44 protein-coding genes and 1 CRISPR repeat array (2 of these 45 cut by a window edge) are annotated in these 57,671 nt (G+C 46.2%); of the genes, 23 read left to right on the top strand and 21 right to left on the bottom strand.

Going from position 1 to position 57,671, the window contains the following annotated elements; genetic code table 11:
* The 6 genes from NDI35_RS00455 to NDI35_RS00480 all read right to left on the bottom strand — a co-directional run.
* Positions 1–2,210: the 5' portion of a response regulator gene (locus tag NDI35_RS00455; RefSeq protein WP_445311013.1), read on the bottom strand. It extends 349 nt beyond the left edge of the window; the window shows 2,210 of its 2,559 coding nt (coding positions 1–2,210); it begins with the start codon at positions 2,208–2,210; its stop codon lies off the left edge, out of view.
* Entirely contained in the window at positions 2,207–2,599 is a 393-nt protein-coding gene (locus NDI35_RS00460) for a response regulator (RefSeq protein ID WP_445311014.1), read from the bottom strand. The genes NDI35_RS00455 and NDI35_RS00460 overlap by 4 nt, the downstream gene beginning before the upstream one ends.
* A 210-nt stretch (positions 2,600–2,809) precedes the next feature.
* Positions 2,810–4,234, bottom strand: coding sequence for a hybrid sensor histidine kinase/response regulator (locus tag NDI35_RS00465; RefSeq protein ID WP_445311015.1), 1,425 nt, complete (start codon positions 4,232–4,234; stop codon positions 2,810–2,812).
* A gap of 7 nt (positions 4,235–4,241) precedes the next feature.
* Entirely contained in the window at positions 4,242–8,186 is a 3,945-nt protein-coding gene (locus tag NDI35_RS00470) for a PAS domain S-box protein (RefSeq protein ID WP_445311220.1), read from the bottom strand.
* Between the two features lie 514 nt (positions 8,187–8,700).
* Positions 8,701–11,442, bottom strand: a complete 2,742-nt coding sequence (locus NDI35_RS00475; protein ID WP_445311221.1) for a family 10 glycosylhydrolase — start codon at positions 11,440–11,442, stop codon at positions 8,701–8,703.
* Between the two features lie 418 nt (positions 11,443–11,860).
* Positions 11,861–14,611 (bottom strand): DEAD/DEAH box helicase, encoded by a 2,751-nt coding sequence (locus NDI35_RS00480; protein WP_445311016.1) that lies wholly within the window; start codon positions 14,609–14,611, stop codon positions 11,861–11,863.
* Positions 14,612–15,117: 506 nt separating this feature from the next.
* On the opposite strand from NDI35_RS00480, the gene NDI35_RS00485 reads away from it, so the two are divergent.
* Positions 15,118–17,076 carry an adenylate/guanylate cyclase domain-containing protein gene (locus tag NDI35_RS00485; RefSeq protein WP_445311017.1) on the top strand — a complete coding sequence of 653 codons (1,959 nt, stop codon included), beginning with the start codon at positions 15,118–15,120 and terminating at the stop codon, positions 17,074–17,076.
* Between the two features lie 88 nt (positions 17,077–17,164).
* Entirely contained in the window at positions 17,165–18,298 is a 1,134-nt protein-coding gene (locus tag NDI35_RS00490; protein WP_445311018.1) for a succinylglutamate desuccinylase/aspartoacylase family protein, read from the top strand.
* A 69-nt stretch (positions 18,299–18,367) separates the two neighbouring features.
* On the opposite strand, the gene NDI35_RS00495 is transcribed toward NDI35_RS00490, so the two are convergent.
* The 3 genes from NDI35_RS00495 to NDI35_RS00505 all read right to left on the bottom strand — a co-directional run bounded on the left by NDI35_RS00495 (position 18,368) and on the right by NDI35_RS00505 (position 20,238).
* Positions 18,368–19,498, bottom strand: a complete 1,131-nt coding sequence (locus tag NDI35_RS00495) for a serine/threonine-protein kinase (RefSeq protein ID WP_445311019.1) — start codon at positions 19,496–19,498, stop codon at positions 18,368–18,370.
* 23 nt (positions 19,499–19,521) lie between these two features.
* A complete protein-coding gene (locus tag NDI35_RS00500) occupies positions 19,522–19,782 on the bottom strand; it encodes a DUF7219 family protein (RefSeq protein ID WP_006631574.1) in 261 nt (86 codons plus the stop codon).
* Between the two features lie 288 nt (positions 19,783–20,070).
* Positions 20,071–20,238 (bottom strand): metallothionein, encoded by a 168-nt coding sequence (locus NDI35_RS00505; protein WP_333081421.1) that lies wholly within the window; start codon positions 20,236–20,238, stop codon positions 20,071–20,073.
* Positions 20,239–20,383: 145 nt separating this feature from the next.
* Here NDI35_RS00505 and NDI35_RS00510 point away from each other — a divergent pair, with 145 nt between their 5' ends.
* Positions 20,384–20,791 (top strand): ArsR/SmtB family transcription factor, encoded by a 408-nt coding sequence (locus NDI35_RS00510; RefSeq protein ID WP_445311222.1) that lies wholly within the window; start codon positions 20,384–20,386, stop codon positions 20,789–20,791.
* Positions 20,792–20,926: 135 nt separating this feature from the next.
* Here NDI35_RS00510 and NDI35_RS00515 read toward each other — a convergent pair whose 3' ends face one another.
* Positions 20,927–21,124: a heavy-metal-associated domain-containing protein gene (locus NDI35_RS00515; protein ID WP_333209897.1), complete on the bottom strand. Its 198-nt coding sequence runs from the start codon at positions 21,122–21,124 to the stop codon at positions 20,927–20,929.
* Positions 21,125–21,428: 304 nt separating this feature from the next.
* Positions 21,429–22,289, bottom strand: a complete 861-nt coding sequence (gene aroF, locus NDI35_RS00520) for a 3-deoxy-7-phosphoheptulonate synthase (RefSeq protein ID WP_445311020.1) — start codon at positions 22,287–22,289, stop codon at positions 21,429–21,431.
* Positions 22,290–23,060: 771 nt separating this feature from the next.
* Between aroF and NDI35_RS00525 the strand changes: the two genes are divergently transcribed.
* On the top strand, positions 23,061–23,276 hold the full coding sequence (locus NDI35_RS00525) for a hypothetical protein (RefSeq protein ID WP_445311021.1): 216 nt from the start codon (positions 23,061–23,063) through the stop codon (positions 23,274–23,276).
* Positions 23,269–23,673, top strand: coding sequence for a hypothetical protein (locus NDI35_RS00530; RefSeq protein WP_445311022.1), 405 nt, complete (start codon positions 23,269–23,271; stop codon positions 23,671–23,673). Before NDI35_RS00525 ends, NDI35_RS00530 begins: the two co-directional genes overlap by 8 nt.
* A gap of 58 nt (positions 23,674–23,731) precedes the next feature.
* Here NDI35_RS00530 and NDI35_RS00535 read toward each other — a convergent pair whose 3' ends face one another.
* Positions 23,732–24,496 carry a sulfotransferase domain-containing protein gene (locus tag NDI35_RS00535; protein ID WP_445311023.1) on the bottom strand — a complete coding sequence of 255 codons (765 nt, stop codon included), beginning with the start codon at positions 24,494–24,496 and terminating at the stop codon, positions 23,732–23,734.
* A 340-nt stretch (positions 24,497–24,836) separates the two neighbouring features.
* Here NDI35_RS00535 and NDI35_RS00540 point away from each other — a divergent pair, with 340 nt between their 5' ends.
* The 5 genes from NDI35_RS00540 to NDI35_RS00560 all read left to right on the top strand — a co-directional run bounded on the left by NDI35_RS00540 (position 24,837) and on the right by NDI35_RS00560 (position 32,562).
* Entirely contained in the window at positions 24,837–25,079 is a 243-nt protein-coding gene (locus tag NDI35_RS00540) for a hypothetical protein (RefSeq protein ID WP_445311024.1), read from the top strand.
* Positions 25,072–30,120, top strand: a complete 5,049-nt coding sequence (gene hpsA / locus NDI35_RS00545; RefSeq protein WP_445311025.1) for a hormogonium polysaccharide biosynthesis protein HpsA — start codon at positions 25,072–25,074, stop codon at positions 30,118–30,120. The genes NDI35_RS00540 and hpsA overlap by 8 nt, the downstream gene beginning before the upstream one ends.
* A gap of 40 nt (positions 30,121–30,160) precedes the next feature.
* Positions 30,161–30,793, top strand: coding sequence for a hormogonium polysaccharide secretion pseudopilin HpsB (hpsB, locus tag NDI35_RS00550; protein ID WP_445311026.1), 633 nt, complete (start codon positions 30,161–30,163; stop codon positions 30,791–30,793).
* 64 nt (positions 30,794–30,857) lie between these two features.
* Entirely contained in the window at positions 30,858–31,883 is a 1,026-nt protein-coding gene (gene hpsC, locus NDI35_RS00555; protein WP_445311027.1) for a hormogonium polysaccharide secretion pseudopilin HpsC, read from the top strand.
* A 58-nt stretch (positions 31,884–31,941) separates the two neighbouring features.
* Positions 31,942–32,562, top strand: a complete 621-nt coding sequence (locus NDI35_RS00560; protein WP_445311028.1) for a pilus assembly FimT family protein — start codon at positions 31,942–31,944, stop codon at positions 32,560–32,562.
* 333 nt (positions 32,563–32,895) lie between these two features.
* On the opposite strand, the gene NDI35_RS00565 is transcribed toward NDI35_RS00560, so the two are convergent.
* Positions 32,896–33,642 carry a cobalt-precorrin-6A reductase gene (locus tag NDI35_RS00565; protein WP_445311029.1) on the bottom strand — a complete coding sequence of 249 codons (747 nt, stop codon included), beginning with the start codon at positions 33,640–33,642 and terminating at the stop codon, positions 32,896–32,898.
* Between the two features lie 81 nt (positions 33,643–33,723).
* On the opposite strand from NDI35_RS00565, the gene NDI35_RS00570 reads away from it, so the two are divergent.
* On the top strand, positions 33,724–34,542 hold the full coding sequence (locus tag NDI35_RS00570; RefSeq protein WP_445311030.1) for a tetratricopeptide repeat protein: 819 nt from the start codon (positions 33,724–33,726) through the stop codon (positions 34,540–34,542).
* A gap of 213 nt (positions 34,543–34,755) precedes the next feature.
* Here NDI35_RS00570 and NDI35_RS00575 read toward each other — a convergent pair whose 3' ends face one another.
* Complete coding sequence (locus NDI35_RS00575) at positions 34,756–35,544, bottom strand: TIGR01548 family HAD-type hydrolase (RefSeq protein WP_445311031.1); 789 nt, start codon at positions 35,542–35,544, stop codon at positions 34,756–34,758.
* 177 nt (positions 35,545–35,721) lie between these two features.
* On the opposite strand from NDI35_RS00575, the gene NDI35_RS00580 reads away from it, so the two are divergent.
* The 5 genes from NDI35_RS00580 to NDI35_RS00600 all read left to right on the top strand — a co-directional run bounded on the left by NDI35_RS00580 (position 35,722) and on the right by NDI35_RS00600 (position 41,486).
* On the top strand, positions 35,722–36,033 hold the full coding sequence (locus NDI35_RS00580) for a 30S ribosomal protein PSRP-3 (protein ID WP_333056906.1): 312 nt from the start codon (positions 35,722–35,724) through the stop codon (positions 36,031–36,033).
* A gap of 495 nt (positions 36,034–36,528) precedes the next feature.
* Positions 36,529–37,602, top strand: a complete 1,074-nt coding sequence (locus NDI35_RS00585) for a class I SAM-dependent methyltransferase (protein WP_445311032.1) — start codon at positions 36,529–36,531, stop codon at positions 37,600–37,602.
* A 417-nt stretch (positions 37,603–38,019) separates the two neighbouring features.
* On the top strand, positions 38,020–38,916 hold the full coding sequence (locus NDI35_RS00590) for a Mo-dependent nitrogenase C-terminal domain-containing protein (protein WP_445311033.1): 897 nt from the start codon (positions 38,020–38,022) through the stop codon (positions 38,914–38,916).
* 527 nt (positions 38,917–39,443) lie between these two features.
* A complete protein-coding gene (gene obgE / locus NDI35_RS00595; RefSeq protein WP_445311034.1) occupies positions 39,444–40,484 on the top strand; it encodes a GTPase ObgE in 1,041 nt (346 codons plus the stop codon).
* Positions 40,485–40,898: 414 nt separating this feature from the next.
* A CRISPR array of direct repeats spans positions 40,899–41,230; the repeat unit is 34 nt; unit sequence GGAATCAACCTAAATCCCTATCAGGGATTGAAAC.
* A 76-nt stretch (positions 41,231–41,306) separates the two neighbouring features.
* Complete coding sequence (locus NDI35_RS00600; RefSeq protein ID WP_445311035.1) at positions 41,307–41,486, top strand: DUF2442 domain-containing protein; 180 nt, start codon at positions 41,307–41,309, stop codon at positions 41,484–41,486.
* 251 nt (positions 41,487–41,737) lie between these two features.
* Here NDI35_RS00600 and NDI35_RS00605 read toward each other — a convergent pair whose 3' ends face one another.
* From NDI35_RS00605 to NDI35_RS00615, 3 genes are all read right to left on the bottom strand, one after another.
* The gene (locus NDI35_RS00605; protein ID WP_445311036.1) at positions 41,738–42,139 is read right to left on the bottom strand and encodes a hypothetical protein; all 402 of its coding nucleotides are present in this window, start codon (positions 42,137–42,139) and stop codon (positions 41,738–41,740) included.
* Between the two features lie 65 nt (positions 42,140–42,204).
* Entirely contained in the window at positions 42,205–43,794 is a 1,590-nt protein-coding gene (locus NDI35_RS00610; protein ID WP_445311037.1) for a serine hydrolase, read from the bottom strand.
* Positions 43,795–44,092: 298 nt separating this feature from the next.
* Positions 44,093–45,049 carry an RNA methyltransferase gene (locus NDI35_RS00615; protein ID WP_445311038.1) on the bottom strand — a complete coding sequence of 319 codons (957 nt, stop codon included), beginning with the start codon at positions 45,047–45,049 and terminating at the stop codon, positions 44,093–44,095.
* A 288-nt stretch (positions 45,050–45,337) separates the two neighbouring features.
* Between NDI35_RS00615 and NDI35_RS00620 the strand changes: the two genes are divergently transcribed.
* Together NDI35_RS00620 and NDI35_RS00625 are read left to right on the top strand one after the other, a co-directional pair.
* Entirely contained in the window at positions 45,338–45,493 is a 156-nt protein-coding gene (locus tag NDI35_RS00620) for a DUF2256 domain-containing protein (protein WP_006631540.1), read from the top strand.
* Between the two features lie 72 nt (positions 45,494–45,565).
* A complete protein-coding gene (locus NDI35_RS00625) occupies positions 45,566–46,501 on the top strand; it encodes an isoaspartyl peptidase/L-asparaginase (protein ID WP_445311039.1) in 936 nt (311 codons plus the stop codon).
* 293 nt (positions 46,502–46,794) lie between these two features.
* Here NDI35_RS00625 and NDI35_RS00630 read toward each other — a convergent pair whose 3' ends face one another.
* Entirely contained in the window at positions 46,795–48,045 is a 1,251-nt protein-coding gene (locus tag NDI35_RS00630) for a WD40 repeat domain-containing protein (protein ID WP_445311040.1), read from the bottom strand.
* Between the two features lie 187 nt (positions 48,046–48,232).
* Here NDI35_RS00630 and NDI35_RS00635 point away from each other — a divergent pair, with 187 nt between their 5' ends.
* The 3 genes from NDI35_RS00635 (at position 48,233) to NDI35_RS00645 (ending at position 50,564) form a co-directional block, all read left to right on the top strand.
* Entirely contained in the window at positions 48,233–48,871 is a 639-nt protein-coding gene (locus NDI35_RS00635; protein ID WP_445311041.1) for a hypothetical protein, read from the top strand.
* Between the two features lie 76 nt (positions 48,872–48,947).
* A complete protein-coding gene (locus NDI35_RS00640) occupies positions 48,948–49,382 on the top strand; it encodes a hypothetical protein (RefSeq protein WP_445311042.1) in 435 nt (144 codons plus the stop codon).
* A gap of 438 nt (positions 49,383–49,820) precedes the next feature.
* A complete protein-coding gene (locus NDI35_RS00645; RefSeq protein WP_445311043.1) occupies positions 49,821–50,564 on the top strand; it encodes a hypothetical protein in 744 nt (247 codons plus the stop codon).
* Positions 50,565–50,748: 184 nt separating this feature from the next.
* Here NDI35_RS00645 and glmU read toward each other — a convergent pair whose 3' ends face one another.
* Positions 50,749–52,137 (bottom strand): bifunctional UDP-N-acetylglucosamine diphosphorylase/glucosamine-1-phosphate N-acetyltransferase GlmU, encoded by a 1,389-nt coding sequence (gene glmU / locus NDI35_RS00650; protein WP_445311044.1) that lies wholly within the window; start codon positions 52,135–52,137, stop codon positions 50,749–50,751.
* A 485-nt stretch (positions 52,138–52,622) separates the two neighbouring features.
* Here glmU and NDI35_RS00655 point away from each other — a divergent pair, with 485 nt between their 5' ends.
* Both NDI35_RS00655 and NDI35_RS00660 read left to right on the top strand, forming a co-directional pair.
* Complete coding sequence (locus NDI35_RS00655) at positions 52,623–53,576, top strand: hypothetical protein (protein WP_445311045.1); 954 nt, start codon at positions 52,623–52,625, stop codon at positions 53,574–53,576.
* Positions 53,577–53,602: 26 nt separating this feature from the next.
* Positions 53,603–54,427, top strand: coding sequence for a sulfurtransferase (locus tag NDI35_RS00660; RefSeq protein WP_445311046.1), 825 nt, complete (start codon positions 53,603–53,605; stop codon positions 54,425–54,427).
* 300 nt (positions 54,428–54,727) lie between these two features.
* Here NDI35_RS00660 and NDI35_RS00665 read toward each other — a convergent pair whose 3' ends face one another.
* Both NDI35_RS00665 and NDI35_RS00670 read right to left on the bottom strand, forming a co-directional pair.
* Entirely contained in the window at positions 54,728–56,200 is a 1,473-nt protein-coding gene (locus NDI35_RS00665) for an MBOAT family O-acyltransferase (protein WP_445311047.1), read from the bottom strand.
* Between the two features lie 596 nt (positions 56,201–56,796).
* Positions 56,797–57,671 carry the 3' portion of an ATP-binding protein gene (locus NDI35_RS00670; RefSeq protein WP_445311048.1) on the bottom strand. Its footprint extends 685 nt past the window's final position, so the window shows 875 of its 1,560 coding nt (coding positions 686–1,560); its start codon lies beyond the right edge, outside the window; its stop codon occupies positions 56,797–56,799.

A 57,671-nucleotide genomic window follows, 5' to 3' on the forward strand; every position in this document is an offset into this window, starting at 1 on the left:
GTTTTGCGGAAAGGTTTGCTAATAAAATCGTCGCAGCCGACCAATAAAGCAAACGCTTGCCTCCCTTCAATTGTACTAGCTGTCAAAGCAATAATCTTTGGAATCGGGGAGTCGGGATGGGAAATATTCATTTCCCCCTCTTGCTCTCTCTGCTTGATTCTAGCCTTAATTTGTTTAGTAGCTTCGTAACCGTCCATCACTGGCATTCGCACATCCATCAAAATTAAGTGCGGATGCCAATTTTCCCACATTTCTATTGCTTCCTGGCCGTTGGTGGCTTGTTCCACCCCGAAACCCAAAGGAGAAAGCATTTGAACTAAAAGTTGGCGGTTGTCTTCGCGATCGTCCACAATTAAAATCCGGTAGCACGGTTGATTGGGTTCCAACCCACTAACTTCGCGGTTAAGTTCCGGATCGGGAAGCTCAGCAGCATAAACCGCACCGACTGGAATTTCAAATTTAAAAGTGGTACCGACTTCCAGTTGACTTTCTACGACAATTTCTCCTCCCATCAGGCGGACAAATTGACGGCTGATCTTCAATCCTAAACCAGTGCCTTTCTGAATCTTTTGGCCCGAAGCTGTTTGCACAAAAGCCTTAAAAATATTGCCCAATTCTTCGGGAGCAATGCCAACTCCTGTATCTTCAAGTTCAAATAGAAGGAAAAAACCAGGCACAGTTAAATCCTCAACATCAGGGCTCCATTCAACAGTGGCAAAATCACTGCTAGTTCTCGAAAAATCCCGAATACTTCTTGTGGTATCAAAGCAAGCTGTGGGACTATCCAATAAATCAAAAAAAACTGATTTTTCTAACTTTGTAACTCTTAAGATAATTTCGCCTTTTTGGGTAAACTTAATCGCATTACTCAGAAGATTAATCAGCACTTGCCGCAGTTTAATATCATCGGTTCGCACGTACTGAGGAACGTCAGCATCGCGCTGGAAATGCAACTGCAATTCTTGATTATGTACCCGCAGTTGAAACATATCTTGCAAATCGTCAAGCAAGCGGTAGAGGTCGAAGTTGTTTGGGTTGAGTGTCATCCGCCCCGCTTCGATTTTTGACAAGTCTAAGACTTCATTTATCAAACTCAGCAAGTGTTCGCCACTACGGCGAATAATTCTCATATTTTCTCGGTTTTCGACAGTAAGATCCGGGCTGGGTTCCATGATTTGTGCAAAGCCGAGTATAGAATTGAGAGGGGTGCGTAACTCGTGGCTCATATTGGCAATAAACGTGCTTTTAGCTTTGTTTGCTGCTTCAGCAGCTAATGCGGCTTGTTGCAGTTGTTCTGTGCGTTCATCAATTTGGGCTTCTAAGGTGTGGTGGTATTCTGCTAGTATTTTTTCGGCTTGTTTGCGATCGCTAATATCTTGAAAAGCTGCGATCGCATAAACAATATTTCCGCTAGCGTCAAAAATCGGCGTGGTATTGATCTCGATCGCAATTCTTTTGCCATCTTGACGGATTTCTACATCGTCTACCTTGACAGATTCTCCTTTCAGTGCGCGCAAAATTGGCAGATTATCTGGCGGGTACAGCTCATCAGTATTGGCAACATAAAGTTGATAAGTGGCAGCTAATTGTTCCGCAGTGCTTTCCGGGATCGTGTCTTCACCCAGCAAATCCCGCGCTGCCTGGTTGAAATAGGCGATCGAGCCATCGGGATGATAAACAGATACCCCCACCGGCAAAGCTTCTAAAAATTGACTCAGGCGGCTTTCACTCGCAGATAGCGCCTCATTTACTAGCTTTAACTCCTCGTTTACTTCTTGGCGCTTATGAATTTCATCTGTTAACTTTTGATCTTGCAAATAACTGTGAACTGCTTCTACTACCGTTAATTTTAAGTCTTCATTTTGCCAAGGTTTAGGAATATAACGGTACAATTTAGCATACTTGATAGCATTACTCAGGGCTTCCAAATCTGCTTGCCCCGTTAGCATAATGGTCAGCGTCTCAGGCGATCTTTCGTGAATTTTTCTGAGCAGTTCATCCCCTTTAATATCCGGCATGATATAATCGGAAAGCACCAAAGCAATCTCGCATTCATCTGCCTGCAAATCAGCCAGCAACTCTAAAGCATCAGCCCCCCCTTCAGCGGTTTCAATTATACACCGATCGCCGATCGCCTTTTTCAGCTCAATCTTTAAACTCTTCAAAACGTCAGGTTCATCATCAATACAAACAATCACAGGTTTTTTCATAACTTAGCCAGCCCAGATTTTATAATCTCTATTAAGTCTTTGCTTTGCCAGGGTTTGTACAAACAACAGTATAAATCTGCTTCTTCTAATGCCCGCTGAACTGCCCCTGCATCCGCTTGTCCAGTCAACATCACTTTAATAATTTTAGGATATTTTTGGTGAACTTTAATTAAAAGTTCGTCACCTTTAATTCCCGGCATCAGCCAATCAGAAACAACCACAATCACCTGAGCTTTTTCTTGAAACTCCTCCAGTAAATCTAAAGCTTCCTCACCACTTTCAGCTAATTCATAAAAGTAATCATTTTTAAATTCATTTTTAAGCTGCATCTTGAGAGTATTCAAGATATCCGGTTCATCATCAACACAAAGAATTATAGGCTTATTCATCTTTTCTTATCTGCTTAAATTTTAGTAGGTTTACTAACATGACTTGCTTTTACATTATTGATTTCGGCCAAGGATGCAGGATATCTGTCCCCTATCTTATTTTAATAGGACTTCCGAAGATCACCCCGGTTTCTTGTAATAAATCTTGTATTTGTCCGCGAGACAGCGACGAGTGTCACCGGGAATCAGCTCCCTGCGGGTAAGTTTTGTTTAATAAATAGGCAGCGAGACTGTAAAAGTTGTCTGCCCCGGTACAGAATCTACAGCAATTGTGCCTTCGTGTTTTTCCACAATTTTTCTTACAATATCCAATCCCAAACCGCTACCTTCGCCCGCAGATTTAGTCGTAAAAAACGGCTGAAAAATTTTGGGAATAACTTCTGAGGGAATACCTTTACCGTTATCAGTAAACTTGAGGAAAATATTTGCATCTTGCTGCCGAGTTTCAATCGTCAAAATACCTTTATAATCCATTGCTTGCAGGGCATTATGAACGAGATTCGTCCAAACTTGATTTAAGTCATCGGGATAGCACATAATTTCGGGTAAATCTCCATAATTTTTTACTACTTCTATACCGTGTTTCAGTTGATTTTGATAAAGGGTTAACACCGTTTCAATGCCATCGTGCAAGTTCGCCTGGACTTTTTCGGGTTTGCTATCAAAATGAGCGTAGGTTTTTAAGGCAAATACTACTTTCCCAGACTTCGCTGTTGCTCTTTGGATCAGGCTAATACTTTTTTTAAAGCTCGCAAACTGGTAAGCACTATTTAAAACTACTTCCCAATCCGGCGATTTAAAAAGCGGCAACAAATCTTCTATGTTTTCGTAGATTTCCATGTCAACTAAAGTATCCGCAATTTCCTCGGAGTTTCCCACAGATTCTGCCATCAAATCCGCAGCTAACTGGTGCTTAAATTTGCGTTTCTCTCTGCTAGTGAATAAAACTTCTTGATGGGTGGCTCTGTACAGTAAAGCTAAAAAATAAGCTTTGCTTTCGTCAGAAAGTTCTTGATAAATTTGAGGAAATTTTTCTAAAAACTCCTCGGAAAAATTAGCTATATTATTAATAGAGGAACCTATAATGCCCAGGGGTGTATTGATTTCGTGAGCAATGCCGGCAATCAGTTGTCCCAGGGCTGCCATTTTTTCCGATTGAATCAAATGCTCTTGGGTGGCTTGCAGTTGATGCAGCGCCGTTGCCAAATCTTGATTTTTTTCTTGCAAAGTTTGTTGCAGTGAACAAATTTTTAAATGAGTTTCTATCCGGGCTAAAACTTCTTCAACCTGAAACGGTTTAGTAATAAAGTCAACTCCGCCCACTGCAAAAGCTTTAACTTTATCCAGCACGTCATTGATCGCACTAATAAAAATAACAGGAATGTCTTTGGTAATTTCAGAAGCTTTGAGTTGCTGGCAAACTTGATAGCCGTCCATTTCCGGCATCATAATATCCAGCAGCACTAGATCCGGGGGTATTTTTTGAGCAGCAGACAATGCTAGCTTGCCATTGGGGACGGGGCGAACTTGATAGCCTTTTTCGCTCAAAATTCCTGCCAGCAGCCGCAGATTTTCTGGCGTATCGTCTACTACTAAAATATTAGCTCGATTGGTTTTAGGTGAAGTTGAAGGCATCGGGTATTTACGGTTTCTCGCTGAGATCGATTATGTGCAAAATTCTGTCATATTCAAAATTATTAATGCACTCTTGAAGCTTGGCCGCAAGAGAGGGGTTGACAGTGCCGATTTGTGCGATCGAAGTTGCGATCGCCTCCATGTCCACACTCAAAATACTTTGCTTGAATTGGGCCATCCAGTCTGGAGAAAGAGAGGCAAAAGCCTCCGGTGTCAGCACCTCCTGACTTGACTCCTCTACACCTGCGGCACTTACTGCGGTTGAATCTTCATAAATATAGCGTACTCCTAAATGTTTTCCCATTGCCACAAAGATATCCTCCTCGCGGAACGGTTTCCGCATAAAATCATCGCAACCCGCCGAAAGAATCACCGCCCGTTCTTCCTCCAAAACGCTAGCAGTTAGGGCCACAATCGCCGTTGCTTGCCCGCCAGTTGTAGTTTTAATCTGTTTCGTTGCCTCATAGCCGTCCATGACAGGCATTCTCATGTCCATCCAAATCAGATGCGGTTCCCACTCCATAAAAATATCCACCGCTTCTTTACCGTTATTTGCTTCTCTCAACTCAAATCCGAGTGGACTGAGAAGTTTTACTAACAGTTGGCGGTTCAAAGGTTTGTCGTCCACAATTAGCAAGCGATAACTCGGCTGATTCGGTTCGAGGGCAACAACTCGACGTTGAGTTTTTTTGCTTTCAATATCACTAGCTTCAACCAGATGAACTTGGATGTCCAACTGAAATAATGCACCTTTTCCGATCTCGCTGCTAACAGTAATTTCACCTCCCATTAATTGCACGAACTGGCGGCTAATAGCTAAACCTAAACCCGTTCCTTCCTGAGAATCTTTACCTGTTTTCGTCTGCACGAATGCTTCAAACAACTGATGGATTTCCTCAGCAGCAATGCCTGCACCAGTATCTTGAACTTCAAAATGCAGCCAGTAGCGATCGGGCAATTGGTCAGGGCTATTTTTATGTATGTTCCGCCTTCCTCCTTTGACTTGCACCGACACTCCCCCTTCTGAGGTAAATTTAATTGCATTATTGAGCAAATTAATTAAGACTTGCCGCAATTTAACTTCATCAGTACAAATGTAATGGGGAACTTCTGCGTCTCTGTCGAAGATTAGTTGCAAACCTTTTTGCTCCGCTTTGAGAGCAAACATATCTTCTAAATCGTCGATTAGTTGGTACAAATCGAAGCTTTTTTCATTAAGCGTTGTGCGTCCGGCTTCGATTTTTGACAAGTCTAAAACTTGGTTAATTAAAGCCAGTAAATGTTCGCCACTCCGCAGGATAATTCCGACATTCTCTTGATTTGCCTGAGACAAAGTTTGACTGCGGATCAAGACTTGAGCAAAGCCGATAATCGCGTTCAGGGGCGATCGCAATTCGTGGCTCATATTGGCGAGAAAGGTACTCTTAGCTTTGTTTGCTGCTTCGGCCGCTTCTTTCGCCTGCTGCATTTTGATTTCCGCTTGTTTGTTATCAGTAATGTCTTTAATAAAACCTTCGTAGTAAAGTAAATTTCCTGCTTCATCGCAGACAGCGCGACAATTTTCCGAAATCCAGATTATGCTGCCATCTTTGCGGTAAATTTCCGATTCAAAGTTTGATAGTATCCCGCACTCGTTCATCAGCGCTGCAAATTCGTCGCGGCGGTTGGGTTTCACGTAAAGCTGGTTATTGAAATTCGGCTGTGCTGCTATTAAATCTGCCGGCGAGTCGTAACCGTAGATGTTAGCTAAAGCGGGGTTAGCGCTGATGTATTTCCCGTCAACAGCAGTTTGAAAAATTCCATTCAAAGCATTTTCATAAATGTTGCGGTACTTTTCTTCGGCTTCCCGGAGGGCAGTTTCTGCTTTTTGGCGATCGGTAATATCGCTAGACATCGACAAAAAACAAGCTTCTCCGTCAATATCGATGGTTTCTATAGACAGCAGTGCCGTTCTTTCTGTACCATTTTTATTGCGAAACCTCAGCTCATAATTGTGAATTGCTGTCTTGTTTTTTAACATTTGAATCATGCGGTCACGCTCTTTCAAACTCGCCCAAAAGTTTAGTTCAACCGCTGTTTTACCGATAATTTCTTCCTGGGTGTAGCCCATCATCCGGCAAAAACTATCATTAACTTCTAGGTGGCAACCGTCACTAATTCTTGTAATTGTAATCGCATTCGGACTCGAACGAAAAGCTTTAGAAAACTTTTCTTTTGCCTTAGCAAGATCTGCGGTGCGTGCTGCAACTTGCACTGCTAAATTTTGGTTGTATGCCCTTAATAATTTCTCCGCTAGTTTGCGTTTCGTAATATCTTGAAAAGCGCACATTCCGTAAATAATGTTTCCTTGGGCGTCGTAAATAGGAGTCCCCCAAACTTGCAGGGGAACAGTTTTGTTATTGGAGGAGATTTCAATGTCATCAACAGTTACACTTTTGCCCTGCAAAGCATTTAAAATAGGGTCGCGTTCCGCTGGGTAAATTTCCTGAGTTCCAGCTAAATAAACTCGGTAGGATTGACGCAATTTTTCCGCATCTGCTGCCACAATTCCTTGAGATAAAAGTTTCTCTCCTGTAGGGTTAATGTAGTGAGGTTGACCGTTTGACTCTGCAATAAAAATGCCTAGCGGTACTGCATTGAGAAATTGTTTGACTCGGCTTTCGCTTTCTGAGAGGGAAGTAAATGAATGCTGCAATTGCTCTGCCATGCTGTTAAAAGCAGTCGCAAGTTCTCCGAGTTCATCTTCGCGATTCAGAGTGAGCTTTGTATCCCATTCATTCCGCGCCAAAGCTTTCGCCGCTGCATTCAATCTTAAAATCGGCTGAACTACCCATTTCGCAGTAAGAATTCCCAGGATTGTCGCCCCCATCAAAGCTGCAAGCGACAGTAAAAAAGTCGTGCGCGTGTTGAGGTTAATTTGCTCCATAAAGTCAGACTCTGGTACAACTACTACAATCAGCCAATCCAACCCTCGATCGTCTTTAAAAGGAGCTACCTGAATAAAATTTCGCTTGCGGTCAACATCAAAAGTAAGCTGTTGAGAATTATTGATTTTAGCTACGCTTTTGTAGGATTTCTCTAAATATTGTGCAGTTTGGCTAATTACCGGATTCTCGCTTTCGGAAGCTTTAATGCGCCTTGTTTCTTTACCTTCCACCACGAATTCTGGACTCGCCGTTGAAGTGGCAATTAACATCCCCGATCGCTCCATGAGAAAAGTTTGCCCCGACTTACCAATTTTGAGGCTAACCAGAAATTCTTTGATTCGGGAAAACAGCAAATCGCTGCCAGCTACGCCTAACAACTTGCCAGCGTCATCGTAGATAGGCAAAGCAGCAGTAATTGCCAGTTCCCTCGTCAAAAAATCTGTATAGATTGGAGTCCAAATAGGTTTTTTAGCCGCAGCGGCAGCTATGTACCAAGGGCGAGTTCGCGGGTCGTAAATATTGGGTGAAATTTGCACTAATTGAAGGCGGTTTCCCTGAAAGTCACCCGTATAGCGAGCTAATTTATTGCCCGTAGAGCTGTCGGCAGCAGATATCAAAGTCCCATCTTTAGTGCGGATTGCTCCCGAATGTTCTCCATTTTCTTTACCTGTGTAAATGATGCTGATCGAATCAAAATATTGAATTTGTTCTAGGAAATGATGTTCTAGTTTTTGGTTGTCTTCTAGGTTCAACTGCCCCAATTTTATGCCTTGAACGTTCAGGTGATTGACAATGTGGGGAATTGACATATAATTTTCCATGCGGTCTTTGATGCGATCGCTAATTTCTCCCCGCAACTGAGCGGCAACCTCGTTAACTGCCCGCTGACCGTTTTGAAAAGATAGCCAACCTACAACTCCTACCGTGCCGACAATTTGCACTAAAAAAGGAACCACGAGTACCGTTTGTAATGGAGCTTTGCCGATAATTTTGGTAGCAAAGCGATTGAGGGGTTTAGGAAACATATTCATCCTAAGAGGAATTGGGAATTGGGCATTGGGCATTGGGCATTGGTAATTGTTGGGAGTTTTGAGTGTAAATTATGTTCCCTTTGCCCTTCCTTTTCTCCTTATGCTGTAGTTGACTGACGACAGTACCCGTCGATCAATTTAACTCAATATAGCGTATTTATACTCAGAGCTTTTTCGTAACTACTGATACAGATAAGTGGGCGCGATCGACCTAAGTCGAAATCATCTGATCTATTGCACCATTCTCAATAAGCCTTGAACGGGCGGACTCTCCTGCCCAACCCCTACTCCCCACAAGAAAATGCACTTTTTGTGAAACAGGCCGTCCAGCCTGTTAAGCGAGAATAACCTGTCGCGCATTTTATTTGTATATTCTGGGCGGGCGGGACGCCCACCCCACAAGACTTGAATTTTTTTTGACAGACAATTTAAAGGCAGAACAGCTTAGTGCAACATCTCAGTTTGAACCAAGAGTAGCTACACAAGAACTCCGCCCAAAAACCTGCATTTACCTGCGATTCAACTCCATCCTTTCGCCGTAACGTAACAGCATATCCAAACTCTCCAAACGATTTTGCCAAGTTTGCACCTGATAGCTATTTTCGGCAGAATGCAGGCGCATCGAAGATTGAAATTGAGATTGAAAACCCCTTAACAATCTTTTAGCAGTGGCTAAACTTTCCGTAGAAGGATTTGCCGCCAATTTGCTCAAAGCTTGCGCCAATTCCTCCGATCGACTTTGCAAAACTTTTAGTTCAGATTCCGACACCCGCAACTGATTGTTAGCCAACAAAAAACTCCATTCCTGCTTGAGAGCAGTATACCGCGAAGCCGCCGCGGCAAACGGCTGTCGGTAAGGAATCGGCTCCGCAGCAGAAGTGGAACGCACCGGCGTGCCTTGAGTGCGGTTAAAAAACCCCTGCATCCCGCTGCTGATACTTTCCACCGCAAAAATAGCATAGCCCCCAGTCGGCAAATCGCGCAAAGCTTGAATTTGGTCGATCGCCACAACTTGTGGGAGAGTCAACAACTTAACCGACGGAGAAATCAAAGCCGAACCGAGCATTTGTTCCTTTACCAACGGTTCCGTAATGCGCTCAAGTCGGTTAGTATCCAAAGCATAAGTCATCGGCACAATCAAATCTACAATACCTTGACGAGCCCAAACTTCCCAATTTTGCTGAATTTTGTAAATCCGCTGACTTTCCGGGTGCGGAAACACCGCCACCGACAGAATTGTGCGCGGATAATTCTGCCGCAAAAGCTGAGAAACTTCAGCTACAAAACTATTAATTTGATTAGTTTTAAACTCAACCCACTGCCGCCACAAACTGCCGTTTCTGGGGGAAATATTCACCGGATCTGCACCCGTCAACTGCCTAAATTGCTGCCTCGCCGCAATACCGTAACCGTAAGTAAAATTCGCATTGTCATCTTGAAAAGGATAGCGAATATAGTCTAATTGCACCCCATCTACTTTGTAGTTGTTGGCAATTTCGCTGACAATCCGCAGCAAATAATTACGCGCTTCCGGGTTCGCAGGATCGAGATAAAATTTGCCATCATTAGGATTTTGGGTGCGTCCTTTATTGTCAATATTCGCCCACTGTGGATGGGCGGAAAGCACAGGTCCCGGATAAGAATTAGGCTGGCCAATTAAAGTATTGTGGCGCTTATTTCCTGTGGCAAAAACCCAAACCCAAGCGTGCAGTTCCATGCCTCGCTCGTGAGCTAATTTAACCGCCGATGCCAGCGGGTCCCAGCCAACTGTTAGGGGATTTTGTTGCGGTGCAACTTGACTGGGATAAATCGTATATCCGGCATTTAAAGTTTCAAAGAAAACAGTATTGATACCGGCGGCGGCGAGCCGATCGAACACTGCCGCCAAACCCTGTTCCGATCGCGCTGCGACGATCGTCCCGCGATCGAGCCAAACCGCCCGAATTTCCGCCCCAACGCGCTGCCCTTCCTGGGGGTAATTTTGCCACAGCAACTGCCGCGCTTCCACCCACTGCTTTCTAGCCTCCGCGTAGTTTCGCTCTTGCAGGAGTTGGTCAAAAGTTTGCAAAACCTGCCGCGCTTGGGCGATCGCCCCCGTCGTTGCCGCTTGCAGAACAGGCGAGCGGCTGGCTGCCGGGCCGCCGCCCCCCTGTTCTGCCGCCACCAGTTGAGGGGAGGTAGCAGCATTGAGATTGATGGCGGTATTGGCTGAATTAGATGCTGTCAGGGCGCTTTCAAACCGGCCGAGGAGGTTAGTGAGTTCTTGGCGCATCAAGTAAGCTTCAATGCTGACGATCGGCTTATTGGAATTTGGCTGCACGTCCAAACCCGCCGGCGCCGACTGATCCGAAGGATCTGTAAAAGTTGCAGGAACTGGATCGGGAAGCGATCCAGAGGGAGAAAGTCGGCTCAGCGGGGTAGTACGCGGCGAACTAGGGCTGTTTATAGTGACTCTGGAGGGGGGAGTTGGCAGTGGGGTCGCGGCAGCGGTGGGCGGCGCGGAGGACTGCGGAGCGATCGTGCCTCCCCAGCGAGCGATCGAGGCTTGCAGCCAAGCCTTATCTACATTTGCCGAACCGTCGCTACCCCAGCGCCAGCCGAGATAGGTAGCGCGATCCGTGGCGATGGCTGCGGAGGAACCGGAACTATCTTTCCAAGTAGCAATAGTTTGACTGTTCGCATCAGCCGGAATCAAGACACCGCCTTGGACTGAGGCATTTTTTTGTTCTGGTGGCACCCAACTGCTAGAAGTAGTGCAAGCAATATCTCGACAGCGGCTGCGTGGTTGTGGCGTGGCCGGCTGGGTTAACGGAAAAGCCCAATAGGCCCCAAGGAGCGATCGCAAAGATTGGCGCACCAAGGCTGGGGAACTTCGACCGACGGGGCCCGAAGCAATCAAGCGGCCACCCTGGGAGGCCCAAGCTTCTAAAACTTTAATTTGTGCCGGAGTCAAAGTTTCAATGTTGGGCAAAAATAGCACGTTAACACCTGCTAAATCCGCCGTACTTTTGATTTCTTCGAGATTGATTGGTTTGTAAGCAATGCCACCTTCCCAGAGGCGCGTGGTAATCTTTACCCAGTCGGGAGAATTCTCGGAACTGCGAACCACACCCAGAACTACTTCTGCGAAACTCGGAGAGGGAAATATGATGAAGAGATTGATTAATGTACTCGCTAGAGTTCCCATTAAGACTCTTTGCAAGAAAGTGAAAAAGCGAATTCTTTGAGCCTGGGAGCAGGCATCAGGCATTTGATAAGACTTTTTGATTTGTTGCATAAATACGAGAAATACCCACCACGCCGCTAGGCAAAAATTCAATAACAATTAAGAGCGATCGATCCGCACCATACAATTTTCTATCCTGCCCTGCAACCTGAATCAGGAAAAAGTGCGATCGATCGATTTTAGATTTTAGATTTTGGATTTTGGATTTTGGATTTTGGATTTTGGATTTTAGATGTAAATCTGGGTCTATTCCTCATGACAGTTGACAGTTGACTGTTTGGTCATTTGGGCATTGGAACAATACCAATGCAACCGGAAACGATTTTAGATTAAAATCTGCGTGCATTTGGGTTGAAAAACCAAAAATACAATTTAGATGCCAACCGTCAACAGTCAACAGCCAACCGTCAACAGTCAACAGCCCACTCTCAACAGTCAACTGTCAACAATTTTCTGGCGTTGCAGCTTCATTCACCGGGAATCGATCGATTAACTGCATCGCCCGACAAGCATTCCTACGCAAAGAATCCGAAACATGAGGAACATGAGGAATCTGAGACAAGAAATCCAAAGTCCGGCGCAAAATCCGCACCACATCCCCTTCATCCAAACTCGTATGGCTAATCAGTTCCAGCCATTCAACTCCCAGAGCCCACTGTTCGACCAAAGTCACTAAATCCCGTTCCAGCCAAATCGGGATTGCAGCTTCGTGACGGTACTGCACTTGAAACAATCGGCGGCGCAGGCCTTTTTGTAGATTGTCCAAAGGTGCCAAAACTTCCGGCGACAGCGAGTAGTGAGTCCAACTGTCCGGCCTGGAAACTTCTGTAACTAAGGCCGCGCAAGCAGCAGCGAGGTGGTGGGGGTCGAGTTCGTCAAACTCCGCAGACATCAGGGACAAACCCAGCCAAAGTTCGTTATCGCCGCGAATGGCGGCGCAAGCTTGGCCCAAGACTGTGGGTACCAACCTGTCGGAGGAGTCATCTCGGTTTCCCGTTGCCGAAACTACTCTTTCCAAGCAGCCGAAATTAAGCAAGATGTCGATTAAGTTGAGAAATTGCTCCCAGTAGCGAGCTCGCTGCTTTTCTAACTCTTGTTCGCTTTTGCGAATTTCTTTTTTCAATTCTTCCCGGCGGCGCTGGCGTTTGAGCAAAGTACCGGGATTTCCCCATTCTAGAACCGGGTGAATTTCTAGCTGAGCTTCTAGGGCTGCGATTTTCTGCTGTTGCTCGATCGCCTCTGGGCTCGGTTCCGGTGTCGGCAATTGTGGGATAGATGCAGCAATTGAAGCAGTTTCTTCAGTTCCCAAACGGCACTGGCCGAGTCTCAGAGCCATTTCCGGCGGCGGGTTCAAGGTATCTGCAACGCTCAAGCGGGGTAATTCGGCGTGCAGGCTAGCGACATCGCTAATGGCGACGATATACCAGCGGTTATCTTTGCCCAAGCACACTAAATTTGGTGCTTGGCCGGAACCTGGGGTTTTGGCAACCAATACGGCGGGTACAGGATTTGTGTGCGATCGTTTGGCTGTCGGAACGTGCTTGCCTTTGAGACTCAGAACCGTTCCGAGCACTGCAAAAGCCACAGCTACGGACATCTCCTTAAATCTGGCTTCTTCAGCTTGCTGCAAGAGAATTTTGAGCAAACGTTTGTCTTCTTTGAGTCTTGCCTGCAATTTTTCGTAATGGGCGAGCTCTTTTTCCAGGGTGGAGACATTTCCTCCGGCCGCCAGGGACTGTTCGAGCACCGCCAATTCTGTTTGCAATCGGTCTAATTCTTCTTGCTGCGGCTGCAAGTACAAGGTAGACAGGTATTGACCAAAACTCCGCTCTACCAACTCTTGAGCTTCGTCGAGAGTGTGAGTTTGCAGCAAATTCAGCACCATGCCATAGCTGGGCGTAAACTGACTGGCGAGGGGGTCGGCTTTTGCTGTTGCCAAATATGAGGCTTCTTTTGCGCCTTCAAAGCGCGTCTGAACTGCGACGACGTGCCCCAGCTTGTCCATGCCCCGCCGACCCGCCCGACCGGCCATTTGCAGGAATTCTGAAGCGTTTAGCAGTCGGTGTCCCTTGTCGGTGCGCTTGGACAGGGTGGAAATGACTGTGGTGCGGGCGGGCATATTAATCCCGGCTGCTAGGGTTTCGGTGGCAAATACGACTTTAATCAAACCTCTGCCAAAGAGTTCTTCTACTAAACCTTTCCAAGCGGGCAAAATGCCTGCGTGGTGGGCGGCGATGCCTTTTAAAAGTGCTTCTTTTTGACCGAAGCGTTCTGCTTCTGGGTTTCGCTGTAAAAAATCGTCAATGATGCGTTTGAGTTCGGCTGTTTCGGCTTCGTTAACCAGGGAGAAATTGCCGACTTCTGCGACTGCTTGGTCGCACCCGCGACGGCTGAAGATGAAGTAAATTGCTGGTAGCATATCTCGATCGTCCAACCGGGCTAAAACATCGGTCAAACTCGGAGTGGGGATGCTGCCTCTTTCTACTTTTTGCTGCTTCTTTTTGGGGACTAACCGGACATTGGCTCTTTTGCCGGTGTCGTCTAGCAGGGGAAATATCCCTTTTTGGTTGGCGAAGTGGAATTGCAGCGGTACTGGCCGAAAGTCTGAGTAGACGAGTTCTGTGGGCCCGTGGACTTTGTTAATCCAGTCTGTGAGTTGGTCGCTATTGGCAACGGTTGCTGAGAGGGCGAGCAGTTGAATTTCGCTCGAACAGTAGATGATGGATTCTTCCCAGACGGTACCGCGCTGGCGATCATTCATGTAGTGACACTCGTCGAGCACCACGGTTTCGACTCCGGTGAGGGAAGTACCGACTTCTCCGATCGGCGTACCGTAGAGCATATTCCGAAATATTTCGGTAGTCATCACCAAAATCGGCGCATCTCGATTGACGGAGATGTCACCCGTCAGCAAACCTACGTTGTCGTCTCCAAATTGACTGCGGAAGTCGCGCAGCTTTTGGTTAGAGAGAGCTTTGAGGGGAGTGGTATAGAAGACGCGCCGCCCCCTGGAGAGTGCTTGATGGATGGCGTATTCGCCGATTAAAGTTTTCCCCGAGCCTGTGGGAGCGCACACGACAACGGATTTACCTGCATCGAGGGCGGCGATCGCCTCTCTCTGAAAGTTATCTAGCTCGAATGGAAATATGGTCTTCAGATCCAGCTCTGGGCGGTTCTGGGCAGTGTCTGGCACAAGGATTATTATAAGGTTGCAGGATAAGTATGCTTAAATCTTGCTGAAAGCAAGTCAGCAGAGGACTGTATTGATTTTAAACCTTCGCCACCAAATCGGCTAGGAAGCAATAAGTCTGTTGGCAGTTGTCATTAGTCATTAATCATTAGTAACAATTACCAATTACCAGTTACCTGTTTGGCCCATGCCCCATGCCCCATGCCCAATTCCCAATTCCCAATTCCCCATTCCCCGTTTCCTTCTCTATGATTCCAGTTATTTCGACTATTCCTGTGGTGCAGCTTGCTTCGGGCGATCGGCTTTCACTGCAAGTCTATCAGTTCCAAGGTGCCGTTCCTGAAACAAAGGGTTATATCTAGCATGATATTAACAAAAAATATAAATCAGGAATTAAGCCCCAAGTATTTTGACACGCTATTTATGGCGTAATGTGTGCAGTGCACACCCTTTTTATAGGGTTTATGCGTAAGTCCTGTCAATCTCAGAAATATCACGGTTTTTTTTATATGAAAATTATCAAAAATCGCAGATTCCGGCTCCGCATCGCCCTTGTTTTGCCCTTTGTATTGCAGATCGCTGGAATTGTGGGGTTAGTCAGTTATTTGTCTTTTCGCAGCGGTCAAAAAGCGGTTAACGATCTAGCAGCCCAATTACGCAATGAACTCACTGCCCGGATTGAGGGAGAATTAAGAAAATATCTAGGTAGGCCCCACGATTTTAATCAGTTGAATGGAGCAGCTTTTTCTGAGAATAGTTTTGATATGGTTAATGCCAGCAATGCCAAGCAATTTCTGACCCAGATACAAATTTCTACCTTTATTGATTCATCCTACTGCGGTGACTCCCAAGGGCAATATCTGGGGGCATCTCGCCTGTTTTATCAAGGTTCTGCAACGGTCGCCATGTCTGTTAGCAATCAAGAGAGCGACTACAATTTTTACTATTATGCTATGGATAGTCGGGGCAATCGGCAGCAGTTGCTAGAAAAACGCCGCCCCTACGATCCGCGCAAACGTCCTTGGTACACTGCCGCCATAGAAGCAAAACGACAGATTTGGAGTGAGGTTTACCTGGATTTTTCCGGCGGATTGCCCACGATTACAGCTAGCGAGCCAGTGTACGATAGTACGGGAAACATCTTAGGGGTTTGTGCCATGGATGTGGTGCTTTTAGAAGATTTAAGGAAATTTTTAGCTAGTCTGGCAATTGGCAAAACAGGTCATGCTTTCATTATGGATCGCAAAGGTTCCATGCTTTCTAGCTCCACCAATGAACCTCTGACTGTGGGCAAAGGGGAAAATGCCAAGCTGGTGATGGCGATTCAAAGCGAAGAACCCGTAGTCAGAGAAACTGCCCAATATTTGCAGCAGCATTTTGGCAGCTTCGATCGCATTGAAAGATCGCAACAAGGCGATTACCTACTCAACGGTAAGCGACAGTTCGTGCAGGTATCCCCCCTCAAGGATGGCAAAGGTATTGATTGGCTGATTGCGGTGGTGATTCCAGAAGCAGATTTTATGGCACAAATCTATGAAAACACCCAAAATACGATCGTGCTAGTTTTAATAGCCTTACTCGTCGCGCTCGCGATCGGTATTCTCACTGCCCGTTGGATTACTCACCCATTATTAAAACTTGCTGAGGCATCTCAAGAAGTTGCCCGAGGTAATCTCGACCAAAAAGTTGACGCTGGCTCGATTAAAGAAGTGGCTATTGTGGCTGATTCTTTCAACAGCATGACCGACAAACTCAAGGAATCCGTAAAAGCCCTACGCTTAGCTAATGAGGAGTTAGAAAATCGAGTGGAAATCCGCACGGCCGAACTACGCAAAGAAAAGGAGCGATCGGAACAGCTTTTACTCAATATTCTGCCTGCCAAAATTGCCGATCGCTTGAAACGGGCAGAATCTCCCACAGAACATTTTGAAGAAGTGACGATTCTCTTTGCTGATATTGTTGGTTTCACCAGTCTCTCAGCCCAAATGGAACCTATGCAATTAGTTGCCGGATTGAACCAAATTTTTTCGGCTTTCGATGAGTTGACGGAAAAGTACGGTCTAGAAAAAATTAAAACCATTGGTGATGCTTACATGGTGGTGGGTGGATTGCCAATCGCCAGTGAGGATCATGCCAGGGCGATCGCGGATATGGCTTTAGAAATGCAGGCTTACATGAAAACAATACCCAACAATTTAGGAAACTCACTACAAATACGGATTGGCATTAACACGGGTCCTGTCATTGCGGGAGTGATTGGCATCAAGAAGTTTATTTATGACTTGTGGGGAGATGCCGTTAATGTGGCTTCTCGCATGGAGTCTCACGGTAAACCGGGCTATATTCAGGTAACAGAGACCACATATTCTCATTTGAAAGATCTGTATGTGCTGGAACCAAGAGGTACTATTTCTATTAAGGGTCGGGGAGAAATGATTACTTACTGGTTAATCGGTCCAAAAAGCTAGAAGCCGATCGATGCTTCAATTGGGAAGATTGGTTTTGCCCAGTCTCACCTGCCTTTCTAAACGTGTTCCCTCTCTCCGAGTCTTGTCTATGATTCCTGTGATTTCGAGTATTCCTGTGGTGCAGCTTGCTTCGGGCGATCGGCTTTCATTGCAAGTCTATCAGTTCCAAGGTGCGATTCCCGGCAAAAAAGCTTATCTCCAATCTAACCTCCACGGCGCTGAGATTAGCGGTAATGCTGTGATTTACCAATTAATTGAGTTTTTAAGGTCTTTGGACAGCAGTCAGTTAATCGGGGAAATTTGGCTAGTTCCTGTTTGTAATCCTGTGGGTGTCAGTCAGCGATCGCACCATTTTTCCCCTGGTCGCTACAATCTTTATGATGGGGTAAATTGGAACCGGATTTTCTGGGATTTTGAAAAACAAGGGGAAGATATTCTGAGTTTTGCTAAGTCTCACATCCATCTTGATGCCGATACTGTCAAAGTTAATTACAGAAAAGCGATTGCTTTGAGTTTTGCGAAAGAGTTGGAAAAAATTAACGCTCCTAGTTGTCGCCCCTACAGCGAACTTTACCGATATCAGCTACAATCATTGTGTTTGGATGCTGACTATGTGCTGGACTTGCACAGTTCTACGAATCAAAGTTTAGATTACCTTTACTGTTTTAATTCCCGCGAGGAGAGTGCGAAAGCTTTTTTGCTCGATCGCGCAATCTTGATGGATGAGTACGACGGCGATGCTTTTGACGAGGCGTTTCTCAAGCCTTGGCTGGCTTTGGAGAAGATTTTGGCCGACTTGGGAAGTGCGATCGAATTTGACGTGGAAGCTTGGACTTTAGAATTAGGTTCGGGGATGGAAATGAATCCCCAGTCGGTGGCGAATGGCTTGCGGGGCATCAAAAATTACTTAGCAAGTAAGGGTTTATTGAAAATAGATGGATTTCCTCTGCCCGAAACTGCGAATCATCAAGTTATTTTTACCCCCAAGAATTCAGTGTTCAAATACTACGCGCCGGCGGGCGGGATGATACCAAATCGAGTGGAGTTGGGGAGTTATGTCAAAAAGTGCGATCGGCTTTATCAAATTCTTAGCTTTAATAAGAATGGGGAATTTCCGAGTTTGGTTGATGTTTGTGCTGAGTCGGATGTTTTCATTTTTGATGTTTCGACAAATCAGTCAGTAAATCAAGGAGAGTATGTGTTGTCTGTGATGGCAGATTGAGAATACCAAGAAACCCGGTTTCTTGAAGAAACCGGGTTTCTGAAAACCTATTGCTAGTCGAACCATAAATTACGATATACTATTGAATAGGGCTTGTTTAAATTCCGCTGCACTTTTATAATAAATTTCAGGATTGTCAATTAAAGCGCGATCGATAACGGTGGCTAGCGGTTGAGGAATTGCAGATGTGCGATCGCACACAGGAACCGCATCATTTTGTAAAACCGCCAAAAACGGGTCTTGCTCCTGCAAATTTCGCGGGGAATATCCCGTTATCATCACATACAAACAAGCCGCCGCCGCCCAAACATCAACATCCGGTTGCGCGTACTTATAATTTACTACCTGCTGTCGCGGCATAAAATACGGCGTGCCCACAACATTACCAGTCATCGTTTGGCCGCTTAAACCCGCTTGGTCAAAAGCCTTTGCTAACCCATAATCCCCAATTTTGGCAACTTGTTTCCCACCCACATTCGCCAGAAAAATATTCCCCGGTTTCAAATCCCGGTGAATCAAGCCCCGTCCTTTTGCAAAACTACCATCAGCCAATCTGACATTGGGAATTTCTGCATTATGGATGTAAGTCAAACCTTCTAAAACTTGCAAAATAATAGCCACAGCCTCACCAATCGGCAAAGTGCTGAAACCGCGTTTTTCCATCAAATCCACAACACTGCCGCCGTCGCAGTATTCCATTGTGAAAAAGAAAGTTTCATCAGCATAACCAAACTCTTTTAATCCTACCACATTGGGATGTTTTAAAACTTTCATATTTTCAACTTCCCGCAAAAACCAATTAACAGCCCGCTGATTTGCCGCTACTTTTGGCAGCATCACTTTCAGCGCAACTTGTTCGTTAGTCCGCTTGTGGCGCGCCAAATAAACTAAACTAAAACCTCCCCTACCCAATTCTTTGAGCAAAACGTAATCGCCGAGAACTCCGATATTGCTTTCATTCGCCACAGCTTTCAACAGAAAAGCTTTGAGCATTTCCCACAGATTCGCTTGATTTGAGGGAATGACAGGGGGTATTTGATGTTCGGCAGTTTTGACAATTTCCGGGTCAAGGGCAACGCCAACTCGAAAAGAAGTATGGCTGAGTGTAAATTCATCTCCCCCTTGCAAGTCGTATTCTGGGAATTGAATCGGTACGCAGCAAAACGCAGCGCTCGCAATCGCAGGGGTTTTCGATTGCAAACGCTGCGTTTGCTGCGATGACTTTAAGGTGAATTTTGCTCCTCGGTACTGGGGGGTTTTTGACCAATTCCCAATTGCTTCTTAGAGGATTTTAAGTCTTTCCAAAGCATCTTAATATCTTTATAGGCTTTCTCAGCGCTAATTTTCCCCCCAGTTTCCAGCGAGCAAATATAAGTTATTTTTTGAGCAAACTCCTGCAAGTTGGCATTAAACGCCAAGTTTTCTGGCGTGAAATCACCGTAGTAGCGATTGCGAGGATGTAAAAAATCTTCCCGCTCTTTCATTGCCCCCTCCTAATTAAACTTTTGGTATTCAACTTTTGGTTCGGTCTCTGTTTTTAATAGCACTATTGGTACTCAGTATCGCGGCGCTAACTTGCTTCTATTGTATTGCGTAAGTAGCAGTTGTGCTTTTTCGCTCTGTATTTAGTCTATTAATGCAGTCTTAACCTTAAGTTAGCTTTATTTTAACTTTTCTTTAACCTAAAAGCAAAAGAATTGGGAGATGCGCTTTTGGCATCTCCCTTTAGATAGATTTTAAAGTGTTGATTAACCTTTGGTGAAGGTGGATATTTACTTGTGGCACTCGCAGCCGGTGTGGCCACAGCCTTGGCCGTTGGGGTGGCCGTCAGCGCAGGCACTGGAACAGTATGTTTTGCCGTCTTTTTCAATGGCTTCGCTGGGGCTGACAACGCACGAACATGAAGGACAGGCACATTTTGTTTGGGTGGCAGTAGTCATTTTAGATTTTCCTCGTGGGTTTGTTTGTCTCTACTAATATCTGAACACATATTCAGATATTAGTCAAGGGAATGTAAAAACTTTGTTACAAAAGGTTGTCGATCGCACTAAAATGAAAATGAGAATTAAAATTAGCCGGGAAAAGATGTCACCCAACTCTGCTGTTAATGGAGCGATAAGTCAGCCTCACCAACAAAACGATACACCAATGTGCGATCGACCGCACCTAGTTGACAGTGTACGGGCAGGGGACATCCAAACACAAGTTCTCAACACCGCAAAAGCTCAGCGGATGGCTGAGTTTTTCAGTCTTTTGGGAGATGCGAACCGCCTGCGGCTGCTATCTGTATTGGCAAAACAAGAACTGTGCGTGTGTGACTTGGCTGCGGCGTTGAGTATGAGCGAGTCAGCAGTATCGCATCAGTTGCGGGCATTGCGGGCGATGCGGTTGGTAAGTTACCGCAAGGTTGGGAGACAAGTTTTTTATAGTTTACTCGATCGCCACGTTTTTGAACTTTACCAAGCAGTCGCCGAACACTTAGACGAAGAATAATCTTTTGGGCATTGGGCATTGGGCATTGGGCATTGGGCATTGATAATGGATTTAAAATTCTGTAGGGGCGGCTTTTACCAATAATTTCGGCCTAATGCCAATAATCTCGTAAACCCGCCCTCACCAAACTCAATATCAATCTTGGACGGTGTGGCCCGTAGCAACAACGGCTTGTTTAATTGACTCTTCAGAAGCTTGAGCCTCAACCGTAACCGTCTTAGCTGCGACATCCACATTGACAGTAGCGTCGGATTCAACAGTTTTGATGGCTTTGGTAATTGTATCACCGCAGCCGGAACAGACGATCGAGGGAACGTTAAGTAGTATTGCCATAATTGAGCAAATTTTCGTAGATGACAGTATTATTTTTTATTGTAATCTAAATTCGTGAAAGACGCGCTTTTCCCGATTTCGGCTGGGGTTTAAGCCCTGCCTCAAAGCTCAATTCGGTTAAAACTGATATGTTGCACCATTCTCAATTAACCTTTTATGAACAGGCTTTCCGGCCTGTTCCACAAAAGATAAATTTTCTTGTGGAACAGGCCGGAAAGCCTGTTGCTGACAATGGTGTAAGATATTCAGTTTTAACCGACTGTAGAGTTTGACGTTAAAAGTTATACATTATTTCCTACGAATATCACTTCAAACTTAATGCCTGTGAATGTAAATTAGTATCAGGTATGCACCGCCCAACGGCGGCGGCTACAGCCTGTAAACTTGCAACTAAATCTACCATATCTGCCAAAGAAAGAGCTTGCCGCGCGTCAGAAACTGATTTTTCGGGTTGCGGGTGACACTCAATAATTAATCCGTCTGCACCGCAAGCAACCGCTGCTTTGGCTAGTGGTGCGACTAATTCTCGCTTGCCGACGGCGTGAGAAGGGTCTACAATTACTGGCAAATGAGTTAACTGTTTCAGCGCGACGACTGCACCTAAATCTAATACGTTTCGCGTGTAATTGTCGAAGCTGCGGATGCCTCTTTCGCAGAGAACTACATGAGGATTTCCGTGACTGAGAATGTATTCGGCGGCCATCACAAATTCTTCGATTGTGGCTGATAAGCCGCGTTTTAGCAGGACTGGTTTTCCGGCTTGACCGATCGCCTTTAGTAACTCGAAGTTTTGCATATTCCGACTGCCTACTTGCAGCATATCAGCATAGGTGACAACTGGCTCGATTTGGGCGATCGACATTACCTCTGTCACCACGGGCAAACTGTAACGGCGACTGACATCGGCTAAAATTTCCAGTCCCTCAATTCCCATGCCTTGGAAAGCATAGGGAGATGTGCGGGGTTTGTAGACTCCGCCTCGCAAAGCTTGCACTGATGCGGCGGATAGTTGGCGGGCGACTGTTTCCATTTGTGCGGAACTTTCGACGGTACAGGGGCCGCCGATGATTAATAATTCTTCGCCGCCGACTGAGACTGTTTCTGAGAGTTTGACAATTGTTTGGTGTTCGGGATGAGATTTGGTTACGAGTTTGGCTTCTAACATGAGGGTATTTTCCTGGAAATTTAAGTGGGTGGTTGACAATAAAAAACCCGGAACTTTTAAGGAGTTCCGGGTTGGTGCGAAAAGACAGCGCGACAATTTACCCAGAACTCCTGTGGGGCCAAAAATAAAAGCTGTAGTACCAGTTACTGAATAATGTCATTGCTGTTTTCGCTTGTGCTCGATTGGTTGTTGGGGAAAGAAGTAGAAAAAACAAAACCGCAGGTGTTAATCTGCGGTTCGCCCGGATGTTCACAGTGAATTGTAAATTCACTCCGGGCGAACTCTCCAGTACCAAAAATAAAAATTGCTGTGGGCTGTGAACATAGTTGAAGTGCTGCGATTTGTGGATTAAACACAATACTATTCGATAACCTACCACAGACTGGTAGGAATGTCAAGCATTTTTTTGCAAAATGTATGGAAACGGCAATGCCGTTTAACTCGGCGCGGTTGTCGTTTTTTGGGTATTACTCGTTACTAGGCTCTGCCTGGTAACGCAGAGCCGGAGGCTCTGCCTCGATTTTCAAGAGCGAGGCAGAGCCTCTAGATAGGGGTTCCCAGGCTGAGCCTGGGAACCAGTTAAATCATCCAGGATACAAGCCCCCGGATTCATCCGTGGAGAAATAAAAAACGTGTATCCGATAAACAAGCTCCAAACTTATCCGTGGGGTCAATGCTTCAATTCTTTAATCTAAAATCTAAAATCTAAAATGGATTGACCGATCGACTATATCGAATAAACGGCATCCTCGAACAAACCGCGAGGGACAAATGCTGAGAGATTCAGACAACCCAGAGAAATCTTGGGAGGATTTAGAAGCCGAATTGCTTCCTCACGGTCCTTTTTATGCCCCCGGCGAGACTGAAATTGAAAAAGACCTTTATGCTAAGCGACGATGTGCTCAGCAAAAAATGAAGGCTGAAAAACGCCCCGATATGGCAGGCCGCTCTGATTACTACTGCACGGAGACAAATAATGATGACTAACTCGAATTACCGACTCCTACCTGCCAGAGATGAGTATGTCCAAGTTTCTATCTATCTCAATCGGGTGCATTTGGACGGATATACGCCCGATCGCGCGATCGCACAATTGATCGAAATGGGTTATGCTCCTATTTTGCAATATCAGTGGAATCCAAAACGAAATGAGTTTGATTTATTTGCTCTGATTCACGATCGCCCCATCGCCGATTCACTGATGGATAAACAGGCTTGTGATGCTCTCTGGGCTGCTTTTAACGAATCTTCGCTTTACGTGATTGGTTGCGAGGCGGCGCAAAATCCTAACTGGCTAGCGGCACGCAGCTTTAATGATCCGCGCCGTCACGCTACGCCGGAGGAAATCGAGCCTCTGGAAGCAAATGCTACGGCCGCTGCTTAATATTTTAGTCCTGAGTGCAACTGGTACAAAAAAGGTACGTAGTTGCGCTTAAGCGCTGTTAGTCCCAGCCGAAATCTCGATCGCACAATTCGGCTAGTCTTTGGTTGTGCGATCGAAAATATGCTTTTAATTGGTCGTATACTGTGTCGCTGATGGGGGGATATTCGCTGGAGTTGTGCTTGCCGTAGCTTTTTAGTTGGTGGGGCGGTAAGTCTAAAAATTCGAGGACGCTGTTGCAGATTTTTGCTGGGTTGCTATACAAGTCTTCGCTTTTGATGATTGAGATTTGTGATTTGGGAAAAAGTTTCATCCAGGCTGGGAGTTGATCTGCGTAAATGCCGCGGGTTAGATAACTGTGGTGTTGGTGTTCGTAACTGTAGTAGGTTGGGTTGGCTAGGAGTTTTTCTATTTCGCCTTTGAGTCTTTCGGGTTCGGCGGCGATCGCCTCTTCTAATGAGAGTGTTTCGTAGCCTATTTTGATATAGTAATAATAGTGGGAAATTGCGCGATCTACGGGGTTTCTCAGGAGGGCGATTATTTTAACTTTGGGACATAAATCATAAATTCGCTGGGGAACTTGGGGGTGAAAGATGTAGTAGGGGCTGGCTTCTCCGGTTAGTAGGTTTTCGGCTGTTGGGGGCTGGGGAAATTGGGAACAGTACCACTCCCAGGTTTTATCGAAGTTTAAGTCGAAGTAATGAATTTCTTTTTGGGTGGCGGGGGCGATTTGGGGATGTTGGATTAGGTAATTGTACAGAGATGTTGTGCCGCCTTTTTGGGCTCCGATGATGATGAAATCGGGGGGTTTGGGAGTTTGTTTCATGGGTTGTATGTTTTATATTTTGCACTTGTACTGACAGTGCGCCGGAGGGGAAAATGAAAATTCGATCGCACTGATATCTTGCACTATTTTGGAGAACAGGCAAGATGCCTGTTCCACTGATAGTTCGATTTTCTTGTGGGGAGTAGGGTTTGGGCCCCAGAACCCGCCCCTCAAAGGCTTATTGACAAGGGTGCAAGAGTGGAAACCGCTAGCAAGGCGAGTACACAAACAAAGCCCGCAAGGGCTGGGCTATACGTCGGATAAGATCGCGATCACTGTTTTGGGGTGATCAAATTCACTCTCGCTCTTGGTACTGACATTTCTATTTAACTAGATTAGAGTGGAGTTAGGGAACTCTCCTCCTTGCTGGGCAAATCTTTCGCTGAAAAATATAGAAGCGGCGGTGATTTTGGTTGGGGGTTTGTGGGTTTTATTTTTCAGCCAAGGTACAGATTTAAATTTGTGCAAGAGGCTGATATGCAAGTTGCAAAAAATGGGAACAATAAAGATGGGATTGTACTGTCGAGCAGTAACTACCTGCAATACCATCTCTGAAATTATTCAGGAAGGCGTCAATGTTTAAGAGCAAATTATCCAAAGTTATCGTATCCCTGCTGCGGCGGATTGCTGGTGTTACCAGATCCGGGGCCAAGCGGCTGATGAGAGCAATGCTGCAAGCGCTGATGGCTATGGGCCGCAGGGCAAGACTACCGATGGCGGGGTTTGTGCTGCCGACGGTGACGATGGTGTTGCTGGTAGTGATATTGTTGACTGTGGCGATTACGCTGCGATCGTTCGATCGGGCTAATACGGCGCGTAACGTGCGCGTGAACCAGCAGGTGCTGGCGGCCGCGACTCCCGCGCTCGATCGGGCAAAAGCGAAAATTCAGTTTATGCTGTGGGAAGACCCGCAAAGACCGACGGGTACTCCATCCGATCCAGAATTGTACGCAAGGATGGCGAATGCTACAGGCGCAGCTACGGATCTTTATAGCTTTGGGGACGAGGAACGGCTGGTACTTAGAGCAGACCTCGGTGATCCAGACAATACCGCCGATCCTGCTGCCGATCCTAAAGCCCCGATGGTAGACCCCATAACAGATGTAGAAAACGAAGCGATCAACACTGCGTGGAGATATCCCGTAGATACTAATAATGATGGGAAATTTGACACTTTTACTATTTACGGCATATTCTTCCGCAGTCCGAAGCGCAGTAATGTTCCAGGCCCAACTTTAGGCAACTTCACAAGGGCGAGAAAGTCGTTGGATGCCCGAACCCCACCGACCTCAGCCAAAAGTCTCAATCCTGACTGCGTGCAGGGTGGAGGTACTGTCGCTAGTTTGGTAGGCGACTCGGGCTGGTACAGGATAGACGGCCAACTTAAAAAAAGTTTTTTTGTTGACACAGTTAATGTACCGATTACCGCCTCGGAAGCTAGCAGTTTGGGCGCTAACTATCAACCGTTAACAGGAACTGCCAGCACATCGGCTCTCGAATACCAGCAAGACCAAAGCCGCATTCCCCTCGCTAATAACGCGGTAGTTTATGAAGACGACTTGGATATATCGCCAGGGCCTGAGTTGAATCTAAACGGGCGGATATTCACAAATAGTAATTTGTTGGTGACTAACTTAAATGGGGGAAATAGGACACGATTCTATCAAGTTAGTAGCCCTGATTCTTGTTTTTATGAACAAGAAAATAGCAAAATTGTGGTGGGAGGCAATGTAGTTAATGGCTGGTCGGGCAATACCACTGGCGGACAAATTAATCCAGTGGGCGTGCATCTTTTCAAAAATGCCTCATCACTTACAGGTGATAGAAACACAGCCATGCTGGCTGCGGCAAAAACTATTAGCAATGCAGATGCTGAATCCACCACTACCAATAGCAGTTTGGAGGTACTTTACAACAATGGTGCCTATACTGCTCGCCTCTCTTCCCTAGTGGCAGCACAGATGGCCAAAGTCGATACTACCGACCCATTTTCGGTGCAAAATAGACCAGCCACCCAAACCCGGGAACAAGCGCTGGAAGAATATTTTAAACAGATGCTCCGCAAGGTTCCCTTTAAAGAAGTAGGACCTGTAACAGTAGGACTTACCCAGGCAGACGCATCGGACATTTACGGCCCCGCACCAAAAAAGCTGCCTATTGATGGAAGCCTGGACACTCTGCGACCTTTAGAACCTTTAGACGGTTTCAAATGGAGCAACTCGGACGCTACAAGCCCGATCGCACTAAAAGAAGGTCAGCTAGAAACAACAACACCAACAGAAGATGGCTCACCGCTACCTGAAGAACTATTGCTGGGCGATCGCGTGATTGCGGGTAACAATTTACCAGCAAAGAGATGGGATGGTACCAAATTCACCAGTGAGCCAGACCCAATCCCAGGCAAGTGGAATTCTACCGACACCAGTGGCATTCCCCGTACCAGATCGCCCCAGGTGACAAAGCTGGCAGACGTAGGAGCCACAGATCGCAGCGGCTTCTGGGAAGGAGCAGCAGCGGAAATACCTAAAAATCCTCTGGATGGCGTTGGGGGTCTTCGGGTGATCACCAGTGCAGGAGTTTACGAACGCACCAATTCTTTTCTGCCACCCCCTACTTGGATAAATCCCTTAGATGGTACGTTATTGGGAAATGGCGCAACTGATGCTTACGACGACCCAACAACTACAGGTACTGCTAATATTGAGAAATACCCTGTTGTTTGGCCGGACTCAATGCCGATGTCACCCCTGGGGCCAGGTTCTAAAGTTTATGACAATAGTGCTGGTGGCGCTTACGATCCTGCCAAATGGGTTACCCTGCCAACAACGCTCGTAGCAGGAACAGGCTCTGCCATTGACCCCAGAACTCCCAAGTATGCTAAGGGCGATTTACGGATGCGGGCGACAGCAGTGTATCACTACAAAAAAGACGGTGGCTACAATCCAAATGTAACACCAATAAACCTCAATAATCCCCCCGTTAAGCCCTTTGCCTGCGTCAGCAGCTACTACGACCCCAGCAACGCTTCCACAGCCAGAAACTTATCTACACTTCCTGATGTAAGCGGCCAGAACGCAACCCTAAACCCACCCGCATTAGGGGTTCCGGGAACTCAAATTGGCTCCAACAATGGAGTAGTATACGGCCCACCGGTCGATAAGACACAAGAGGCAAAATCAACTGCAAGTACAGCTCCGGCTACACGGGGTTTGTTAGGCGGGGGTTCGCCAACTGCTTTAGAAAGGCAAGCCAATTACGTTTTTCCTGACGGTAGGTTTGCCAACGAGCCTTTGAGAAACGCGCTACTGAAAGAACCGGGCGATCGCACTCTGGCTGACAGAGCAGCGATCGACTCTACCATGTGCGCCCTAGAAATTATAGCCCTCACCCCCAAGGTAGTGAGTGCTGATATTCCTCCCGGAGCTATCCAAGAAGTAGCATTTTTGAATGCCAGAGAAGTCAAGGCGATCGATCGTGACGACCCTAATACCCCCAACGTCAACGAAGCCTTTACGCTGAGCAGTCCCCTAACAACTATTGGAACAGCAAAACCAGCAAATCTAACAGGCTATTACAACCAGCCCTTAGAAGAACGTCAACCCTTAGAAATTCGCGCCACTCAGATAAACCTCGATCTATTGCGGAGAAACTCAATTGGAGGAGAGCCTTTACTGCCATACAGCGGGATTATATACGCCAGCCGAGATGATGCCCTGCCCGATCGTAGTAAGAGAGACTCAGATGCAAGTATTAGTGCCAGAGTTAGCCCTACTGACTCCTTACTAGACCCGACTCGCAAACCTAACGGAATTGTGCTGGTAAATGGTCGCCAGCTAGCCAGAATTCCCAGTCTTCCTCCCACTATTGCCAATGTAGTTATGGAAAAAGGGCTGACTTTGGCATCTAATTTGCCCGTTTACATCAAAGGCGAATTTAATTTACACACCCAACACGAGTTTAAAGCTCCCTCCCAAGAAGAGTTTAAAACTATTGCTGCTTGGGACAAGTTTTACACTCGCAACAAAAACGACCTCAATAAGAACTTTGCCTGTCGCCCAAACGACCCCAGACTAAATGGTAAATGTACAACCGGCGATGATTGGCGTCCCACAAACATACTGGCAGATGCTGTTACCCTGCTTTCAAACAATTACCGTTTTGGCTTCCGCAACGAGGGAGATTTTGACCTGAGAAATAATGCCGGCGCTGCTGCTGTATTACCTCGCAGACAGCAAGGATTTTTCAACAACAACTTTGTTACTAACGGACTTTCCAGCGGGGCGTTTTTAGCTAACGGAAATTTAAAGGCAGCAGCAGATCCGATAACGGTGACAGACGCTAACTATCTGACTTCAAATCCCAAGCCGCTCTGGAGTTCCTACTTCAACAACTTTGTCACCCCCGTCCAGCGCCGGGGGCCTTTCCCAGAGTATGTAATGGAAGTTTGTACAAAACTTCCAGTTTCTGCGTGTACGGATGAAGACTGGTACGTTAATCCAGCATTGGCGGACCCATCCACACCAGCAGTAGGTAAGGCAAAAGATGGTGATTCATACACAGCCGCTGCTTATCCAGCGGGAACAACTGCAATTCCGCCAGCGCCAGAATTGCAGCGCTTTCCCCGTCGCGTAGCTTTTGAGAGAAACACTACTACACCTTTCGCTCTGACAAACCTTGGTGCTCCAAAGCCTTTGGCGATTACTGCCGGAAACACCATCCAAGCAGGTGCCGTCGGCCGTATAGGAACTAACGCTCTTTGGTTTGCAGCCAAGAGTGGGACTAATGTGGCTTACAATGCTACCGATCTTCCGTTTCAGGTCAACACCAGCGCTACCGATCCAGGCACTACAGACGGCAGCAAAGTACCTCTACCGGCCATTGCCACAGAAAGCAAACTTAGTCCATTACAGGGCTCGCAGCCGCTATTGATGCCAGTTCCGCAGCTCATGAGTGCAACAGCAGCTACCCCAGGTACTCCACGAGGTAATGCAGCAGCAGACACAACAGGGTGGATATCCTTGGCTGGAGAGACTACATTCAATATGATTGTTGCAGCAGGCGACACTCCCTCAAGGACGCTAAACCCTACCTCGGGTGACTTTAACGGCGGTTTGCAAAACTTGCCCCGATTCTTGGAACTCTGGCGCCAAGGAACTTCAACTCCAATTTCTAATAACATCCAAGGGTCTTTCATCCAGCTAAACCGTAGCGCCTTTAATACCGCACCTTATCTGCCAACTATGCCGACGGGCTATCCGCCAGCATCGGCTGATGGGCTAAAAACTGTGTTCGCCCGATCATCTACTCCTACTACAGAGCCTACGGCTCCTAGTGGTACTAATTCACTAATAACTGTATACAACATCTCAGGTAATCAGATTCCATACTTCAGCCCGCCCACCCGGAACTGGGGTTATGACGTGGGCTTGCTATCTCAGCCGCCTGATTTGTTTACCCAAAAGTTCACAACTCCTCCCTCACGACGAACCCCGGACGAGTATTTCCGGGAAGTACCTCGCAATGACGATTGGGTAAAAACTTTGATGTGTTCTACCTTAGAAAAGGACAAAAAGAACGCCACCGAAACCCTTTCAACTGCCGAGAGAGCTAAATGCTCCACTTAACCCTCTAACTTTCCGTCGCGCAATTACTGGAGTCCTATTTATGACTAAGCAAAAACAACACCAAAATTTATCCCAGTCACGAGATGGTGGCTACACGATTATCGAGTCATTGGTAGCGATGATTGTAGTTTCGGTGCTGATGATTGCGATCGCCCCTGTGATGGCTTACTCAGTAGCGACTCGCGTACAAGCGCGGCGGATTGAACTTGCTACGATGGCGGCGAGAACTTACATCGACGCGCTGAGAGTGGGGGCAATCAGAGATGATACAACAAGCCCAAAAGGTTTTCCTATCGAACATAACTCTGGTTCTCTTGATTCGGCTCCTGCTCCTACAAACTCCAGTAGTTTGTACTGCGTTAACTTGGATGAAACGCCAGGTTGTGCTGGCAGCAAAGAGTTTTTTGTTCAAGGTGCTTGGCGAAATACAGCTAATCCGACCGATCCGACAACAACAGGCTACGAGCTGACTGTGCGGGTTTACCGGGCCGATGCTTTTTCTTCTCCTGGCACGATGACAACTATACAGCAATCAGTCGCTAATTCCGGTCTTGGCAATCCTAAAGCGCCTTTGGTGGTAATGCAAACAGAAATTCCCCCTACTACACAAGGAGCAGCGTCTGCATATCGATCGTTGTGCGATCGACTCAAGAACATCAATGGCTGTAAGTAATAATCCAAGTCCCCGTTATTAACTTTAAACTCGCTCTCCCCATTTGACAAAGGAAACAGTCAAAATGAAAACTTTACTCAGGTTGCTTCTCAAAACTCAGCACCAGCGAAACCGCTCCGGGCCAGATCAAACAGAAAAGGGCATGACTCTCGTCGAGCTATTAGTCGGAGCAATTATGGCGTTTTTAATCATCACGCCCATGCTCGGTTTTGTAGTCGATATGCTAAATACCGACAGGAGAGAACAAGTCAAGTCAAATACCGAGCAAGACCTTCAGGCTGCCGTTGATTTCATTGCCCAAGATTTGAGTCAAGCTATTTATATTTACGATGGCAAGGGTATTAATGCAATTAGATCTCAACTTCCAAATAATGGAGATACTAATAAAGTTCCGATTCTCGTATTCTGGAAGCGACAGCTAATTAAAAACTCGATTCCAGTTGATGCTTCTACTCTAAAACCAAAAGATTGCAGCGCTAATACCTGCAACGACACTTACCTAAGATCATTAGTTGCTTACTATCACTTTAAAGACCCGGATAATACTTGGTGTCAGCCTTCAGGAAACCCAAACGATTGTCCTACCCGTATTGCCCGCTATGAAATTACGGATGGAGTAAAAAACCCTTTAACTCAGGCATACTATAAACAGGATGATAGTGAAACTACAAAGGAGCAAAGAAAAGATTCAGTTTTTAATGAAAAATTTGACTTTAGTAAGCCCACATTAGAAGTGACAGATTTGACGATGGGAAGCAATTTTCCCGATCCTCAAGTATTGGTTAATTATATCGACCACAGTACCGGTAATGTTCCACAACCGCCCGATTGTAAAATTGCTCTGGGCGTAGTAGATCCAACAGCAGCAGGATCAACTCCTATCAACGCCTCAGATTTACGAATAACAGACGGCTCAACCCACAGCTTCTACGCTTGTGTAGATACATCTAAAAACTTAGCCAGAGTTACTATCAGAGGAAACAGCCTGCGTCGCCTTCAACCCAACGATACTGCTTACAACCCCAACAAATCGGCTTTTTTCCCAACAGCAACCGTTCAAGTAAAAGGTCTAGGTGCAGTAGGAAAATAACAGATATCTGAAACAGATTTTCGACTCGCGGCACTAGCAGATAAAGGAGGAGAGTAAAATGAAAACGCCCATATTATTAAAAGTTTTGCAGATTTCTGCAACAAAAGCCAACCCTAATTTCCACAAAACTGCATCCCGAAAAACTGATGGAGGATTCACACTTCTAGAAGTGCTGGTGATAGCATTGGTCATAGGTATATTAAGCTCGATCGCCGCTCCGAGTTGGCAGGCATTCATCACCAGACAAAGAGTTCGCACTGTGAACGATCGCGTTTTCCAATCATTACGACTTGCACAAAGCGAAGCAAAACGTACTAAGCGCGATACCACTATTATATTTGATACAAATGACCCGCTAAAAGTAACTTTTTACCCGCCACTAAGTACGGGTGGTGGTACACAAGAGTTAAATGCAGGAGGTGAAGTTAAAGCTGGACAGCTTCAACTTGCTGTTATTGGTGGAGATACAACTCCTCCGGCTGCTCCTCCTGCTCCTACTCTTACTGCTACTCAAAAATCGCTCACTTTTAAGTTTGATGGTGCTTTCGATCCAAACAGTCCACCAACCCTGCCTTTTCAAGTCACTGTTTCTCCTGTTAATGGTGGTGCTAAGCACTGTGCGATCGTGGAAACTATCATAGGAGGAATGAGAACTGCTGAAGGCACACAATGCAACTAACAGGGTGTCCATGATAGCTTTCAATAAATTTAATCTGAATCTCTAACAGCAATTCCGCATAAGTGCAGAATTGCTAAAATCTCTTAACTTGAATTATTTAATATTTCAAATCCTATTAAAACAGTCAAAATATGCAGCTAAAACAAAAACAAATAATCATCCAGCCCGGAAATCAACTATTACTAAAAGACATAACCTGGCCGATGTTTAAAACCCTACTAATATCATTTCCGGTAACACTCCTTATGATGTTGACGGTTGACGGTTGACAGTGAACAGTCAACAGTCAACAGTGAACTCGAATTTACTATTCCGATGCTAACGGATTTGATATCATAACTGCTTAACTAACCAACCGATCGCCCCTGCAACATCAGCAACCTTTTCAACATCCCCAATCGGCGGCCGCTGCACCATCACCACCGGAATTCCCAGTTCCCTAGCCGCCACAATTTTCGCATAAGTAGCAGCGCCCCCGCTGTTTTTACTAACAATCGTATCAATCTGATATTCTAATAATAATTGACGCTCATCTGCCAAAGAAAAAGGCCCCCTTGCTAACAACAATTTACCATTAGGAATAGGAGAATTGAGTGCCGGAGGATCGATCGCCCGCATCAAAAACCAAATAGCATCCAAACCAGCAAAAGCAGCCAATTCCTGCCTACCAATCGTGAGAAACACCCGCTGAGACAGCCCTAATAAAGCCTTTGCAGCCTCCGAGTGGCTGGCAACTTCAATCCAGCGATCGCCCTCCACCCTCTCCCAAGCAGGACGCACCAGCATCAAATAGGGCACATTACAATCAGCAGCAGCAACAGCAGCATTAGCAGAAATCTGAGCCGCAAACGGATGAGTAGCATCGATTAAGAAGTCGATCGGGCGATCGAGCAAAAACGCCGCCAGCCCAGCCGCCCCACCAAACCCCCCAACTCGCACCGTACCAGTTTTTGGGGTAAAAGGCTGTTGAGTGCGTCCTGCCAGCGAAGATACCACCTCAATTTCAGCAATTTGAGACGCTCTTACCGCCAATTCAGCAGCATCCCCCGTCCCCCCCAAAATTAGCAACCGTTTTTTCACCAAATTACTCCTAACTTATCCAAGCAACGCCCGCAATTTCGGTTAATAATATGTTTAATAAAGTTTAAACCGCCAACAACAATGATTCGCTCATTTTTGACATTTTTTACAGTATTAATTGTAACCGGGTTAGTGTGGTTAGGAAATATCGCCCCCGTTGCCGCACAAGTACAACCAACAGATATCACCGATCCTCAACAGGAATTGGGAGAACTCGTTCAAAAAGCTTTTGAAGCTACAAATGAAGGCAAATTTCCCGCCGCAGAAACTTTTTGGACTCAAATTATTGACAAATTTCCCTCACAAGCCGCCGCTTGGAGCAACCGAGGCAATTCTAGAGTCAGCCAAAACAAACTACAAGCCGCTATTTTAGACTACCAAAGAGCGATCGAACTAGCACCCGACGCCCCCGATCCTTACCTAAACCGCGGCACCGCCTTAGAAGGTTTAGGACGCTGGGAAGAGGCGATCGCCGACTACAATCATGTACTAGAATTAGACTCCCAAGATCCAGCCGCCTACAACAACCGAGGCAACGCCGAAGCAGGTTTAGGAAAATGGGAACAAGCAATTGCCGACTACAGCAAAGCCTTTGAATTAGCCCCCGAATACGCCTTTGCCCGCGCCAACCACGCCCTCGCACTTTATCAAAACGGGCAAACCAAAGAAGCAATTCGCAACATGAAAAACATCGTCCGCAGATACCCCCAATTTGCCGACATGAGAGCCGCCCTCAGCGCCTGTCTTTGGGAAGCAGGAAAGCGCGGCGAAGCTGAAAGCAATTGGGTAGCAGCAGTCGGCCTCGACTCCCGCTACAAAGACATCGATTGGGTTGCCAATAACCGCCGCTGGCCACCACTTGCAGTCAGTGCATTAGAGAAATTCTTGCACTTGCAATAATCTCAAAGGGAAAGTTGACTGTTGACTGTTGACTGTTGACTGTTGACTGTTGACTGTTGATTGTTGACTGTTGATTGTTGACTGTTGACTGTTGACTGTTGACTGTTGATTGTTGACTGTTGACTGTTGACTCGATTTTATGATTCCGATACGACCGGAAACGATATCATTGGTTATTTGTTATTTCGACAACTAACAACTGACAACTGACAACTAACAACTGACTAATTCTCGAATCCGCGCAGCCGTCAACTCTTCGACATTCCTGAAAACCGCTGCTGCACCAGCAGTTTTCAGCGCAGCAGCATAAGCCTCGCAGCGCACAGAATCATCCAAAACATGAGGCGGCAAAATTCCAGCCCCCAGCCAAACCCGATTTGGTTGCACTTCCCGCGCCTTCACAACCGTGTAAATATCGGCAACAGTATCTCCCGCGTAAATCACGGGCAAATTTTTTTCTAAACCGTGCAGATTTTCCAACTGTTCAATTGCCGCGAAAAGTCCAGCCGGATCGGGTTTTCCCGGTGCATCTTCCATCGCCACCAACACCGGAGAATTTAAACTCAGTTTCCCTGACAAAACATAAGCAGCTTCATCCCGCATCGCCCCGCTAAAAAAGCCCCAAACAATGCCCCCAACCGTTAAATTTTCCAGGTAAGCCGGACTTAACAGCAGCGGTTCGTCACAAATGTAGCCAGTCCAATTTTTCTCATCGGGCCCGCGATAGCGACTTTGGAAAAAAGCCACTAATTCGTCATAGTTGAGAGCGAGTTCGTTTCTCGATCGCCCAATCCCCTCAAAATAACGACAAACTAACTCAAAAGACGCCTGCCAGTCATTATTCCACACTCCCTCAGACTTCAGAGAGTCAATATCGAGAGAATTCGGGCGAAAAGCACCCGCCGTGAAATGTTCCACCGCATCCGCGATCGCCCGCCGATAAGAACCGGACACATCCCGCACCACACCATCAATGTCGAAGACTAAAATAACTCTGTTCACAATTTAACAATCCTTGTACCTAGGGCCGGTGAGAACCCAAATTTTATCTGTTCCCAGCCCCTCAGTGGCGCTAAAACCAGCCGTGCCACAAAACTTTTCCTGGCCGATGACCAATTATCGAACAGAGTGTGCTACGCTTAGCGATTGTAGAAATTTTTAACAAGTTCGATCGGAACCCTGGAGGTTTGCTTGTCCAAGTTCATCTTAAAAGTTCTCTGGCTAGAAGAGAATGTTGCCCTCGCCGTTGACCAAGTTGTCGGCAAAGGAACTAGCCCGCTGACATCCTACTTTTTCTGGCCTCGCAAAGATGCCTGGGAAGACCTCAAAAACGAACTCGAAGCCAAACACTGGATTGCTGATAACGATCGTGTCGAAATCCTCAACCAAGCCACAGAAGTCATCAACTACTGGCAAGAGGAAGGCAGACGGCGCCCGATGACAGAAGCTCAGTCAAAGTTCCCCCTAGTGACTTTTACCGGCAGCAACTAAGCCCAGCTTTAAGTTGCTACCCATATACATTGCCTGTTATGGCTGACGAGGGGAAGGAGAGAGGGGAGAAGGCGAGAAGATTTGACGCTTTTTCCACCTCGCCGTGAAACCTACAATTTAAATGCGCTACAGCTTATATTGATACTAACTCCGATTTTGGGATCTACTAGGGTTTTGGGCTTGGTCGATTTGAGATTTGAGATTTGAGATTTATTCAAAATAAAGCTCTCAAATCTGATTTAATACAATCTAAAAAGACTAAGCAACTAAACCAAATAAATCTAAAATCGGCTTTTTTATACTTTTAAATTGTACAGTCAGCTCTCAACGTAATTCCCCCGAACCTCCAACCTCAAGCCTCAAAATCCATCGGTTAAATTAGTTAACTCTTGTACACGGCTTCCTTGTTGAACTTCTTTCTTATTTCTTCCTTCTTCCTTCTTCCTTCTTCCTTCTTCCTCCTTCCTTCTTCCTCCTTCCTTCTTCGCGGAATCTATGGGCGCCGAAAGTACAATCAACCAGACCGAACAGCTACCGCTGGTAGTAAATCCCGACATTCTCCAGCAAGCTATCCTCTACAAAATTAATACCCGCGTAAACGCTCGCGGAGAATTAATTTTCCCCTGCGTACCGGGAATGCTAAGCCACTATCTCAAGGCAATAGAAAATCTATTTAGCACTCTCGACAGACCCCTGCCCGAAGACCGCAGAGACGAACTCAGCAAGCTTTTAGCCACCAAGTTAGAACAAGGCTACCGCACCTCCACAGCATCGATGCTGATCCTGCAATACGAATCAGTACAGCCGCCACAAACCGGTTTAGCCTGCAAAGTCATTGTTACTACCTCAACAGTTGGAGAACAGTACAAAAGCTGGGTAGACACCAGAGAACCTCCGCTTTTCGGTTCTCATCCCGATGCAAAATTGATGGCAACGGCTGCTAAATTGGGTACACCCGATCGAGTGCGGATTTTGGACGTGGGCGCTGGTACCGGCCGCAATACCTTGCCGCTGGCGAGATTGGGCTATTCTGTAGATGCGATCGAACTAACTCCAGCTTTTGCAGAACAATTGAAAGCTGCAGTAACAGCCGAAAACCTTCCCGTGACAGTGACTGAAGGCGATGTGCTCGATCCCTTAATGCGGATGAAACCAGCCCGCTACCAGTTGGCAGTTGCCGCCGAAGTCATCTCACATTTTCGAGACAGCGATCAAGTACGGCTTTTCCTCGCCAAAATGTGCGATTCCCTGTGTCCCGGAGGCCTGTTGCTGTTCAGCACCTTTTTAACCGTCGGCGACTACCAGCCGGATGCCCTCGTGCGACAAGTTGCCCAACTCTCCTGGTCTACTTTATTTACGCCTCAAGAACTCGCCACCGCAATGGAAGGGTTGCCATTAGTCCAAATATCCGATGAATTGGTGTTTGAGTACGAACGCCACCACCTGCCGGAAGGAGCCTGGCCACCGACGCCCTGGTTTCCCAGTTGGGCCACCGGTCGAGATGTCTTCCCGATGGCGAACGCCCGCCCGCCAATGGAATTGCGCTGGATTTTGTGCCGCCGAAGTTAAAAACTTTTGTCATTTTTAGGCGGACACAGCAATCAAAACTGTTAACCGGCAGTAACATTTTCCTCAAATATTTTTATTTCAACAGCTTAAATCCGGCTCGCTGTTAATATTGTCCAGCCTGGACAGAAAAATTTACAAAAATATATATTAAAATGTAAAGAGAGCGAAGTTCGATCGCCCCTGGGAGACAAACCCAGTGCCTGATTAGATTTAACGCTTGCCAACCTTTTGTTTCTTGCGAAAAATCGGGTTGCTAATGGCAATCGAGGTTGCATAAAATTCGATCGTCATCTCGATGGGTGCAACTAGAGTTAAGATGAATTCAACAAACCTATTCCTCCCGATAGATGACTTTGTAGGGAATAGGATTAGCCAATAGATTAGCTCGCTAGTCAGCGATGCTGCTGAGAAACAAATATGCTTTTAACACATCCACTACAAGCGTTTGGAGCAATCTTGGGCCACAAACCTTCCACAAATAGATCATCCATCGACCACAAAACCAGTAAAAATTATTGGGAGGGGAATATTGAGTCCGCTGTAAACGAACAAATTGACTGGTACATCCAAGTGGAAATGCTAATGAGTAACGCTAAATCTTCCTGCACCAATGAAGAGATTACTGCTTGGCTGCGGGGATTGCTGACAATTGCTTGGGCAGACGGCAACTTTGACGAAGACGAGCAAAAAATGATTGCAAATCTAACTCAGGATGAACTACACCCGGTATCTTTTGAGGAGGGTTTTGAACCTATTGCCCCAGAGGAATTAGTCGCTGTGTTAGGGAAAGAAACCGCCAAAGGCGAGGATTTTTTGAGGACAGCAGTCATGGTAGCTTTGGCAGACGGTACTTACTCGCTCAGCGAAGACGAGGTAATCTATAAGTTTTGCACAGCTTTGGGGCACAATGTAGAGGCGCTCGAAGCTCTGCGACACACCATCGAAGACAGCAAGTGCGATGATCCGCAGGGGCCCAGCAGCCAAATAGTTTTCGATGCGAATATCGCCCCCGCCACCGGAACACCCCTTTCATCTCGGCTACCTAAACCTCACCACAAAGATGTCCTGCAACCCGTCAAAGACTGGCTGGACGGCTGGGAAATTCACGACCCAAAATTGGCACACTTTGTCTGTAAAATTATTCCGCCCCAGTGTCCGTTTGAGCGAGATGTCGTGTTATTTGGTCGCAAAATCGTCCATATTCCGGCGATGTGCCAGATTAACCCGCTTTACGAACAGTTAGTCGGGATGCGCTTTCGAGCTCTCTGCTATTTGGCAGATGAATGTAAGGAAGATGTATCATCATATTGTTAGTAGTTAGTAGTCATTAGTCAGTAGTCATGAGTCATTGGTCATTCTTGTGAAATCTTGGATTAACGACTGTAACTATTAACCAATGACTACTAATTAGTCCAAAATGCAAAAAACGGGTTTTTCTAGGACAAAACATCGTTACACCATCCGCGCCAGTAGAAAAAGCCAGTAGAAAAACCCGGTTAATTCATTTTGTGTGCGTGATTCCTGTTAATATCACATCTGCTTTGATCATACTAATTCACCAAAAGTCTTGATACAATTCTCAAATTATTATACAGATTATTAAAAGATTTCGGAGCCGGACACGGCAGTGCCATTTACCTACAAATGCTCGCGTACAATTTTTCACTCTGCACTACTTTTCAGAATTGGTAGAATTATATTTTTCCGGCAACTGTAAATCGCGACTAAACTTGGCTGTCGTTCACCGACCCCGACTAAAGGCAAAGACGAATATTGTGCTTGGATCTGGTATCATAATAAGTAATGACTATTGACACTGACTATTGACTACTGACTAAATTATGCAATTTATCGATCGAGCAGATATTCAAGTCGCAGCCGGCAAAGGCGGCGACGGTATGGTAGCTTTTCGCAGAGAAAAGTATGTTCCGGCGGGCGGCCCCTCTGGCGGGACGGGCGGCAAAGGCGGTTCCGTGTATATGGTGGCGGTGGAAAGCCTGCAAACGCTGCTAGATTTTCAGTACAACCGGATTTTTAAAGCCGATGACGGGAAGCGAGGCGCGCCGAAAAATATGACTGGTGCCGGTGGGGACGATCGCATAATTGAAGTTCCCTGCGGTACAGTAGTTTACGACGCGGAAACTCAGGCAATCTTAGCAGATTTAGTAACGCCAGGACAGACTTTTTGCGTTGCCCAAGGCGGCAAAGGCGGTTTGGGGAATAAGTGTTTTCTGACCAATTCTAACCGCGCTCCAGATTATGCGATGCCGGGAAAAGAAGGAGAACACAAATTTTTGCGTTTGGAATTGAAGCTATTAGCTGAAGTGGGAATTCTGGGGATGCCGAATGCTGGCAAATCCACATTAATTTCAGCTTTGTCTGCCGCCCGCCCCAAGATAGCAGATTATCCGTTTACAACTTTAGTCCCGAATTTGGGCGTAGTCAGAAAACCGACTGGCGACGGTACGGTGTTTGCAGACATTCCGGGATTAATTGAGGGAGCTCACGAAGGTGCTGGTTTGGGTTACGAGTTTTTGCGGCACATTGAACGGACTCGGTTGCTGCTGCACTTGATCGATATTACCGATGAAGATCCGATCGCCAATTACGTCACAATTCAGGAAGAATTGAAGGCTTACAGGCGTGGTTTAGCCGATAAACCGCAGATTTTGGCTTTTAATAAGGTAGATGCGATCGACCTTGAAAGCGAAGAAATCGCTAATTTAATCAGCCGACTTAAAGAAATTAGCGGCGCTCCTGTTTTGTTGATTTCCGCTGTGAGTCGAGTTGGATTGGATGAATTGATGCAGCAAGTTTGGCAAAAACTCGACGAGATGAACGAAAAAGAGGCGGCGGAACAGTTAGCAGTGGCGAGTGTTTAATCCCTTTCCGGTTCGTGGAATTTCCGTGAATGGGTAGGTGTTTTTTTGAGGGGGTCAATCGATTTTAGATTTTAGATTTTAGATTTTAGATTGAAGCATTGACCCCACGGATAAATTCGGGGGCTGGTTTATCGGATACAGGTTTTTTATTTCTGGACGGATGAATCCGGGGGCTTGTATCCTGGATGCTTTCGGTCAAATCTTTCGGCTGTAGGGCTTGTGCGGGAAGGGTTTGAGCCTCTATGCTGAATAAATCTGTTCACGGAAACGCTGAAATTATTGCTGTGTATAGCTTTGATGGTTGTTGAAAATTTTGTTTTTTGACAGGGCGGTGGCTGAAATGATATTTTTTGGATACTGGAGGGAACAGTACCTTGAAAACTAAATACTGTAATGCTTCTGGCACGGGCGGCCGGAATCAACCTAAATCCCTATCAGGGATTGAAACTGACCAGTAGGAGCTTCAGTTAGAATATCTCTTTCGCGGGAATCAACCTAAATCCCTATCAGGGATTGAAACACTCTCTGGTATATACCAGTTATGAAGTGGTGGTACATCTCTAGCCGGAATCAACCTAAATCCCTATCAGGGATTGAAACGTGCAGTTCCAGGGCAAAGGGGTCTATGTTGTTGGGCCGGAATCAACCTAAATCCCTATCAGGGATTGAAACGGGGGATTCCATACCCCAAAATTATAGTTGCCTCCTAGCCGGAATCAACCTAAATCCCGATCAGGGATTGAAATTGCATTCAGTGCCAAAAAACTTGGGAAATTACACTCGATAGCACAAAATAATCAGCAAATTTTCTTGAGGCTTGGTATGGGTAGTTTGGCAATTAAAACCCAGGACAGACTTAAGCAACTCCATTTGACCAAAGACAGAATTAGCCTCGATCGGATGGATGGGCCCACCATTACCCTACCTCTAGTTTCCTATCCCCGATCGCTGAATGCGACACCCGCACGGCGCCAGAAGTGGCAAGTATGCGGCGGTGGTTAGGGCATTCATTGAGAAGAAATCGATCGGGAACTCAGTACCGAAAGAATGTTGCGCGGATCACCCGCGACGAAAGCTTAATTAAGGATTTCTCTAATCGGGCGATCGCTATTTCACAAGTTCATATCGTTTCCGGTTGCATGGGAATGATAAAGTCAAGGCCAATAATTCCACATTCCCCCACTCCCCACTCCCCACACCCCATCATTGAAAAACCCGATTTCTGATTACCGATGAGTAAGTCCGAAGTATTGTTAAATTCCGCTTGACTCGCGGATTCGCCCGTTGTAATCGACTCTCACCCTCCCATCTTGAGAAACCGTAACAACCGTTTCTACAGTATAGACAGACGAACCAGGCTTGTTACCCTTAAAAGTAAAAGTCCAAGTTCCATCGCCATTGTCTACAAAAGGCGATTCCTTAGAAGTACCGTGCATAGAAGCTTCAGCTCGATAGTTGCCTAAACCCCCATTAGCAATTTCTGCTGCTTGACGAGCTAAGTTTTTTGCCCGATTGAGTTCGATATTATTGTTAATCACTCTCACGCCGTCGGTCTCATATTCAGGAGCAGGATTAGCATTACTCAAGGTGGGGGAGACTCCAACGGCTAAAGTTGAGAGCGCTACCAGACAAGCAAGTCGGATGTTTAGTTTCATAATACAAACTGATTTATAGTTTGATAAAGTCTACAACACTAGCCGGAAAAAACCCGGTTGAATTTTCAATTTTTAATTTTCACTTGTGAATCCGCTGGCGTTTCCCCACCGTACAAATAGCGGTAACTAATCCGAGAAATCTCCCGAATCAATGTTTGAGCAGGCTTCTCTGTTTCCGGTGAATGCTTCACCATCACCGCCACCAAATAACGCTTACCGTTCGGCAAATCCACCATTCCCGCATCCGCAAGCATTGTATCAATGTTGCCAGTTTTGTGAGCAATAACTGAACCTTCGCCTAAACCTTTCGGCAGCAAAGAATCATTTCTAGTTTGGCGCATGATTTGCAAAATACGATCGCGCGATTTCACCGATACCAAATTACCCCGATCGATCTGGGCTATGATATTAATCAAATCCTGCGGACTTGTAGTATTAGTTCCCTCCAAATCCGGCAAATTATTGCGGAGAACTGTCGCCCTCAAACCCCAATTGGCAAAATGCTGATTCAAAACCTCAGCACCTCCCAACAACTCAATCATCATATTTGTCGCCGTATTGTCGCTGACAACAATCATCTTTTGGGCAACTTCCAAAGCCGAATACTTCTTGCCCGGAGCCTGGTCTTGCATATCTCCAGAACCGCCGACAATGTGTTCGGACTTCAGCGTCAGCATCTGGTCTAACTGCACTTTGCCCTCATCTACTGCTTGGAAAAAAGCTACTAAAATTGGCACTTTAATCGTGCTAGCTGAAGCAAAAGCAGTATCGCCATTAAAATTTAGGTAGCTTCCAGTATCTAAATCGACTAGAAATATTCCGGCTGTCAAACTAGGATTTTCTGTTGCTAAAACCTGAACTTGGGTTTTCAAAGCTCCTAATTCTTGATTCAGTTGCAGCACTTCTGGGGTTGCGGGTGCAGCAGATGCGCTATCGGCTGGGTTGTTCTGCCCTGCGGTGGTTTGTTCTTCTGCCGCTACAGTGGATGCTCGACTCACAGCATTTACCACCGACAGCAGCGTACCGCAAATCACCGCTATCCCAACTCCCAAAATCAGCAAGCGAGTAGCATAGACCAACGGCGGCACACTCCGAGGTGCAGAGCGTTTACCCGGTCTCTGACTCGCTTGTGGGCGCGGTTTAGGCACGGGTTGTTTTTTGGCATTTGGGGGGATTACCGTGTCTTGAATGCGCGTTGGGGGCGAAGTGGGGCGACTTCCACGGGTGGTAGGGGGAGTGGCTGTGGGGAGCTGGCTGTTGGGATTGCTGGCGATCGAACTTACATTTTCCCGCTCCAGATTTGGGTTCGGAAACTCGAACATATCGACAGCAGCGAGGCCTTTTTTGCGTGGTTGGCGAGTCTTCGACTGAGGAGTTTTGCTGGTTCTGGGTTTTCTGGGGTTAATTGCCGAGCGAGGATCGGATAAAAAGTCTTGTGTAGTAAATTCTTCCGAAGATGTGGGAGAATTGGCTCCATTTCTGCTGCCGCGGCCCTGTTGCAGTGGCACAATCGCAGGTTCGGGCGATCGAATTTCTGAATTGCCGTTTTGCGGTTGCGGAGGGCGGCGGCGGCCCGATTTGCCAGACTGACTTGCTTTGCCGGACTTAGGCTGCTTTGAGCCGGAGTTGGGAGAGGATATCGACGAGGATATCACCGATAATATCGATCCTTTGGGAAACCGCTCTGCCACGTCTTACTCCTTCATCACTACTGTAAAGTTCAAGTTTAAGATTTTTCAGCCTGCCAGCCAATCAATTTTAGATTTTAGATTTTAGATTTTAGATTGGCCCCAGACGCTGCATGGTATCAGCAAGCAAGTTTATTGCTCGCAAATTATCGCAAAGCTTAGGTTTTTAGTCAAGAAACCCTGTTATGAAGATGACAAGTGGGGGCAGGAAAGTTCTCTGTGAAAAAAATCCTCAATCTCACATCCCCAATTATCAGCATTTCTCCTAGCTATCCGTTGGATTTTCCGGTAACGCCCCATCCAGAGTATCAGAATTTGCCTCTCGTGGGTAAGTTTTGATTGCCCATTCTGTTTGGCGGAGGACGCCCCGCAGCATGGCGACTTCATCAATTGTCGGATAGGCTCTGTTGTACAAACGCCGAAATTTTTCCATCCGGCTTGCTGCTGTGTGCTGCTGCAAATATCCTATTTTTAACAGCAAAGTTTCTAGTTGCTGGTAATATCCCTCTAAATTTTCCAAGGGAGCACTGGCGAGGGGAATTGAGGGATTTTCTGTCTGGCGGGTGGCAAGTTGTTCTTGGTAACAAGTTGATAAATTATCTGTGGCATCGGGTATTGAAGAGGCAGAGCCTCTGGATATGCGTTCCCCGGCTGATCCGGGGAACGAGGCATCTTCTTCTTCCTTCCCTCTTCCTTCTTCGCTCTTCCCTCTTCCTTCTTCCCTCTTCCTTCTTCCTTCTTCCCGGTATAGTTCGTAACAGCAGATAGCGACGGCTTGGGCGAGATTTAAGGAAGTGTAGGCATCGCTGCTAGGAATGCGGATCAGGCGTTGAGCGCGGTTTAATTCGGCATTGGTCAAGCCGCAGTCTTCTCGGCCGAAAATGAGGGCGCTGGGGGCTTCTAGGAGCCAAGGCAAGGCCTCTGCGGGTTCTTCTAGTTGTGTTGGCAACGATCGACAATCATCCCCTGTAGTTGCGATCGCTCTGACACACCCAACCAAAGCAGCCGGCAAACTCTCGACTACTTTGGCCGTTTCCAATATGTCGGCGGCGCGAACAGCCATCAGTCTGGCCTCTTCCCCTAAATGATCGCACTGGGGATTTACCAAAACTAATTGGTGCAAACCCATATTTTTCATGACGCGGGCAACAGAACCAACATTCAATGGGCCTGCAGGTTCGACTAAGACGATTCGGATGTTGGCGTCGGCCGTTTCGAGCATTTTTATTTGGGGAGGTGTTAGGCAAAAATTGGGTTGTTTCCTTAGCAACAGGCAAGATGCCTGTTCCACAATCAAATTTAACTCTTGTGAAACACGCATCTTGCCTGTTCATAATCGCAAGATACCTGTTCCACAATCAAATTCAACTCTTGTGGAACACGCATCTTGCCTGTTCATAATCGCAAGATGCCTGTTCCACAATCAAATTTAACTCTTGTGGAACACGCATCTTGCCTGTTCCTGAAAATGGTACAAGATCTGAGTTAGTAATGTACTTTCCCAATTAGCATGGCAAAGCAGCGATCGAAATCTGATTTACCGACAAAAATGTGCCCCGTGTGCGATCGACCTTTTACTTGGCGCAAAAAATGGGCGGACTGCTGGGATGAGGTCAAATACTGCTCCGAACGTTGTCGTCGCCGCCGTTTGGCGGCTCAAGATTAAGAATTTAGGGCAAGTTGCTCGATCAAAGCTAAGATTGCAAAGGAAAAATTTTAGGTTATTAGGTTATAAATTATGGCATCGCAACAAGTGCAACCAAAGTTAGTTATTCACGGCGGTGCGGGCAGTTCTCTACATAGTAAAGGCGGAATTGAGGCAGTGCGGAAATCGCTTTACGATGTTTTGGAGGAAGTTTATCCGCTGCTGAAAGACGGTGCAAGTGCCGTAGATGCAGTGGTGCGGGGCTGCCAATTGTTGGAAGATGACCCGCGATTCAATGCCGGTACTGGTTCTGTAGTGCAGTCGGACGGTCAAATTCGGATGAGTGCTTCGCTGATGGACGGTTTGATGCAGCGTTTCAGCGGGGCGATTAATGTTTCTCGCGTTCAACATCCGATCGAACTTGCTGAATTTTTGCAGCATTCGGACGATCGAGTTCTCTCTGATTTTGGTTCGGCGGAATTGCTGCGAGAACTTCAATTGCCGATTTACGATCCGATGACGGATTTGCGTTTGCACGAGTGGATGCAGGAACGCCAAGGCAATTTTAGTAAAGCAATGGCTGACGTGGTTGCCGAACCGGCCGGTGTTGGGACCATCGGAGTCGTAGCTTTGGATGTGCATGGACGCTTGGCTGCTGGGACTTCGACTGGTGGCAAGGGTTTTGAGCGGATTGGGCGGGTTAGTGACTCGGCGATGCCGGCGGGAAATTACGCGGCCCAAAGTGCGGCGGTAAGCTGTACGGGAATTGGCGAGCACATTATGGACGAGTGTTTGGCCGCGCGAATTGTGATTCGGGTAACGGATGGTTTGAGTTTGAAAGCTGCTTTTGAGCGTTCTTTTACTGAGGCTGACGAACGTCAACGGGATTTTGGCGCAATTGGAATTGATGCTAGCGGGGGGATCGCTTTCGGCAAAACTAGCGAGGTGATTTTGGGTGCTTTTCACAATGGCATGGAAATGGGCGATACTTTGGAAATGAGCAAGGGAACGCTGATTTTCCTTGCTTAAAATGCCGATATAAATTGTCAGTCTGCGGTTCAGATACCCGACTTTTTGAATAATTCGGGTATCTCGATCGGGGTTAGTTTTATATCAAATCCGGTGGCATCATAATTGATATTATATCAATTCCGGTGGCATCATAATTGATATAATCCGCGCTTCATCCTCGGGCGTAAAGTCTAATCAAGCTGCCAACAAATAATTCGCGCAATTTTCATTTTTTTGACCCCTCCTTCAACAGTCAACAGTCAACAGTCAACAGTCAACAAGCACGGACGGTGCAACCGGAATCGATATTCTTAAATCCGCAGTTGCCAAAGTTTAACAGTACCATTCTCCCCGCCGCTGACCAGAGTTTCGCCCAAAAGCCCGATCGCCACCGCAGACACAGGGCTAGAATGTCCATCTAAAGTGTGCAACAATTCGCCGCGAAAATTCCAAAGTCTAACAGTACCGTCAAAACACCCCACTGCAAAGTATTTCCCATCAGGGCTAATTGCGGCGGCGGAAGTGATGCGAATGCCTGTATGCAGCGAATGCAATAATTCGCCTGTTTGCAAATTCCACAGTTTGATAGTTTGGCCACCATGATTGACAAGAATTTGGCTATCGGAAGAAATCGCTACATAATTTTCGCTGCCAAACGTTCGTCTCACTTCGCCTCCCGGCAATTCCCACAAAGTGACTGTGGCGCGACAGAAACCGCTGGCTGCATTGAGGCCGCTGGCTACTAGCATTCTGCCGTTGGGACTGAGGGCGATCGCACTAATGTCATCCCCTTGATAGCCTTCTAAAACTTGCAGCAGTTGGCCGCTGTTGAGGTGCAGAAGCTTGATGGTGCCACGGGTGGTGCCGATCGCCAAAATTTGCCAGTCGGGGCTGACGGCGACGGATTCGTGGCGGTGCACGTCTGCCAAACGCTTCAGCAGTTCGCCGTTTTGCAGGTTCCAGAGTTTGACTGTGCCCGCGCGCGATCGTGTCAGCAGCGTTTTGCTGGCGGGACTGAAAGCCACTAGCAACACGGCTGTTGAATGTCCGAAAATCGTCTGCCGCAGTTCCCCGCTGTGCAAACTCCAAATTTTCACTGTACTGTCCTCTGAGCCCGTTGCGAGGAATTGTCCGTCGGGACTAATAGCTGCAGACAAAATCCTGTCTGAATGGTGGAGAGTGGCTTTTAATATTGCGCCGGTTGAGGTTTTTGGCTGCGTTTTATATCCGGCTATTTCCAGCCAGTCGATCGCATCTCTCCAATTTTTGAGTGCATTTCGGGGCCGATTTGTCAATAATTCTATGTATCGGTACAAAGTTTTTGACAAATCAACTTCTACACCTTTGATTTGTTTGTTGAGAAAAACCGCTATTTCCGCTGGACTGTAGCCGCACAACAAGCCACAGAGATGCCGCTTTTCTACGGGTGTCAGCCCTCTTCTGGTGTGGGGGGCGAATTCTTGTTTGGCATTTGCCAAGTCAGTGTAAAGCTTTTGGATGTCCCAGCCGTTGCTTGCGCGTGCAAATGGTTCTTCGGGTCGATTGAGGGTAGAGGGTATCATTTGCGGCAGTCGCGATCGAGTTCCTAGTCAAAATCCTAACCAAAATCCTAACATTCGCTGTGCGCGATCGAACTGTTGTCACCGCTAATCTATTTTTAACACAGCCAACGGGGGAATGAGTTGCAGGTAGAAAATCCTCTCCTTTACAGTTGGCAAAATAACTATACATCAATCGGAGAAATAGAAAATGCCTGGAATTGCGATCGCCTTATTTTTCATCCTAGGTTTAGTTTTAAGTCTTGTTGGCTATTTTTGGGGATTAGTTCAAGCTTTTGGAGAGGAAACTATTTGGGGAGTGCTTTACTTGCTTGTCCCATTGGCATCATTGGTTTTTTATATCAAAAATTGGAGCAACAAAAAAATCAGAAAGACCTTTTTAATTCAATGTGCTGGATTGCTAATGTTTGTATTGGGAGGCATTACTACTTCAGTATTTTATGGCAAAAATTTTGTAAAAGTCTCTGACTCTGGATCTAATGTAGAGCAGGGGTATAACGAGCAATCGCCCTCTTCTTTTCCTTCTGGTTTCAACACTTCTCCATCACCCTATCAAGAGTTATCTCCTGCTTTCGAGTCAGTTCCTGCTGCCGAGCCATCTCCTGCTGTCGCAGCACATGTTTCTGAGCCTAATTCTGCTCGTGTTGCTGCTCAAAATTCTGACTTCAAACAATCGATGAAACTCGGTTATATCTACTACGGGCAGGGAGACTATCAAACGGCTTTAATCAATTTTAACAGAGCTTTACAGATACGTCCGGGCGACGCTTATGCTGTCAAGGCTGTTTACAACACCAAAAGTGCGATCGTCCAAAGCCGGCTCCAATAATAACCGGTGCATTAAAAATTGCCTACAGCGGATAGATAAGTAATCCACATTGTTTTTAAACTCAACCACTAAACTAATGAAAGTTCTCAAGCAAACACCAACTAAACTAACAATTAAAACGGCAAGCGCCTGGGAGGGTTTGTTATTAATTTCTCCCTTCATCCTCATTGGATTATTGCAGATTATTTTAGCTTCAAATTGGATAGGTGGAGGCATATTTCTGTTGTTTTCCCTGTCTTTGTTGGACGGCGCGATAGATGAAACATACATTTTTGATAAAACTTTTAGCAAAATGACCATTAAACGACGGGGTGCATGGCTTCATGATGTTACCGAATGCTCAACTCACGAGATTTCTGCGGTGGAATTAGAGGAAGTGAGAGATAGCGAGGGAAATCGTAGCTATTATGTGGATTTGTGGATGTTCGGGGGCGATCTCCTCTGTTTAAGAAGCTATTCACTAACAGAACAACACAAAATGGCTGACTTGATTCGCATATATCTCGATTAGCGATAATCCCACGCTTAGCAATGTATTTGCCCTGCAAGTCCGTGAATCGTACCTATCCTGCAGGGAATCGCCCAAATTAATAACTAACGATAATTAAGTAGGCGCACATAAACCTGACAATGTAACAAAATGTAAACCGGTACTCACCTGGGTGATTACTTTCCTACGGAGCGCGAAGCTAACGTTTTATTCCACATAACATAATTAATATATTTTTAAGATTCATCTATTTTAAATCATGGAAAGCTATCTTAAACTAAGCCGCAGGTAAACTGGCGACATTTGTTGTCTGTCAGCAATTTTAGTGCTAACCTTTTACCAAAACAAAAGGGGTCATGGCAGAGGACGACTTCAAATAATATATAAGTTAACAATGGGGCTGATCGGGGTGAGTAAGGCGATCTGTAACATCATATTGGGAATATAAGGGCAAGATAAATGAAAATAATCAAGCAAACAGCAAGTGAATTAATAATTCAGACTCAAAGCATATTTGATTTTTGGTTGCCTAGTTGTTTATTCATGGCTTTTGGACTGTTCGGGCTGGCTTTTGATTATCATAAAGCAACCCTGAGCTGCCAGCGATTGCAGGCAAAACAAGGCAGTTGCCAGTTGGTGCGATCGAATTTACTGGGCTCAAAAATTCAAGAAATTGAGCTTGCTTCTTTGCAGGGAGCTAAAGTTCAAAGATGCGGCTATAAAACCAGAGTTGTACTTCTGACATCTGTTGGCTATGTTCCTTTCACTGCTAACTCCCCTAATTGGGGAAGCCAAGACGCTGTTGCTTCTGACATCAATTTTTTTGTTAAAAATGCCAAAGATCGATTGCTGCGCTTAAGCCAAGAAGATCGCTGGTTGGGATGGACAGGAGGCATATTTTTGCTCGCAGCAGCCGCAGTGATCCTCTTGAGAAATAATGAAACCTACAGCTTCGATGGAAATTTAAACACCTTGACTGTTAAACAGCAGGGTTTGTTGGCACGTAAAGTAATTGAATACTCTCTGTGCGAGATTTATGGCGTGGAAGTCGATCGAACCAAAGATCTGCAAAATGACACTTGGTACCAAGTCAGACTGTTAGTTTGTGGAGGAGATCGCATATCCCTGCCCAACACTATGAACCTCTACCAGCAAGAAAAAATTGCCAAAGCGATTAACCACTATCTGAACGCCCAAAAATAAGACAAAATAGCAGATGCCACAAACCCGATTTCTCAAGCTTGCGGACTTACGCAGAAACCGGGTTTTCCACCCCAATTTCACGCGAGTGCGCCATCGCTCCCGTTATAAAAACCCGGTTTCTTTAGGTATCGATCGCACAAGTCCCGATGGGTGGAAACTCATCATCTAAAAAGTGAACAATCGTTCACTTTTTTGGTTCTTGCAACTTCCAACCTGGTTTGACAACTTGCCGGGAACGGGCAATTACTAAACAATCATTCGGCACATCTTCTGTCACCACAGAACCCGCCGCTACAGTAACATCTTCTCCCAAAGTTATCGGTGCAACCAGCACGCTATTAGAACCCGTTTTACTCCGATCGCCTATTTGAGTTTTGTGCTTGTTTTTTCCGTCATAATTCGCCGTAATTGTCCCAGCACCGATGTTGACTTTTTCTCCCAAAGTCGCATCGCCTAAATAAGACAAGTGAGCGACATTAGTTCGATCGCCTATTTGAGTATTTTTCAATTCTACAAAATTGCCGACGCGACAGTTCGCCCCAATTTCTGCGTGTCCCCGCAAGTGTGCGTAAGGGCCAATTCGCGAATTTTCAGCAACCATACTGTCAGAAACCACCGAATAAAGCACAGTCACATTTTCTCCAACCTGACTGTTTTCGATCAAACTGCCGGGGCCGATGCGACTCCCAGAGGCGATCGAAGTATTTCCCCGCAAGTGAGTTTGCGGTTCAATTACCACATCCGGCTGCAACTCTACTGTATCGTCAATGGTGATGCTGTTGGGATCGAGCAGCGTCACTCCCGCCGTCATCCACTTGTCCTTGATCCGCGTTTGCAAAATATCGCAAGCTGTAGCTAAATGTTTGCGATCGTTAATTCCCAATATTTCTTGATAATCTTCTACATCCACCGCCATCACCGGACTGAGGAAATTTACCGTATCAGTTAGGTAATATTCTTTTTGGTCATTGTCTGCCTTCAATTCTGGCAAAATTTTCTCTAAATCCGGCCAGTGAAAGCAGTAAACACCTGCATTAATTCGGTGATTTTGCTTTTGAGCTTGTGTGCAGTCGCGGTCTTCGACAATTTGCTGGACTAAGTTTTGACTGTCGGTAAATACTCGTCCGTACCCTTGGGGATTCGGCAAATTAGCTGTCAATAAAGTAGCAGAGTTTTGGTGCTTTTTGTGAATTGCTATCAATTGTTTGATAGTTTCTGCCCTCAGCAAAGGTACATCCCCATTTAAGACCAACAAGTCTCCTTGAAATCCCTCTAAGTGAGGCAGCAATTGTTGGATGGCATGACCTGTTCCCAATTGTTCAGTTTGTTCGACAAATTCTAGGGGAGGAGATTGAGGATTTTTCCCTGATAATTCTTGACCTCGAATCAGGGATTCTTTAACGAGTTCACCTCGATAACCGACGATGACAAGTCGCCTGGTAATTTGAATTTCTTGACAACTTTGGAGGACTCGCTCAACTAGCGATCGACCGCCTAATTCGTGTAGAACTTTGGGCAAGTCAGATTTCATGCGCGTGCCGCGTCCAGCCGCTAAAATTGCTATTGCTACCATTGTGCGATCGAGTTATTTGCTATAAAAACTTGAATATTGACTCACTGATGATATCACTCGCTGTCCGCTGATGGCACTGCGATCGCACAAATTTTTCATCTAAAATTTCCTATCTCGCATCCGCGCGATCGAGAATTTTTCCAGGCGGATGCTGGTTTTAGGGGCGATGCTTGCAATATCTGGGCTGGCGCGCCCGGTATCAAAAACCTGGTTGCAGCAGCAGTATTTGGCGGCTGAGCAAGACGACTTGCATTCCTCACCAAAAACCTGAATTCGGTTTTTAGCAAGGAATGCAAGTCCTCCCCCAAGGGATGCCAGGCCTAGCGAGAGTGATAATTTGCATCTTTGGGCTGGGATTTGCCACGATACATTATACTATTTGTTGAATTTCAGTTATTGTGTTTTCAACTCAAAAAAACTCTTTCTGAATTTTTTATTGTTTCTGCCTTCTCTCTTCTATCTTCTGCGTTATCAGGTGTCCAGCTATGACAGAGCTTAATTTTCAGGAACTTGCCAAGCAGGGAAATCCGCACGCTATCGCATCTTGGCTCAATAGCCAGTTGCAATCTGAAGGCATCACAGCCTCGGCGAATCTCGATGGCGACTGTTTGGATGTAATTCTTGAGGCCGAGCAGGTACCCATAGAAAATACATTAGTTGATTTTGTCCGCACCGAGCTGACGAATTTGCAGCCGGATTCGATTCGCAAAGTGAAGGTTGAGGGCCGAGAAAGCGGTCAGATTGCTGCTGCTTGGAGTCAAGAGTTTAGTTTGGAAAACAGCACTTTTGAACCAGAGAGCTTTGCAGGAGAATCTGTACCAAATACTGCTGTTGCTAATATGGACGATCGCACAGAGATGGAGAACTATTTTGAGGAAGAAAAACCGCCGGAACTTGCTGCATTTGAGAATCGGCTGCGATCGACTTTCATTGTAGTCGGGCTAGTAACGGGTATGTTGGCGATCGCCGTAGTAGCGTTTGTCGGTAAGATTTTAAACGAGCCGACAGCAACTGCGGGGAATAATCCCGATGAAACAGTAGATGTAGCAACTGCACCAGATACTTTTCGAGAAGCCGTTAACAGCGCACTCAAAGCAGCAGAATTAGGGCGATCGGCAAAAACAAAGGAAGATTGGAAGACTGTTATCGATGGTTGGCAAGAAGCGGTCTCATTAATGAGAAGAGTACCAGTTTCTAGCCCCAATCATCAACTAGCTCAAGCAAAAGTAATCGAGTATCAGAAATATCTACTTTACGCTCAAGAAGCAGCAGTAACCACCCCTCTGCCAACTCCAACTCCCGCACCAGCCGAAAAATCACCTGCGGAAAAAGCAACTCCTAAAAAATCCAATTCGCCCAAAGAAACTTCGGAAAAAGCAACTCCTAAAAAACCTCCTTCCGCAAAAGCAGAACCAGAAAAAAAATCTCCTTCCCGATAGATGTTAAAATATAGATTTGAATAATCATGACAGACAACAACTTCATCGTTTCTCCTGAATGGTTAGCCACCAGTACCGACAATCCGCAAGTTGTAATTATTGACTGTCGGTTTTCCCTTGCCGACCCTGAATTGGGACAAAAACAATATCAAGAAAGTCACATTCCCGGAGCTTTCTATTTAGATTTAAACCGCGATCTCGCGAGTTCAGTGGGCAAACACGGCGGTAGACATCCGCTGCCAAATATTGAAGAATTAGCTGAGAAATTGAGCGCGATCGGCATTAATTCACCTGAAACTTTAGTCGTCGCCTATGACGATTCGCGGCTGGCTTTTGCCTCTCGTTTGTGGTGGCTGCTGCGATATATGGGACACAGCAAAGTCGCTTTGTTAGACGGCGGTTTCAGCGGCTGGAAAGCGGCCGGATATCCGGTAACAAATATTTTACCAGAACCCCGCGAGGGTAAATTTGTTGCTCATTTGCAGCAGGATTTGGCGGTAGATATTGAGGCGGTAAAAGAGCGTAAAGACTTGCCGGGAAAGGTTTTGGTTGATTCGCGAGAAAGCGAGAGATATGAAGGTTTGCGGGAGCCTATCGACCCCATTGCAGGTCACATTCCGGGTGCGGTTAACTATCCTTGGCAAGGGGTGACGGATGAAACTGGAAAAGTGCGATCGGCATCCGAACAAAAACAGCGATGGACAGAATTAGAAAAAGCCGAAGAAATTATTGTTTATTGCGGTTCCGGGGTGACGGCTTGCGTTAATTTACTGTCTTTAGAAATCGCCGGAATTCCCGATGCTAAACTTTATGTCGGTAGCTGGAGTGACTGGTGTTCTTATCAGTTGTAGGGTGCAGGAGCGAGATGATTGTTGACTGTTGACTATTGACTGTGATTTCTAGGGTGGGCACCGCGCACCAAAGCGGGGAATCACTTCGGCGCACCTTACGGGGAATAAAAGGAAAATCAAATATAGCAACAGCCAAGACGGTTAGGACGTTGTTAATGGCTGAAACGATTGATTTTATTGCTTCTTCCTTCTTCCTGACATCCGTTACATCCGTTACATCCGTTGCCAAACTTCCTTCTTCATGACATCCGTTACATCCGTTACAGAATCCGTTGCCGAACTTCCTTCTGCTATAATGCCCTAAAAATCAAAATAAATATAAGGCAAACCGCCTTCGGGAGCCAACACCCACACCGCATACAAACAAAGTGGCACTAACACCAATTTCAGCGGCCAATTTAACTCCAATTTCAAACCCCGACTTAACGCATAATTCCCCAGCATCGCCGCAGCCAAAGCTGCCAACATCCAAGTTAAATGTACTCTTTCCAAACCCAAAGCTTCGCCATAAACTTTCTCAGCAAACTGCACGTCAGCATTGTGTCCCCACAAATGCGAAATCGCCCATCCAGAATCCTTTAAATCGGGAAGGCGGAAAAATATCCAACTACCAAAAACCATCGCCTGAGTCAACAGCCAACCGATCGCAATACCGATCGGATTTTCCCACAAAAACTCGATCCGCAACCGCTTAAACGCCACATCAGTCAGCCTGTGAACCGCCAAAGCTAAACCGTGTAAACCCCCCCACACAATAAATCCCCAAGCTGCCCCGTGCCAAATTCCCGCAATTAACATGACAATCGACAAATTCAGACAAGTGCGCCACAAACCGACTCGCGAACCGCCCAAAGGAAAATACAAATAATTGCGTAGCCAATCGCCTAAAGTCATGTGCCAGCGTCGCCAAAAATCAGCTATGCTGGCACTAAAATAAGGAAAATCAAAATTTGGTGGCAAGTACCAACCCAGCAGCAAAGCTGTACCGCGCGCCATGTCAACATAGCCACTAAAATCGAGATAAAGTTGCAGCCCGTAAGCAAAAATAGCCAGCCACAAATCCTCGCTACCCGCCCGCTGCAAGTTGGTAAAGCTTAAATCGACATAAATTCCCAAGTTATCTGCGAAAAGACCTTTTTTTACTGCACCAAAGGCGATCGTCCAAAGTCCCTCAGAAATGCGATCTGGCGTCGGAAATTGCTGGGTTTTCAGTTGATAGATCAAGTTGTGATACCGAGTAATCGGGCCGGAAATCAGTTTGGGAAAAAACAACTTGTAAGCAGCAAAGTGCAGCAGCGAAGTAGCAGCAGGCGCGCCTCGGTACACGTCAATCAAATAAGCAATGCACTCAAAGCAAAAGAAACTCAATCCCAGGGGTGCGATGACGTGACTTTTCACCCAGTCAGCCCCGTCGATAGCTAAAGGCCAATTGAACAAAGTGCCGATCGAACTCAATAAAAAAGGCACATACTTAAAGCCCAGAAGCAGCAACACATTCAGGCAGATGCCTATCCACAGCAGCAACAAACGGCGGCGGTTCCAAGATTCATTAGCAATCCGCCAATCCAGAGGTTCCCCAATCGCCATCGCTAAGCAGTAATTAAACAAAGCACCGACTAACAGCAGAGGAATGTACCAAATTTGCAGCGAAGCGTAAAAAATTAAACTACCCACCAACATGATGAACAGCCGCCACCATCGCAGCGGAACCAACCAGTAAGCCGCGAACAAAACCAATAGAAACAGGGCATATTGAAGGGAGATGAAAGTCATACCATTTTAGATTTTGGATTTTCGATTTTAGATTTTAGAATTGAGAATGGCTTATTTGGTATGCGTTTGGATCGCGGGCTTACTGTTGCATTATTTTTAATAATCGAGACTTTGCTAAGAACGAGATTTATCATGGGTTTTAGCCGATCGCCCACACAAAAACAGGCCCTCGGTAAGTTCCTACTATATAGTCGGCAACTGAGAACTGCTACATTTTACAGCACAAAGGTTAAATGCTGTTGCAAATTAAATAAATCTTGCCTGCTATAAATTAACTCTCTTACGAACAATATAAAATACGGTGAAAAAAATATAATTAGGTTCGCAGCATCCGACTTCAGTCCCCAAAAGCTACAATGCCTGATATCCTTTCCCTTGGCATCGAAATAATATTTTTCACCGTGCAGGCCTAGCATCCCGCACAGCAAAAAATTGATGTAACCCAAAATGTTTTGAATTAATCACGATAGCAGGTATTTGACAAGTAGTTCTATCGCATTTCAACCCTTCTCAAACCTCAAACTCCGTCAGATCCGGTATCATAATGTCGATAAAAATTGCTTGCGGTTGCTCAAAGAGGAGCCGCACCCAAACGTTCAGCACCGTTGGCGACCTATATCGCAGTACAATGAATTTCTGCCAGCAAGTTTTTCAGCAAATACCGAAAAACTATCTTCATCCTCCCCAATCAAAACTTTTGCTGCTGAATCCGCCGCTGGCGATCGCCCGGAACCCCGCAAGCTACGAGAATGTGCGCTTTTGGGCGATATTTCATCTCCCTTAGCAGCGGACATTTCCAAAGGGTTTTCTTCCTCTCCAGGATACAGAATCGGCAGTGTGACAAAAAAAGTCGAACCCACTCCGGGTGAACTTGTGATTTCAATGCTTCCCCCCAGAAATTCCGCCAGTTTTTTGCACAGAGACAATCCCAATCCCGTGCCTCTGACGCCATTCTGCAAGGGATTTTCTATTTGGACAAATTCTTCAAAAATCCGCCTTTGGTCGCGTGGAGAAATGCCAATGCCCGTATCTGCCACTGAAAAAGTAACTGTTCCCTCATCTCCTATTTCCGCAGCAACTCGAACTTCACCTGCTTCGGTAAATTTGAGGGCATTAGAAATCAGATTTCGCAAAATCTGAGAAACTTTTCCCTCGTCGGTGGTGAGGATTGGAAGTTCGAGAGGATCTTCAAAAATTAGAGAAACGGCAGAGTTTGGGGGAAGCAGGGGGCGCATCATTCCTCGCAGGGCGCTGAACAAATCTTCGACTGCAAAATCAGCCAAGCGAACTGTTAGTTTTCCGGCTTCCACTTTGGCTAAATCTAACGAGTCGTTGACAAGTTCTGCGAGAGACTCGGCGGATTTGTAAATGTAATTTACTTGCTTGTCCTGTTCGGCTGAAAGTTCTCCGTCGAGGCGATTTAACAATATTTCCGAAAGGCTCATAATTGCCGTTAGCGGAGTGCGAAACT

Source organism: Microcoleus vaginatus FACHB-2002, from assembly GCF_040004035.1.
GTDB classification, from domain to species: domain Bacteria; phylum Cyanobacteriota; class Cyanobacteriia; order Cyanobacteriales; family Microcoleaceae; genus Microcoleus; species Microcoleus vaginatus_C.

Bases quoted from the DNA above. Each gene is read 5' to 3' on its own strand.
- NDI35_RS00525 (WP_445311021.1), top strand. From the start codon at position 23,061: ATGCTGAGAGATTCAGACAACCCAGAGAAATCTTGGGAGGATTTAGAA.
- NDI35_RS00465 (WP_445311015.1), bottom strand. From the start codon at position 4,234: ATGCCTTCAACTTCACCTAAAACCAATCGAGCTAATATTTTAGTAGTA.
- NDI35_RS00620 (WP_006631540.1), top strand. From the start codon at position 45,338: ATGGCAAAGCAGCGATCGAAATCTGATTTACCGACAAAAATGTGCCCC.
- hpsC (WP_445311027.1), top strand. From the start codon at position 30,858: ATGAAAACTTTACTCAGGTTGCTTCTCAAAACTCAGCACCAGCGAAAC.
- NDI35_RS00655 (WP_445311045.1), top strand. From the start codon at position 52,623: ATGACAGAGCTTAATTTTCAGGAACTTGCCAAGCAGGGAAATCCGCAC.
- NDI35_RS00490 (WP_445311018.1), top strand. From the start codon at position 17,165: ATGATTCCTGTGATTTCGAGTATTCCTGTGGTGCAGCTTGCTTCGGGC.
- NDI35_RS00635 (WP_445311041.1), top strand. From the start codon at position 48,233: ATGCCTGGAATTGCGATCGCCTTATTTTTCATCCTAGGTTTAGTTTTA.
- NDI35_RS00605 (WP_445311036.1), bottom strand. From the start codon at position 42,139: ATGAAACTAAACATCCGACTTGCTTGTCTGGTAGCGCTCTCAACTTTA.
- NDI35_RS00485 (WP_445311017.1), top strand. From the start codon at position 15,118: ATGAAAATTATCAAAAATCGCAGATTCCGGCTCCGCATCGCCCTTGTT.
- NDI35_RS00660 (WP_445311046.1), top strand. From the start codon at position 53,603: ATGACAGACAACAACTTCATCGTTTCTCCTGAATGGTTAGCCACCAGT.
- glmU (WP_445311044.1), bottom strand. From the start codon at position 52,137: ATGGTAGCAATAGCAATTTTAGCGGCTGGACGCGGCACGCGCATGAAA.
- NDI35_RS00570 (WP_445311030.1), top strand. From the start codon at position 33,724: ATGATTCGCTCATTTTTGACATTTTTTACAGTATTAATTGTAACCGGG.
- NDI35_RS00510 (WP_445311222.1), top strand. From the start codon at position 20,384: ATGTCACCCAACTCTGCTGTTAATGGAGCGATAAGTCAGCCTCACCAA.
- NDI35_RS00645 (WP_445311043.1), top strand. From the start codon at position 49,821: ATGAAAATAATCAAGCAAACAGCAAGTGAATTAATAATTCAGACTCAA.
- NDI35_RS00500 (WP_006631574.1), bottom strand. From the start codon at position 19,782: ATGAAAGAGCGGGAAGATTTTTTACATCCTCGCAATCGCTACTACGGT.
- NDI35_RS00615 (WP_445311038.1), bottom strand. From the start codon at position 45,049: ATGCTCGAAACGGCCGACGCCAACATCCGAATCGTCTTAGTCGAACCT.
- NDI35_RS00625 (WP_445311039.1), top strand. From the start codon at position 45,566: ATGGCATCGCAACAAGTGCAACCAAAGTTAGTTATTCACGGCGGTGCG.
- NDI35_RS00665 (WP_445311047.1), bottom strand. From the start codon at position 56,200: ATGACTTTCATCTCCCTTCAATATGCCCTGTTTCTATTGGTTTTGTTC.
- NDI35_RS00560 (WP_445311028.1), top strand. From the start codon at position 31,942: ATGAAAACGCCCATATTATTAAAAGTTTTGCAGATTTCTGCAACAAAA.
- hpsB (WP_445311026.1), top strand. From the start codon at position 30,161: ATGACTAAGCAAAAACAACACCAAAATTTATCCCAGTCACGAGATGGT.
- NDI35_RS00590 (WP_445311033.1), top strand. From the start codon at position 38,020: ATGCTTTTAACACATCCACTACAAGCGTTTGGAGCAATCTTGGGCCAC.
- NDI35_RS00585 (WP_445311032.1), top strand. From the start codon at position 36,529: ATGGGCGCCGAAAGTACAATCAACCAGACCGAACAGCTACCGCTGGTA.
- NDI35_RS00630 (WP_445311040.1), bottom strand. From the start codon at position 48,045: ATGATACCCTCTACCCTCAATCGACCCGAAGAACCATTTGCACGCGCA.
- NDI35_RS00460 (WP_445311014.1), bottom strand. From the start codon at position 2,599: ATGAATAAGCCTATAATTCTTTGTGTTGATGATGAACCGGATATCTTG.
- NDI35_RS00475 (WP_445311221.1), bottom strand. From the start codon at position 11,442: ATGCCTGATGCCTGCTCCCAGGCTCAAAGAATTCGCTTTTTCACTTTC.
- NDI35_RS00535 (WP_445311023.1), bottom strand. From the start codon at position 24,496: ATGAAACAAACTCCCAAACCCCCCGATTTCATCATCATCGGAGCCCAA.
- aroF (WP_445311020.1), bottom strand. From the start codon at position 22,289: ATGTTAGAAGCCAAACTCGTAACCAAATCTCATCCCGAACACCAAACA.
- NDI35_RS00600 (WP_445311035.1), top strand. From the start codon at position 41,307: ATGGGTAGTTTGGCAATTAAAACCCAGGACAGACTTAAGCAACTCCAT.
- NDI35_RS00470 (WP_445311220.1), bottom strand. From the start codon at position 8,186: ATGTTTCCTAAACCCCTCAATCGCTTTGCTACCAAAATTATCGGCAAA.
- hpsA (WP_445311025.1), top strand. From the start codon at position 25,072: ATGTTTAAGAGCAAATTATCCAAAGTTATCGTATCCCTGCTGCGGCGG.
- NDI35_RS00530 (WP_445311022.1), top strand. From the start codon at position 23,269: ATGACTAACTCGAATTACCGACTCCTACCTGCCAGAGATGAGTATGTC.
- NDI35_RS00640 (WP_445311042.1), top strand. From the start codon at position 48,948: ATGAAAGTTCTCAAGCAAACACCAACTAAACTAACAATTAAAACGGCA.
- NDI35_RS00505 (WP_333081421.1), bottom strand. From the start codon at position 20,238: ATGACTACTGCCACCCAAACAAAATGTGCCTGTCCTTCATGTTCGTGC.
- obgE (WP_445311034.1), top strand. From the start codon at position 39,444: ATGCAATTTATCGATCGAGCAGATATTCAAGTCGCAGCCGGCAAAGGC.
- NDI35_RS00515 (WP_333209897.1), bottom strand. From the start codon at position 21,124: ATGGCAATACTACTTAACGTTCCCTCGATCGTCTGTTCCGGCTGCGGT.